Raw genomic sequence first — 57,671 nt, 5'->3', positions numbered from 1 at the left:
CCGCAAGCGCCAGGATCAGCAGCACGCCGGTGAGGGTCCGGTTGCCGAACTCGACGTACTTGTGCCATCGCTCGGTCTGCGCGGAGGTGGGCGTGATGGAACCGTCGACGCATTCGGGCCAGGTGGGGCACCCCAGGCCGGAGCCGGTCACACGGACGATCCCGCCGGTGATGACGATGCCCACCTGCGCCACGAGATTCGCCCAGAAGATCCCCTGCAACCAGCGGGGAGCGACACCGGCGACAGGCAGATCGACGGGGTCGGCTGCGGTGTCTACTGCCACATCAGCGAGCCTACGCCGCGACGCATTGTGGGCTTGCGGAGGGCCGTGGGGTCAGCTCTCCCATCGGAAGAACCTCGTGGCCAGGGCGGTGCCTGCCACCGCCCACGCGACCAGTACCGCAAGCGGGCCCCACGCGGGCACCGCCGAACTCATCGCTGCGACCAGGGCGCCGGTGGGCAACCAGTCGGCCATCGTGGCCCAGGGCAGGTCCTCGGCCGGAATCGCCAGCCCACCGGCGAACATGAGGATCAGGAACACCGCATTAGCCACGGCCAGGGTGGCTTCTGCGCGCAGCGTGCCTGCGATGAGCAGTGCCCACGCGGTGAACGCCCAGACGGCCACCAGGACGGCGACGACGGCCTGCAGGATCCGCGCCGGATCGTCGGGGGACCATCCCCCCAGCCACCAGGTGAGCGCGGTCAGGATCGTGATCTGCACCGCGATGATCAGCAGGCTGACCAGGGTGCGCGCCACCAGCAGCCCGCGGGCGCCCAGCGGGGACAGCCCCAGCATCCGCAGGACACCGTAGCGGCGGTCGAATCCGGTGCCGATGGCCTGGGAGGTGAATGCGGTTGCCAGCACCGCCAGGCTGGCCGCCCCGACCAGCGCCTGGCCCGCGGTGCGATCGCCGGACAGCGGGCTCTTGAGCGTGAGGATCAGCACACCGATGGGGATGACCAGCGTGAGCAGCAGGTTCTCGCCGTTGCGCAGCGCGTTGCCGAGGTCGAACCGGGCCTGCCGCCCCACCCGCTGCGGCATGGTGGCGGGCGCCGTGCCGTGGCTGAGATCCAGGATCACCATGCCACGCCCCCCGTCATCTCCAAGTAAGCCTCCTCCAGAGTCCGCACGACGGTGACCTCGCCGTTGCCGTCGCCGTGCCCGGCGACCCAGGAGTTGATGGCGGATATCTGGGCGACGCCCACATCGCCATTCACCCGGTAGCGACCGGGCTCCACCTCGGCCACGTCGTAACCCTCGCCGAGGACGGCCCGCAGACTGGACAGATCGAGGTGCCGGGCGCACGTGAACCACACCGGTGCGCTCCCGATGAGCGCAGCCGGGGGGGCGTTCGCGATCACCGTGCCCTGATGGATGACGACGATCTGGTCGGCACGGGTGCTCACCTCGTCCGGCTGGTGAGTGGTCAGCAGCGTGGTGACTCCCTGGTCGCGGATCTCGTCCAGCAGGGTCCAGAAGACGCGGCGGGCGGCGGGATCCATGCCGGTGGTGGGTTCATCCATGATCAGCAGCCGGGGCCTGCCGACGAGGGCCACCGCGATCTTCACCCGCTGTTGCTCGCCGCCGGACAGACGACGGTAGGGGCGGTCCAGGTCGGCCAGACCGAGTCGCTCGACGAGCGAGGGAAGGGGTAGCGGATCGGCGTACAGCGAGGCGAAGTGCTTGACGATGGCGGCCGGAGTCGCCGCGACCGGCAGGCCCCCGTCCTGCAGCACCACGCCGATACGGCTGCGCTGGGCGGGGTCGTGTGGCGCAGACCCGAGCACGCTGACGGTTCCGGAATCCGGCCCGCGCAGACCCAGTAGGACGCTCAGGGTGGTCGTCTTACCGGCGCCGTTGGGCCCGAGCACCACGCACGTGGTGCCGGCCGGGACGGTCAGCGACAGCTCGTCCACAGCGCGCCTGCCGGTGTAAGACACCGTGAGGTCCGCGATCTCGACGGCGTTCACACAGGCCATGGTAGGCCGCGGGTCAGACGGCCGATGCGACCTGCTCCGACACCACTTCGAACAGGGCCTCGGCGTCGTGGGCGGTGTGACTGGTCCTGGGCAGACGCACCACCGCGCGGCGTCGCCGGTCGAGCCAGAACCCACCGCTCGGGACGTCCGCCGAGGCCAGCCAGACCATGGTGTCCGCGCCCTGCTCAGGCGTGCGCAGGACCGGTCCGGTGACGCGTCGGAACGTCGGCAGGGAGGTGCGCACGCCCGGTGTGTCCGCCCACCCGGGATGCATCGCGGCGAACGTCGGTCCCGCCGGGTGGCGGCGGGCCCATTCCTGGTTGAGGGCGACCTGGGCCCGCTTGGCCTTCGCGTAGGCGGTCACCCCGTCGAAGCCCTCGGGCCCGCATTGCATGTCCGGGTGCAGACTCTGGCTGTACATGCCTCCGGACGACACCGTGATGACACGTCCCTGCGGACCCACCACCGGCACGGCCAACCGCGTCAGCAGGAACGGAGCCAAGACATGCACCGCGTAGGTGGTTTCGAAACCTTGCGGGCTGCGCGAGTACTCGTGGGTGAGCGCCCCCGCGTTGTTGATCACGACGTCGAGGCCGCCGAGACCGGACACCGCGGCGTCGAACATCGAGGGCAGTTGCTGCAGATCCGCGGAGTCGGCCACCAGCGTGATCGGGTCCTCGCCGTGCGCAGCGATCTCACGGGCCGCGCCGTCGAGCCGCGCCCGGGAGCGCCCGGTGATCGCCACCTGGGCGCCAAGTCCCGTGAGCGTGCGTGCCGCGGCGAGGCCCACCCCGCTCGTCCCACCGGTCAGAAGTACGCGCCTCCCGGCCAGTCCGGTGGGGGTGTCCCACCCGGCGAGCCGCGACCGGACCGCGTACCCGATGCGGCTGAAACTGCCCACCACACTGAACTCGAGGGCGGCATCGACCAGGTGTTCGGCCTTCATGCCGCGCGCTGCAGCAGCACTGCTGCGGCCAACCCACGCCGGGCGCGCTCGCCGATGACCGTGAACGCGATGCGCAACACGGGATCGAAGGGACGGCGAAGTCCTTTGAGTGCCAGGTCCGCGTCGTAGGTCACGCGGCAGCCGGTGCCGGTGGGCTGGACGCTGATGACGTCGTGGGAGCGGAAGTCCGCAGTGTGCGCTTCGAGCTCCACCCGGCCTGCGTACTGCCCCGTGGGCGGCTCCGCGGCGAGGATCTCGTAGTCCAGGGGTATGGCGCGGCCGAGGAACCCGGCCACGACGCGGTACCAGGCTCCGGTGGTTCCGGGTGTGCCGCTGATGAGTTCGGCGCTGCGCACGCCGGGATCCCAGAGTGCCACCGACGCGAAGTCGGCGAGGTAGTCGAACACGTCGGCGGCGGGCGCGGTGGAATCCACGGTCGTCCGGTAGCGGGCCATGATTCAACGTTGGGGGAGTGCCGGGGACCTCGCAACCGCAGGGGCTTGCCTGGATCCAATTGGTGTTCAACGCCCGCGGACGCGACACGCCGCACGAACGCCGACTTCCCCGGCGTGTCGGAAAGTCCCAATCCAAATCCGGACAGTCGGCTTCGGGCCTCCGTTCGCGCTGGGCGTGATCCGCGACCCGGCTCTTGCGGCGCAGATGATTTACGCAACAATGGAGTTGTGAAATCAGGTCGGGAACGTGTGGCGCGCAGTCTGCTCGTCGACGGTCCGGCGTCTGCAGCGGGGTTGTCGACGCGACTGGGCATCTCAGCAGCAGCCGTGCGAAAGCACTTGGACGCCCTGGCGGACTCCGGCGACGTGGTGGGTGGGGACCGGCCGGCGTTCGGCCCGCGGCCGGGCCGACGGCGTGGTCGCCCAGCTCGCATCTACTCATTGACCGAGTCCGGTCGGCGTCGCTTCGAGCAGGCCTACGACGACCTGGCCGTCAGCGCGATGCGGTTCATGCGGCAGGTCGATCCGGGCGCGCTCGACGAGTTCGCGCAGCGCCGCGCCGCCGAACTCGAGGCCCGCTACCGGCCGCACCTGGACGCCATCGCCGATCCGCTGCAGCGCGCACGCCGGCTGGCGGAACTGCTGACCCGCGACGGTTACGCTGCCTCTGTCGAGGACGGCCCGGCGACCGCCATGCAGGTGTGCCAGCACAACTGCCCGGTCTCGCAAGCGGCTCATGAGTTCCCGCAGCTGTGCGACGCGGAAGCAGCCGCGTTCGGACGCCTGCTCGACACGAACGTCACCCGACTGGCCACGATCGCCCACGGCGACGGGGTCTGCACCTGCTTGGTCTCGCCGGCGGCGAGCCATGTCCGAACCGAAAGGATCTCCTCATGACTGATGTGGATCACCTGGCCGACCTCGGGCGGTACGAATACGGGTGGCACGATGCGGACGCCGCTGGGGCGTTGGCCAAGCGTGGGCTCAACGAAGACGTGGTCCGCGAGATCTCAGCGCTGAAGAATGAGCCGGAGTGGATGTTGGAGCTGCGGCTGAAGGGCCTGCGGCTGTTCGAGAAGAAGCCCATGCCCACGTGGGGTGCGGACCTTTCGCACATCGACTTCGACACCATCAAGTACTTCGTGCGGTCCACGGAGAGGCAGGCGACGTCCTGGGACGAACTGCCCGCCGACATCAAGAACACCTACGACCGGCTCGGCATCCCGGAGGCGGAGAAGCAGCGGCTGATCGCGGGGGTGGCGGCCCAGTACGAGTCCGAGGTCGTCTACCACAAGATCCGTGAGGACCTCGAGGAGCAGGGCGTCATCTTCCTCGACACCGACACCGGCCTGCGCGAGCACGAGGACCTGTTCCGGGAGTACTTCGGGTCGGTCATCCCGGCCGGGGACAACAAGTTCTCCGCGCTGAACACCGCGGTGTGGTCCGGCGGTTCCTTCATCTACGTGCCCAAGGGCGTCCACGTCGAGATCCCGCTGCAGGCCTACTTCCGGATCAACACCGAGAACATGGGCCAGTTCGAGCGGACGCTCATCATCGTCGACGAGGGCGCGTACGTCCACTACGTCGAGGGCTGCACGGCGCCGATCTACTCGACGGATTCCCTGCACTCCGCGGTCGTCGAGATCATCGTGAAGAAGGACGCCCGCTGCCGGTACACGACGATCCAGAACTGGTCGACCAACGTCTACAACCTCGTGACCAAGCGCGCCATCGCGCAGCAGGGCGCGACGATGGAGTGGATCGACGGCAACCTCGGGTCCAAAGTCACGATGAAGTACCCGGCGGTGTGGCTGATGGGCGAGCACGCCAAGGGGGAGACGCTGTCGGTGGCTTTCGCGGGCGAGAATCAGCACCAGGACGCCGGCGCCAAGATGGTGCACGCCGCGCCCAACACCTCGTCCACCATCGTCTCCAAGTCCGTGGCCCGTGGCGGTGGCCGGACCTCCTACCGCGGCCTCATCCAGGTGAACCCGGGCGCGAAGGGGGCGAAGTCCACCGTCAAGTGCGACGCGTTGCTCGTCGACGACGAGAGCCGGTCGGACACCTACCCGTACAACGACATCCGCGAGGACGACGTGTCGATGGGCCACGAGGCGACGGTGTCGAAGGTCGGTGAGGACCAACTGTTCTACCTCATGTCGCGCGGCCTCACCGAGGACGAGGCGATGGCCATGATCGTGCGCGGGTTCATCGAGCCGATCGCACGCGAATTGCCCATGGAGTACGCGCTGGAACTCAACCGGCTCATCGAAATGCAGATGGAAGGAGCGGTCGGCTGATGGGCGAGGTGTCCATGTCGAACCTGCGGTCCTACGACCTCGAGGACTTCCCCATGCCGACCGGTCGGGAGGAGGCCTGGCGGTTCGCCCCGCGGGCGGCGCTCAAGCCACTGCTCGACGATGCCCCATCGGCGGGTCATCTGAGCTGGGACGCCGTGCTGCCCGAGGGGCTCGCGTTGCGTGAGATCAGCCCTGCGGAAGCGCAGCAGCGCGCTGCCAGTGCCCCGGTGGACCGGATCTCGGCCTTGACGGCCGCGCACTCCGGATCCGCCATGCTGCTGGAGATCCCGGCGGGCAGCGATCATCCCGAGCCGGTCGTCATCGACTTGCGCGGCACGGATCCCGATACGGTCGTCTGGGGATGGACCCTGATCGAGGTCGGCGCCGATGCGCGCGCCACCGTCGTGTTGCGTCATAGCGGCACCGCTCAGTACGCCGGCAATGTCTCCGTGGTCATCGGCGACGGGGCAAGCCTGGAAATGGTCTCGGTGCAGGGCTGGGACGGCGACGCCGTTCATGCCGGTCACCTGGCGAGCCGGCTCGGCCGTGACGCCCGGCTGCGCTCCATCGTCGTGACACTCGGCGGCGAGGCCGTGCGCCTCGTGCAGACAGTGGACTATGACGGCCCGGGTGGTGACGCCGACGTGCGCGGGCTGTTCTTCGCCGATGCCGGTCAGCGCTTCGAGCACCGGTCCTTCGTGGACCACGACCAGCCGCACTGTCGCAGCAACGTCGTGTTCAAGGGCGCGTTGCAGGGTGCTGGCGCCCGCAGCGTGTGGGTGGGCGACGTGCTCATCCAGCCGGCCGCGGTCGGCACGCAGACCTACGAGGTCAACCGCAACCTGCTGCTCGACGATGGTCCGCGGGCGGATTCGGTGCCGAACCTGGAGATCCTGACCGGCGATGTGGTGGGCGCCGGCCACGCCAGCGCCACCGGCCGGTTCGACGAGGAGCAGGTCTTCTACCTGCGCTCCCGGGGTCTGACCGAGCAGGAGGCCCGCCGCCTCGTCGTCCTGGGTTTCTTCGCCGACGTGCTCGACGGTATCGACGTACCCATGGTCCGCAGTGAACTGATGCGCGCGGTCGAGGTCGAGCTCGGTTTTCGCGCCGAGGTGGGCTGATGACCGGATTCTCCCTTCGCCTGGCCGACTTGCGGCCCGGGCAGCCCCGCCGCGTGGTGATCGACGGCGTGGCCGTGGCCCTCGTCCGGGTCGGTGATGAGGTCTTCGCGGTCGACGACGTCTGCTCGCACGCTGAAGTCTCGCTGTCCGAGGGTGAGGTCTCGGGCTGCCAGATCGAGTGTTGGCTGCACGGCTCGCGCTTCGACCTGCGCACCGGCGATCCCTCCGGGCCACCCGCGTACGAACCCATTGCGACATTCCCAGTTCAGATCGAAGGCCAAGGCGACGAAGCGGTTGTGCTCGTCGCGATCCCCGAGGAGGCACGATGACCGAGTTGACGATCCGCGACCTGCATGTGGAGGTGGAGGCCGACGGCGGGAACAAGGAGATCCTGCGTGGCGTCGACCTGACCGTCCGCAGTGGTCAGACCCACGCCATCATGGGGCCGAACGGCTCCGGGAAGTCCACGCTGGCCTACGCCCTGGCCGGCCACCCTGCCTACACCATCACCGGTGGTGCGGTGACGATGGACGGGGCGGACCTGCTGGACATGAGTGTCGACGAGCGCGCCCGGGCCGGTCTGTTCCTGGCCATGCAGTACCCCGTTGAGGTGCCCGGGGTGTCGGTGTCCAACTTCCTGCGCACCGCGGTGACTGCGGTGCGCGGCGAGGCGCCGGCGCTGCGCACCTGGCTCAAGGAGATGCGCGCAGCCATGGCCGATCTGGGCGTGGACTCCTCGTTCGCCGAGCGCAGCGTCAACGAGGGCTTCTCCGGTGGTGAGCGCAAGCGCCACGAGATATTGCAGCTGGAACTGCTCCGGCCGAAGTTCGCCGTCCTGGACGAGACCGACTCCGGCTTGGACGTAGATGCCCTCAAGATCGTGTCGGAGGGTGTCAACCGGGTGCGTGCCGACGGGCAGATCGGGGTGGTCCTGATCACCCACACCAGCCGGCTGCTGCGCCAGATCCCGGTGGAGTTCGTCCACGTCATGTGGCAGGGCCGCATCGTCGCCGAGGGCGGCCCGGACCTGGCCGACCGGATCGAGGCCGAGGGCTACGAGCAGTTCACCGGGGCGGGTGTGGCCGGATGATCGACGCTGCCACCCTGCGCAAGGATTTCCCGATCCTTGAGCGCAGCGTGCGCGGCGGCCGCCGACTGGTCTACCTGGACTCTGGAGCGACCTCCCAGAAACCGCGCGCCGTGCTCGACGCCGAGCGGGAGTTCTACGAGCAGCACAATGCCGCCGTCCACCGCGGGGCCCACCAGTTGGCCGAGGAGGCCACGGACGCCTTCGAAGCCGCGCGTGCCCGCATCGCGGGTTTCGTCGGTGGTGCGCCTTCCGAGACGGTGTTCACCCGCAATGCCACAGAGGCGCTGAACCTCGTTGCCTACGGCTTCACCAACGCCACCCTGGCGGGGGGCCCCGCGCCGTTCGTGCTCGCCCCCGGCGACGAGATCCTGATCACCGAGATGGAGCACCACGCGAACCTGGTGCCCTGGCAGCAGGTCGCCGCCCGGACCGGTGCGACCCTGCGCTGGTTCGGGGTGACAGACGAGGGCCGGCTCGACATCGATCCGGCGATGATCACCGACCGCACCAAAGTGGTGGCGCTGGCCCACCAGTCCAACGTCCTGGGGACGATCAACCCGGTTGCCGAAGTCGCGCGGCTGGCCCACGCCGTCGGTGCCGTCGTCGTCGTGGATGCCTGCCAGTCCGTGCCCCACATGCCGGTGGACGTACACGCCCTCGGCGCCGATTTCGTGGCGTTCAGCGGTCACAAGATGCTCGGACCCACCGGTGTGGGGTGCCTGTGGGGTCGCGCGGACCTGCTCGCGAACATGCCCCCGATGCTCACCGGCGGCTCGATGATCGAGCAGGTCTTCATGGACCACTCCACATTCGCCGCACCGCCGCAGCGGTTCGAGGCCGGGGTGCCGAACATCGCGCAGGCCGTGGGACTCGGCGCCGCCGTGGACTATCTGGATGCCATCGGACTGGAGGCGATCCACGACCACGAGGTGCATCTGACAGGCCTGGCCCTCGAGGGGCTCATGGAGTTGCCGGGCATCCGCATCATCGGGCCCACCGACCTGGTCGACCGCGGGGCGGCGGTCTCGTTCGTGGCCGAGGGGATCCACTCCCACGACCTCGGACAGGTGCTCGACGACAGTGGCGTTGCTGTGCGCGTCGGCCACCACTGCGCATGGCCGCTGCACCGGCGGTTCGGCGTGACCGCGACGACCCGGGCGACGTTCTACCTCTACAACGACGCCGAGGACGTGGCCGCTCTGGTGGCGGCCACCCGGCGGGCGCTGGAGTTCTTCACATGAACCTCGAGAGCCTGTACCAGGAGATCATCCTGGATCACTACCGCCGCCCGCGGGGCAAAGGCCTGCGCGACCCGTTCGACGCCGAGGTGCATCACGTGAACCCCACCTGCGGCGATGAGATCACGCTGCGGGTGGACCTCACCGACGGGGTCGTCACCGATGTCTCCTACGACGCCACGGGGTGTTCCATCTCCCAGGCCTCGACATCTGTGATGTACGAGCAGTTCGTGGGGCATCCCCTGACCGAGGTATGGCCGGTGCACGAGGCGTTCGTGCACCTCATCGAGGGTCGCGGGAAGGTCGAGCCGGATGAGGACGTGCTGGGCGACGGCATCGCCTTCGCGGGGGTCGCGTCGTACCCGGCACGCGTGAAATGCGCGCTGCTGGGCTGGATGGCGTTCAAGGACGCCGCACTGCAAGCACTGGGAAAGGACATCACATGAGCGTCACCGAAGAAGAACTCACCGAACGCATGCGCGATGTGGTCGACCCCGAACTCGGGATCAACGTCGTCGACCTCGGACTGGTCTACGGGGTACACGTCGATGACGACGAGGTGGCCACGATCGACATGACGCTGACCTCGGCGGCCTGCCCGCTGACCGACGAGATCGAGGACCAGACCCGGGTGGCGTTGTCCGATGTCGTCCGGGACTTCCGGATCAACTGGGTGTGGATGCCGCCGTGGGGTCCGGACAAGATCACCGACGAGGGCCGCGAAATGCTGCGGGCGCTGGGGTTCAACGTCTGAGGTGCCGCCACGCTGGCCGCCCGCCGGTAGGTTGGCTGCGTGTCGAGCCGACCTACCGGCATATCGTCGCGGCTGCGTGCCGGGCCGGGTCCTCGGGTGCCATGGACCTCCGAGGCGGGCGTGTCCGTCGATCTCCCGGTCGTGCTCGACATCCTCAGCACGTCGGTCGATGGCACCACACAATGGCGTATCGACGCGACAGTGGCCTGCGTGGGCCGCGTGCACGTTCCCGGCCCTCCGCGCGATTCCGCTGGGGACTCCCTCGACGTGGTGACCCGGCACTGCCGGCTGCTGGCGGCCGCGACCCCTACACGCACGACTTCGCGCAGGTCCGGACGCGCCGCCCGCGCCGGCTCGCGAGAGTTTCGCGACGTCGCCCAAGTTGTGGACATAGGCCGGGGATACTCCAGGCGTTGGCCGAGCAGTCACCGGCCCGGTCGTCTCGTGGGTGCAGAGGCGCGAGCCCGCCGCCCTCTGTGGCGGTGGTGAGGTTCGCCCGTCCTGACGCCGCGATCCATGCATTCAAGAGCCGAACCGCTCTTGGACCACGACCCTCCCTGAAACCCCGCGGAGCGCGAGTGTGGTGCTGACGGGGGCCGCCCCCCCTGCCGCGGCGGCGCGCCGCCCCGGGCGGGCGGTCGGCCGGGCGCAGGGGGCCCGGCCGGCGGGGCCGTCCGTCGCCCCCCCACCCCCACCGCGCCCCCCAGCTTCCGCCCAGGGTGGTTCACCGGCCTCACGGTCCCAGACGTCCCTCCACCGGGTCGGGGACTCAACCGTTCGCTCGTCTCACTTCCCAACGACTTGGTCGGCAGCCGGCTCTGGTGCTCACGGTCACTCGGTGACACCCCCGCTGTGCGGTGAACCCCACGGACAGCACCGGCAAGACAGCGTCGGTCAATCAGGCGAGGCTGACGGTCCTGCAGGTCGAGACCGTCCACTGAAGTCGACGGTGGGAGGATCCCACTGATCGCTCCGGCCAGCTGTGGTCCGATGCGGGCCCTGCAAGACCTGTCCGCAGCATCCTCGGCGGGTTTCGTCCCGCTGCGTGCCTGGGCGCGACCGCCGTGTGTCATGGGCTCGAGCAGGTGCCAGAGTGGACGCTGTGATCCAAGCAACCGGCCTCGAGCTTCGCGCGGGCGCGCGTTTGCTGATGTCCGACGTGGATCTGCGTGTGGGTGGCGGCGACCGGATCGGGCTGATCGGGCGCAACGGCGCGGGCAAGACGACCCTCATGAAGGTGCTGGCCGGACTGGCGCAACCGGCGGCCGGGCTGGTCACTCGTGGCGAGGTCGGGTACCTGCCGCAGGACCCGGCGTCCGCCGACGGCCAGCAGAGTGCACTGGCGCGCATCATGAGCGCTCGTGGGCTGGATGCCGCCGTGACCCGCATGCAGAAGCAGGCGGCACGCATGGAGGACCCGGCCCTGCGCGAGGAGGCGATGCGCCGGTACACCAGTGCGGAGGCGGAGTTCCTGGCTCAGGGCGGGTACGCCGCAGAGTCGGAAGCTCTGGCCGTCGCCGATGGCCTGGGCCTGGCCGCCGAGCACTTGGCGCGGCCGCTGCGAACGCTGTCCGGCGGGCAGCGGCGGCGCGTCGAACTGGCGCGGATCCTGTTCGGCGGATCGGGGGACGTCCTGCTGCTCGACGAGCCCACGAACCACCTGGACGCGGATTCCATCGCCTGGTTGCGGGGGTTCCTGCGGAGCTACGCGCATGGCCTCATCGTGATCTCGCACGACGTGGAACTGCTGCGCGAGGTCGTCAACAAGGTTGCGCACCTCGATGCGGTGCGCTGCACACTGGACGTCTACAACCTCGGCTGGGACGCATACCAGCAGCAGATCGAGGTGGACACCCGCCGGCGCCGCCGGGAGCAGGCCAACGCCAGCAAGCAGGCAGAGGCCCTGCGCAGCCAGGCCGAGCGGATGCGTGCGAAGGCCACGAAGGCCCGGCAGGCGCAGACGATGCTGCGGCGGGCCGACGCCTTGGAGGCCGCGCTCGAGCCCGCTCATCGCGGGGAGCGAACCGCCGCGCTGCGCTTCCCCGACCCCAAACCCTGCGGCCGGGTCCCGCTGCAGGCCGCCGGGCTGTCGAAGAGTTATGGCTCGCAAGAGGTGTTCGTGGATGTGGATCTGGCGATCGACCGGGGGTCGCGCGTCGTGGTCCTGGGACTCAACGGCGCGGGCAAGACGACCTTGTTGCGGATCCTGGCCGGTGAGTTGCCGTCCGAGACCGGTGAGATCGACCCCGGCCACGGACTGGTCCTGGGGTACTACGCACAGGAGCACGAGACGTTGGACCCGCGGCGCAGCGTGCTGGAGAACCTGCTCGGGCAGGCCCCGGATGTCAGCGACAGCGACGCGCGGTCCGTCCTCGGACGCTTCCTGTTCAGCGGGGACACCGTGTTCCAGTCCGCAGGCACCCTCAGCGGCGGGGAGAAGACGAGGCTGGCCCTGGCGTGCCTGGTCGTATCGGGTGCCAACGTGCTGCTGCTCGACGAGCCGACCAACAACCTGGATCCGGCCTCCCGCGCGGAGATCCTCGGGGCGCTGCGGGACTACCGGGGGGCGGTGGTACTGGTCACCCACGACCCCGGCGCGGTGCAGGCGTTGTCCCCGGAGCGGGTATTGCTGCTCCCAGACGGGGAAGAAGACTTATGGAGTGAGGGCTACCTCGAACTGGTGTCCCTGGCATAACCGAGTCGATACGACGCGTAGGTTATATCCAGGTACTCCGGGGGGAGTCCACGACAGGAAGGAATGCGATCCGCATGATGACCGCCGTGAACAAGGGCCGCCGCATCACCGGCGCCGAACGTGAGGACCTCGCCGTCAAGGTGAAGGGCCGATACACCGGGGGTGAGAGCATCCGCGACATCGCGGCTGAGACCGGACGGTCGTACGGGTTCATCCACCGGCTCCTGGTGGAGTCCGAGACCACGCTGCGGGGCCGCGGCGGACCGACCCGCGCGAAGAAGTAGCCAGCACCGGGAATCATCGGCGCACCGCTGTGGTTGATGCAGCGGGGCGCTGACGCGCGTCCCTGAGATGGGGACGACATGTCGATGATGCGCACGCACATGGCGATGCGCTCCTTCTCGCGCGACGACAGCGTGACCGAGCACAAACTCGCACCGGGGACCGTGCGCCGCATCTTCGGGTATGCGGGCAACTACCGCGGGCTCATCGCCGGGTTCCTCGTACTGCTGGTGGTGGACTCCCTGCTGGTGATCGCGCAGCCCCTGTTGTTCCGGCGCATCGTCGACGACGGAATCACGCCGGGCGACGCGGCCGTGGTGACGGTGTCGGCCCTGTTCGTGGCGCTGCTCGCAGTGGTCGACGCGCTGGTCGGGCTGGTCAGCCGCTGGCAATCCGCCCGGATCGGTGAGGGGCTCATCTACGACCTGCGCACTGAGGTGTTCGGTCATGTGCAGCGCCAGCCCATCGCCTTCTTCATGCGGACACAGACCGGCGCCCTGGTGTCCCGTCTCAACAGCGACGTCATCGGCGCCCAGCAGGCGTTCACCTCGACGCTGTCCGGTGTGCTGGGCAATCTCATCAGCCTGGTGATCGTCCTGGTGACCATGTTCGCGCTGTCGTGGCAGATCACGCTGGCATCGCTGGTGCTGGTCCCGCTGTTCATCCTGCCCGCCAAGTGGATGGGACGGCGCCTGGCCGGGTTGACCCGCCAGCAGATGCAGATGAACTCGGACATGAGCACTCAGATGACCGAGCGGTTCAACATCGGCGGGGCACTGCTGGCCAAGCTCTTCGGCCGGCCCGCTGACGAGGACGAGGCCTTCGCCGGGCGGGCGGCCCGGGTGCGCGACATCGGTGTGCAGATCGCCATGGCCAACCGGTACTTCTTCACCGCGCTGACCCTCGTGGCTGCCCTGGCGACCGCGCTGGTGTACGGCCTGGGCGGCAACCTCGTGATCCAGGGCGCGCTGACCCTGGGCACGCTGCTGGCTCTCACCGGGCTACTGGCGCAGCTGTACGGCCCCTTGACGGCGCTGAGCAACGTGCGGGTCGACATCATGACGGCCCTGGTGAGTTTCGAGCGCGTCTTCGAGGTCCTCGACCTGCCGCCTCTGATCACGCAGCGCCCCGATGCGACCAGTCTGCCGCGGCGCCCTGTGAGCGTGCGTTTCCAGGACGTGCACTTCCACTACCCCTCCCCGAGCGAGGTGTCGTTGGCGTCCCTGGAGTCGGTGGCCGTAGGAGGAGGCGCGCACCAGCGACGAGATCCTGCACGGGGTCGACTTCGAGATCCCGGCGGGTGGCCTGGTGGCCCTGGTGGGACCCAGCGGCGCCGGTAAGACGACGATCACGCAACTCGTCGCCCGACTGTACGACGTGGACAGCGGGGCGGTCATGCTCGACGGGGTGGACGTCCGCGACATCACGCTGGAGTCGCTGCGCGACACGGTCGGCTACGTGACACAAGACGCCCACATGTTCCACGACACGATCGAGGCGAACCTGCGCTATGCGGCCCCGGAGGCCACAGAGGCGCAGATGTGGGCGGCGTGCGAGGACGCCCAGATCGCCGACCTGCTGCGCAGCCTCCCCGACGGTCTGAACACCGTCGTGGGGGACCGCGGGTATCGGCTCTCCGGTGGTGAGAAGCAGCGGCTGGCCATCGCGCGTCTGCTGCTCAAGCGGCCTGGCGTGGTCGTCCTGGACGAAGCCACCGCCCACTTGGACAGCGAGAATGAGCGGGCTGTGCAGCGTGCACTATCGGCGGCGCTGGAAGGGCGCACATCGCTGGTGATCGCTCACCGGCTGTCCACCGTGCGCGATGCCGACCTGATCCTCGTCGTGGAGAGCGGGCGGATCGCCGAGCGCGGCCGGCACGAGGAGTTGCTGGCCCGCGGTGGCCTCTACGCGCGGCACTACGAGCAGTTCAGCCTGAGCGCCTCATAGGCAGCGGGTGGCACCGCCGTCGATGGTGATCAGGGACCCGTTGATGTACGAGGCGGAGGGGGACAGCAGGAAGGCCGCAAGCCGGCCGAACTCCTCGGGCTCGCCGTAGCGCCGCAGGGGGATGGTCGCCTCCCGGCGCCGGCGCACCGCCATCGGGTCACCCTGCCGGGCATCCTGCGCGAAGACGTTGTCCGTCGCGATCCGGCCGGGCATGACGCCGTTGACGCGGATGCCCTGCGGGCCGACCTCGTCGGCGAGGTCCTTGACCATCATCGCCAGACCAGGTCGCAGGCCGTTGGACAAGGTCAGGCCGGGGATGGGGGAGCGTGCCGAGGTGGAGAGCACGAAGACGATGCTGGACCCGGTGCCGGTGGTCTGCTGGTCGCCGGTCGCCGATGCTGCGGTGGCCCGTGCCATCCGCAGGCCACCGAGGAACACCGTCTCGAAAGCCTCCCGCCAGGCGGCCTCCGGGGCGGTCATGGGCGTGCCGGGGGTGGGGCTGCCGGCGCTGATGAGCGCCCCGTCGAGCCGGCCGAAGCGGGCCAGGGCCGCCGCGGAGGCGATCTCGGAGGTGGTCTCCGCGCCCAGGTCGGCGGAGATGCCCACTGCCCGATCGGCCCCCAGTTCCTGCACCGCGGTGTTCAGGACCCCTTGGTCCCTGGCGACAACGACCACGTTGGCCCCTTCGGCCACCACCGCCTTCGCAGCAGCGAGCCCCAGCCCGCGGGAGGCGCCGGTGATCACTATGCAGCGACCGGAGAGTCCAAGATCCATAACTCCACTGTGCCTCAGGACGACCCGGATACCGCGCTTTCGGCCACCCGTGTTTCCTTCACCTCGCGGCGCAGGAGGATCACGTAGCCGACCGGCAGCAGCAGGAAGAAGATGACCCACTGCCCGGCGTATCCCAGATGGGGGCCGAGACCCGGTCCGGTCACCGGCAGCGGCGCGACGCTGTCCGCCGGTGCCGACGTGACGGCTTGCAGGTACGCGCGGTAGCAGGTTGGCTCTGGGCACAGCGCGGCGGTGGACAACGATGTCGCCTCGCCGTTGCTCAGCAGTCCCGCACCCCGTTGCGCTTCGGAGGGCTGCAATACCCCGGTGACGGTCACATCCCCGCCCGGTGGCGCCGGTGGCACCGGGCGCTCGGCGGTGGCACGAGTGGACTCGATCCAGCCGCGCAGCACCAGGATCGTGGAACCGTCGGCGCTGCGCAGCGGTGAGACGACCCACAATCCGGGGGTCCCCTCCAGCGACCGGTTGCGGATCAGCACCGTGCCGTTGTCGTACACCCCGGTCACCGTGACACTGGTGTACTGCCGATCGACGGGCAGATCCTCCGCGGGACCCAGGACCCCGGCCAGCGGCACCGGCAGTTCGCGCTCCGCGGCCGCCAACTGCTGCTCCTGGGCCGAGCGCCGCTCGTGGCGGTCGTACTGCCAGTTCGCAGCGACCAGGCACAGACCCATCAGCAGCGGCAGTGCGACCAGCATGCCGAGCCACTTGGGCTGGCGCAGAACGGCGAGGACGTCGGACACCTTCCGTTACTCGTCCTCGAGCCGGAAGCCGATCTTCAAGGTGACCTGGAAGTGCTCCACGTCGCTGTCGCGGATGTACCCGCGGATGTCCGTCACCTCGAACCAGTCGATGTGTCGAAGGGTCTGGGACGCCCGGGCGACACCGTTGCGGATCGCCTGGTCCACGCTTTCCGGTGATGTGCCCACGATCTCGGTGAGCCGGTAGGTCCTGTTGCTCATGACGCGCTCCTTACTCAGCCAGTCGCTGCAGTTCATCGGTGAGGTCGACACTCCCACCGTAGTTCAGGTCGCGGGGTACGACCTTGCCCACCTTCGCGGCGCTGACGCACACGGCGGTATCGGCCGAGGTGACCGTGATCGAGGACTCCCCGCCTTCGGCGCGCACGTAGACCCGGTGCTGACCGGGCAGGACTTCTGCGGTCACGGGCACACCGTTGCCGATGGCAACAGTGAAGAAGCCCGGGCCGGCCGCCCGGTAGAACAACTCCACGGTGTGCAGCCAGGGGATCAGCGCGTGTTCCAGCGGGATCGTCACCGCCCGGCCCGCCTCGACCACGTAACACCCGTCGGCGGCTGGCAGCGCCGCGGCTCCGTCGATGGCAGCCGGCACCAGTCGGCCCCGGTTGTCGAGGATCTGCAGCGTGTCCGTGCTGTTCGCGAAACCGGGCTGGTCGCGCAGCGGCGCCAGGAACCAGCTGGCCTGGTTGTAGGGATGGGTCACGGGCAGCAGCAGGAAGTCGGGGACGTCCTGGTCCAGCAGCGGCGCCTGCGGATCGGCGGCGGAGAGATCCGCCCGGGCGTTGCCGACCCAGCGCTGCGCCGGGTTCTTCGACCAGATGGCTGCGTAGGACAGCACGGACACCAGCACGAACAGGCTCACCACCGTCACTGTGCCGATCATGGGCCACCGCAGCCGCGGATCCCGCAGCGCTTTCAGGTGGGTGGCTGTGGTTGCGCCCACCGCGATGGCGATGGGGATCATCGCGGTTGCGACGTACCTGCCCGCCTGTACGACTCCGGGATCGCCGGCCGGGCCGAGCCGACCCACTGCGAACGTGCCCAGGTCGGCGGCGAGGTAGACCCCGGCGGCGATCCAGGCTTTCCGCGCCGGTCCGGGACGGCGAACTCCCAGCCCGACCACGGCGGCTCCGGCGAGTGCACCGAGCAGGATCACTACGGCCGACGGATCGGCGAAGGAGGCGCTGTAGTCGACCGGGGTCCAGTGCAGCGGGCCACCGATGAGGGCGGGAGCGATCGTGTTGAAGACGGCGCGTTTCACCAGTTCGGCGACTTGTCCGGGACCGGTCGGCAGGTGCGTGCGGCCCTGTGCGACCTGTGCGAAAGCGATGAGGTAGACCACGATGAACGCAAACCACGCGCTCCACAGGCGCCACCGCACGCGCAACGCACGCCGGCACGCGGTCCAGAACGATCGGTCGGCGTCCACCAGGACGGTGACCAGGAACAGCCAGACGACGATCAGCAGGCTCTTCTCGAAGAACAGCAGGGAGGCCCCGACCAGGCCGAAGGTGGTGAACATCGCGGCACGCGATCCGGTGCGCAGGTAGCGGGCATGGGTGACTGTGGCGAACAGCCCACATGTGATCAGGGGCACCAGGGTGAGGGCCGCCGACCACCAGGTCAGCCCCGGCATGACGATGGGGCTGAGCAGGAAGACGGCCAGCGCGACGACGGTCTGCACGCCCCGTCCCAGCAAGGTGGTGAACGCCCGCACGGCGGCCACGATCAGGAGCACCTCACCGATGACCATGGTGGCCGCGACGAGCCCGTAATTCAGGCCTGAGATCTCCTGGATCGCCCACACGACCGCGTAGGTGGCGGGCATGACATGACCGTCGTGATTGTTCAGCAGCAGATCGGCGGACGGCCCGAGCCGCGCCGCCTGCCCCTGCAGGATGAAGTCGTCCCAGTACAGCCAGCCACCGGCCATGACCACACCCCAGAGCAGCAGATGTGCGGCCACGACGACGGCGACGCCGGTGGTGAAGGCACGACTGGCGGCACGGGTCCGGGGTGGTTCCAATGTGGTCGTCATCGCGCCCCCGGCGATTGGCGGGCCTGGACGGGCGGGATTACCGTGGGGGAGTGGCAAGGACCAGGGACAGTGTGTCGATCACTGGCGCGCAGACCTCGTTGAGCGAGGATCAGCGCCAGCGGACCCGCCGGTACCTGATCTCGATGGCCATCCGCACGGTGTGCTTCATCGGCGCTATCGTGACCTCGGGCTGGCTGCGCTGGGCGCTGGTGGCCGCTGCCGTGGTCCTGCCGTACGTGGCGGTCGTCATGGCCAACGCCGGGCGTAGACGTTCGGATCGCCCGCAGCCGACGATCATCCTCACCGACCAGCGCGAGATCGGGGCGCGGCCCCGCGAGTGAGCCCCTCACATGGCCTCGCTGGGGCTGCTGAGGTTGAACCCGTCGACCAGCAGGGCCGGCATCTGGGTCCTGGTGAACCAGTCGGCCCACTCCCGCGGCAGGCAGAGCCTCGACGCTGACGCGTCCACGATGCGGGCCAGGACGTCGGGCACGGACACGTTGAATCGGAAGTTGCCCACCGCCGAGGCGATCCGGCCGTCACGGACCCGGTACACCCCGTCACGGGTCAGTCCGGTGAGCAGCAGGTTCTGCGGGTCGACCTCCCGGATGTACCACAGGCAGGTGATCAGCACGGCGTCGTCGGCGCGTGCCACGAGATCCGCCGGGTCACCCTGGCCCTCGGCGTCCTGCAGGATCAGGTTGTCAGCCAGGTAGACAGGTTCCAGCCCGCAGCGGGCGGCGGTCGGGCGACTCGCGCGCAACGCGGTCAGTCGGCCTCCGGTGATCAGGTGGGTACGCGACAGCGGCAGGCCGTTGTCGAAGACCGACTCCATGCTGCTGTTCGCGTCGACGACCAAACGGTCGCCTGTGCCGAGCCCGGGCTGGGCCGGGTCGGCGTACAGGTCCAAATGGCGGTGCGACAGGATCTCGCCGATCCGGGTGCCGCCGCCCGGCCGCGCGAACACGTTGTGGCCCTCGACGGCATCCCGGCCGTTGGCCGACCATGCCAGGTAGATCAGCAGGTCCGCGACGGCGCTGGGAGTGAGGATGACGCGGTGGCGCCCGGGTGCGAGGTCCTCACGCGTGGCCTGCACGGCCAGCCGTTCGGTCGTCATGCGGGCCGCGCCTGCGAAGTCGGCCTCGAGGCTGTTCGTCCCCCACCAGGTGGAACCGTGCTCCGCACGCGCCGACGACTCGATGCGCACCGCGTCCTGCGCGTGTCTGGCCCGGGTGCCCGCGGTGGTGGCCAGATACGTGGTGGTGCGGTCCAGTTCGGCGTACCCGAACTGCGCCTCGGGCTGGTCGAGGAACGTGCGGACCGCGCCCAGCATGGCGTCGGTGTCAGCCTCGGGGATACTGACCGGTCCGTCGCCGAAGTCCACGGCGGACGGTCCCGGGACCAACTCCGCACTGTCCGTCGTGGGTGCCTTCAGCGCGGCTTCGGCACACCCCCGCGCCAGAGCAGCGGCCTGTTCGCCGTCAGCCACCTGCCCCGAACTGACCGCCACCCGGCTGCCGCCGTCGGCCGGATGCATGGCGATGACGGTCATCGAGGCGGTGCGGGTGTCCCCGTTGGTGGTCAACGCGGAGTTGGCCCATCGCAGGTTCTGCGTGTGGGCGCTGCGCAGGATCACGCAGCCGGAGTCGAGGTGGCCAAGGGCAGTAGTGACCAGGCCGTCGGGGTTCATCGGGCCTCCTCGCGGGCGTTGAGCACGTTCACGCTCTGGAACACGGCCGACGGACAGCCGTGCGACACCGCGGCGACCTGGCCCGGCTGGCCCTTGCCGCAGTTCATGGCCCCACCCAGCAGGTAGGTCTCGTCGCCGCCGAGGGCCGCCAGGCTTCCCCAGAACTGCAGCGTGTTGGACTGGTAGGCCACATCGCGCACCTGGCCGGTCAGCCGGCCGTGACGGATGCGGTGGAACCGCTGGCCGGTGAACTGGAAGTTGTAGCGCTGCATGTCGATCGACCAGGACTTGTCACCCACGATGTACAAGCCGTCGTCGACGCCTGCGATGAGCTCGTCGGTGCTGGGGCCCCCGGGGGCTGGGCGCAGACTGATGTTCGGCATGCGCTGGATCGGGACGTGCTCGGCGCTGTCGGCGTACGCGCAGCCGTTCGACCGGCTGTCCGGGCCGGCCATCTGCCGGTCGAGCTGGTAACCCACGAGCACGCCGTCGCGCACGATGTCCCACTCCTGGGCCGCCACCCCCTCGTCGTCCCAGCCGACGGTGGACAACCCGTGCGGCGCGGTGCGATCCGCGCGGATGTTCATCAAGTCGCTGCCGTAGCGCAGTGTTCCGAGGTGATCCGGGGTGGCGAACGAGGTGCCGGCGTAGTTCGCCTCAAACCCCAGCGCGCGGTCCTTCTCCGTGGCGTGCCCGACGGACTCGTGAATGGTCAGCCAGAGGTTCGTCGGATCGATGACGAGGTCGTAGGCGCGCGGATCGACACTGGGCGCCCGGGTCTTCTCGATCAGCAGGTCCGGCAGAACGGACAACTCCTCCTGCCAGGGCCAGTGGGCGGATACATACTCCCAGCCCCGGCCCGCCGGCGGGGCAGTGCTGGACATGTCGTCGAAGCCGGAACCGGTGAGGAGCACGGCGGTGTAGACCGGGTGCGTGCGCGCGCGCTGCTGCCAGAGGCGGGCGCCGGTCTGGTCAGCCAGATAGGTCGTCTCCAACGCGCACTCCAGCGTGGCACTGGAGTGATCGACGCGGTCGGCGAAGGTTGCGCACTGCTGACGCACCTGCTCGACCATCTCATCGATCGGCACGGCGAAACTGTCAATCTCGTAGTCCGAGATGTGTACGCCCATCACGGGCGGCTCGTCGGCGAGGACGACCTCGGGGCCGGGCAGCCGGGCCGAACGGCGCGCGAGTTCGCATGCACGCCTGGCGGTCGCGGCGACCGACTCCGGGTCGAGCGCCGTGGTGGCGGCGAACCCCCACGCCCCGTCGACGACCACCCGGACGCCGAGCCCGATGTCACGCTGCTCGAGGGCGGTCTCCACCGTGAGATCCCGTAGGTGCACGTGACGCTGGCGGGTCTGGTGGACGCGGACGGCGGCGTACGCCGGGTGGTACGGGGCGCAGCTGTCCAGCGCGGTATCGCCCAGTGCAGTCGCATCGACACTGCGGAAGTGCGGGTCGAAGCGCCTGAGCAGGTCGGGGTCCGAGGTCACACCCCGCATTGTGCCCTCTACGCGTGACACGCTGGCCCCTGTGACGGTGATTCTGGACCTGCGTGTCCTGCCCGGCCCCAATCCGGACGTCGGTGGCCCTGCCGTGCGCCTGAGCGTGGCCGGACCGTGGGCCGGCTTGGATCGAACGGTGGAGACGGTCCGGCTGGCCGCCGGCGCCGTCGGAATGCCCCTGGATCCCGGCACCCTGGTGACCCGCCCCACGGATGACGGGTACGTCGTGGCGTGGCCGGTTCCGGACCGCGGCCTGGCGGATGCACACGCCGAGGCTGTGCGGGCGCTCCTGTACGACGCGCCGGTACCCGTCTGGGAGCAGTCGTCACCCCGGCCCTTCGACCTGCTGGATCCGCCGGTGCCCTGCGTGGCGATCAGCGGGACGAACGGCAAGACCACCACGACCCGGCTGATCGCCCACTGTGCCCGCACGGCCGGATTCAGCACCGCCTGGTCCAGCACCGACGGCGTCTTCCGCGACGGCGAACTGGTGGCCGCCGGCGACTACAGCGGTCCGGGTGGTGCGCGGCGGGTGCTCGGTGAGCCGGGTGTGGGTTTCGCGGTGCTGGAGACCGCCCGGGGTGGCCTGTTGCTGCGGGGGATGAGCGTGCGGCGCGTTGACGTCGCGGTCGTGACGAATGTGGCCGCAGACCATCTGGGCAGCCACGGGATCAACACCGTCGAGCAGTTGGCGATGGTCAAGGCGACCGTGGTGAGAATCGTGGACCCGGCGGGGTGGACGGTACTCAACGCCGACGAACCGCTGGTCCGTCACATGGCCGAGCAATCGTCGGGGCAGCCGTGGTTCTTCGGATTCCAGGCCGACGAGGTGGGGCAGCGCTTCACCACCGTCCGCGACGGACACCTGGTCGTGACCGGGTCCCTGTCCGCGGACCTCGGCCCCGTCGACACGATGCCGGTCACAGTCGGCGGCATGGCCCGTTTCAACGTCGCCAACGTGATGGCCGCCGCGTCCGCGGCGCTGGCCACCGGTATCCCCGCAGAGGTCGTCGCCGCGGCGCTGCGGACGTTCCGCCCGGACAGCATCTCGTCCTCGGGCCGCTTCAACTGCTGGCAGGTGGACGACCGACTGGTGATCCTCGACATGGCCCACAACACCGAGAGCCTGCGCGAACTGCTGACCACCGCCCGGCATCTCGCCGGACGGGGACGCCTGCGGGTGGCGTTCGGCACCGCCGGTGACCGCGAGGACGAGGTGCTGCAGGGGATGGGTTTCGCAGCTGTCGACCTCGCCGACGAGGCCTTCCCGGTGGACAAGCCCGGCTACCTGCGGGACCGCACGGCCGAGGAGATGCGCGCGCAGTTCCTCGCGGGGATGGCCGTGGCGGGATCGACCAGCACGCGGTGTTTCGACAGTGAGTTGGATGCCCTGAACGCGCTCGTCGAGCGCAGCGCCCCGGGCGACGTCGCTGTCATCACGATCGCCGAGCAACTGCCCGAACTCCAGCAGTGGCTGCGCGAAAGCGGCGGCGCGGAGGTCGATCCGACCTCATGGCTGCGGCGCTGACACCGGCGTGACGGGCGGCCGGAATCCCGGTCGCATCCGGCCTGGTTGGAGGATGGGCACCGTGTTGGGGAAGCCACGCGTGGGTTCGCCAACGGTGACGGATCTCCACCCTCGAGGCCGGGGCCCTTTCCACGTCCGGCCTCGTCCGCCCGGACCTCAGCCGGAGTGGGCGGCGTCCATCAGGGTGTCGGCCAAAGCCTGCATGTCGTCGCCCATGACCGCCACGACGTCACCGGGGTTGGCCACCTCGAGGGCGTACGTGGCCGCCTCGACCTCGTCGAGGATCGTCGTGACCTCCCGGGCCCTGCCCTGCGGCCGCTCCCGCACGCCTTCGGCGATGAGCGCAGCCACCTCACCGGACTGCCGGCCGCGGCGTTTCTGGTCCTCCCGGATGACGATCACGTCGAAGAACTCCGCGGCGGTACGCCCGAGTTCCACGATGTCCTCGTCGCGGCGATCGCCGGCCGTGCCCAGCACACCGATGCAGCGGCGGCGCGCGATGTCCTGGCCGCTCTTCGTGAGCCCGTCCAGGTAGGACAGCAGGAACTCCCCGAGTGCGCGCAGCCCGGCGGCATTGTGGGCGTAGTCCACGAAGCCGTGGATCCCGTTGACGTCGATGTAGTTGAGCCGGCCAGGGGCGGAGTCCCACGTCGGCAGGAACCCGGTCAATCCGGCCCTGATGTCGTGCAGGTGGGCACCCTGGGCGAACGCCGCGCCCGCCGCGCACATGGCATTCATGACATTGAAGCGGGCCCTGCCCCCGTAGGTCGCAGGCAGCCGGTCGCAGTAGGTCAACCGCATGGTGCGCCGTCCCTGCCTGAGCAGGATGTACTCGCCGCGATCGTCGTTGTCCAGCAGCACCGCGGTGCCGCCGCGGCGACAGTGGGCCTCCGCGAGTTCCCGGCCCTGTGTGCCCGGTTGACCGAGGCTGACCCATATGACATCGCCACGGCAACGCCTGCGCATCCCCGCGACCAGGGGGTCATCGGCGTTGAGCACGGCGAAGCCGTTGCGTGGGACCGCCTCCACGATCACGGCCTTGACGTCGGCGAGTTGTTCGAGGGTGTTCACACCGCCGATTCCCAGATGGTCGGGCGCCACGTTGGTGACCACGGCGACATCGTTGCGGTCGTAGCCGAGCCCCTCGCGCAGGATGCCCCCCCGCGCGACCTCGAGGACCGCGAAGTCCACACGGGGGTTCTGCAGAACCATCCGTGCGCTCTTGGGCCCGGAGGCGTCGGCCTGGATGATGAGGCGCTGGTCGATCGTGATGCCGTCGGTCGAGGTCATCCCCACCTTGCGCCCCATGCCCTTGAAGATCGCGGCGATCATGCGCGCGGTGGTGGTCTTGCCGTTCGTGCCCGTCACCGCGACGATCGGCACGCGGGAGGGGGAACCGGCTGGGAACAACTGGTCGATCACGGACTTCGCGACGAACTGCGGTTCGCCCACGGTGGGGTGGGTGTGCATCCGGAAGCCGGGTGCCGCGTTCACCTCGCAGATCCCGCCGCCGGTCTCGCGCACCGTTTCCGCGATGTCCGGGCAGATGAAGTCGATCCCCGCGACGTCGAGCCCCACCACCCGGGCTGCCTCCTCGGCGATCTCGACGTTGTCGGGGTGGGCGTCGTAGGTCCGGTCGATGGAGATGCCGCCGGTGCTCATGTTCCCGGTGGCCGCCAGCCGGACCTCGCTGCCTGCCGGCGGCACATCGTCCATGGCGAAGCCCTGCTCGGCCACGAGTTCCTCAGCGGCCTCCGTGATGCGGATGCGGGTGAGTACCTTCTCGTGGCCGACGCCACGGCGTGGGTCGGCGTTGACGATGTCGACGAGTTCGGCCACGGTGTGCTGGCCGTCGCCGATGACGTGCGCAGGCACCCGCTCGGCCACGGCCACCATGTGTCCTCCGATGACCAGGACGCGGTAGTCCTTGCCCGTGTAGAAGGACTCCACGATGACCCGGCCGTTGCGGGCCTGGTCCTTCGCAGCAGGGAAGGCGGCCTCGACGTCCGACGCATTGCGCAGGTCCAGTTGCACGCCGCGGCCGTGGTTGCCGTCCGCCGGTTTGACCACGACCGGGTAGCCGACCCGCTCGGCGAGCCGGACCGCCTGCTCGGCTGTGCGGCAACTCTGCGAGTGCGGGACGGGAAGCCCCGCAGCACCCAGCAGCCGCCCCGTGAGCTCCTTGTCCGAGGCGATGTCGACGGCCAGGGCACTGGTCTGCGACGTCATGGTGGCGCGGATGCGCCGCTGGTGCACACCCTGCCCGAACTGCACCAGGGAGCCGGAGTTCAGACGGATGTAGGGGATGTCCCGGCTGGCTGCCTCGTCGACCAGGGCCTGGGTGGACGGGCCGAAGGCGTAGCGCTCGGCGTCGAGCAGGAACCGCTCGAACTCGGCCGGGAAGTCGCAGTCCGGATCCGGCTCGACCAGGTGGTTGACCAGGCGCACCGCGAGTCGTCCCGCAGCCACCCCCACCCGCTCGTCGAAGTAGCCGTAGATGACGTGGTACTGCCCGGGGATCTCCGCCGAGCGGGTCTTACCGCGCCGGATCTCGTGCCCGGCGCCGGCCTGCAGTTCCAGGGCGACGTGCTCGGCCACGTGTCCGAGCCAGGTGCCCTCCTCCAGCCGCTCGAAGAACCCGCCGCGCTTGCCGCGCGAACACGTGTGGTCCCCCACGCCTGGCAGGACCGCCATGAGCCCTTCGACGAAGTTGGGTATGCGGGCGCTGGGCCACTGCTCGAGTTCGCCGAGGTCCACGAGCAGGTGGATGCACTGGTCGTAGGACCACACGTTGGGTCCCCGGTAGACGCGGGTGCGCAGGATCTCCAGCGTGGCGCGGGGAACCTCGACGGACTCAGTCATGACACTCCTCAGGTGGGTGGGCGCAGGCGGCGACGCTTCACGCCCCGCTCCGCGTTGCGGTCATGCACGCCCTCGGCGTTGACCCGCCGGGTGGCTGTCGTGGGGGAGACGTGCTCGGAGGTGCGCCGGGCGATCTGCGCCTGCTCGACAGCCGTGCGGTACTCCAGCAACTCCCGGCGCGCCAGGTCGAAACTGGTGCCCGTGGGCAGGAAGTGGACCTTCGCGCCGGAGATGAGGATGGGTTCGGTGCCGCGCGCCGCGTAGGCGTTCGTCGCCGCCGCGTCAGCCTCCGCCAGGAACACCGCGCCCCGGCCGTAGACGTCCATGACGGTCTCGTCGCGCACGATCGCGGAGGTGTCCTCATCCACACCCATCCCCAGCAGGCTCGGGCTGGCCGCCACCAGCGACAGCAGTCGTCCGAAGCGCCCCCGCTGTGCGAAGTGCTGGTCGACCACGACGTCGGGCAACAGGCCCAGTCCCTGCGCGAGGCTGGCCATGCGCTGCTTGGGGGTCTCGCCGCTTGTCCCGAGGGCGACCATGTGCTCGCTGACCACCGAGGCGCCGGCGCTGGTGCCTCCCACGAGCACGCCCTGGTGGTACATCCGGGTGATCCGCTCGCCGAGAGCGGTCCCGCGCAGCACCCCGGCCAGCCGGGCCTGGTTGCCGCCGGTGAAGAAGACCCCGGTCGCGCCGTGGATCGTCTTGGCGGCCACCGGGGCGTCGGCTTCTGCCCGGTTGATCGGCCGGACCGACAGAACCTCCCGGGCGCCGAGGTCGTAGAAGACCTTCTCGTACAGGTCGGTGATCTCGTCGCCGAGTGAGGAGGCAGTGGCGCAGACGGCGATGATCGCATCACTACCCCCGGCCAGTGCCACGAACCGGCGCAGAATACGGCGGTGGCCCAGTTTGTCCTCGGCGCCACCGATGATCATGAGGCGTCTGGTCGCTGAGTCCACCTGCCAAGGTTACGAGGTGCACCACGCTGGTCGCGCGGCTCACCGGGCTGGCAGACTGCGGCGTGTGGCCGCCACCCTGATCCTGTTGCGACATGCCAAGAGCGCGTATCCCGCCGGCGTCGCCGATCACGACCGCCCGCTCAATGGCCGTGGCCGGCGGGACGCCCCGGTGGCCGGGAGGCTGATCGCCACGCACGTGCCGCACGTCGACCTGGCGCTGGTGTCCACGGCGGTGCGTGCCCAGCAGACCTGGGAACTCGCGACCGCCGCCCTGCAGGTGGCGAAAACCCGCGACGTCGCGGAGCTGTACCTCGCCTCACCGGACATCATGCTGCGCCGGGTCCGCGCGGTGACCGCCTCGACATTGGTCCTGGTGTCGCACAACCCGGGCACCGAGGAACTCGCCGAGCGGCTCACCGCCAACACGGGTAGCCCGGAGTACCGACGGATGCTGCAGAAGTTCCCCACCGCCGCGTTCGCCGTGCTCACCGCCGACAAACCCTTCTCCGGCTGGGGCTACGGATCGGCCACACTGTCCGCCTTCGAGGTGGGCAGGGGCTGAGGGTGCTCAGGTGTTCAGGGCTTCCACCTGCTCGCGGGTGATCCCCAGCAGATAGAGCACCGAGTCCAGGTACGGCGCGCTCACCGCGGCGTCCGCGGCCGCCGCCACCGCGGGTTTGGCGTTGAACGCTACTCCCAGACCGGCTGTGGCCAGCATGTCGAGGTCGTTGGCGCCGTCCCCGATGGCGACCGTGCGGGACAGGGCGAACCCGAACTCCTCGGCGAACTCCCGCAGGGCCAGTGCCTTGCCGGGCCGGTCCACGATGGGCGGGACGACGCGGCCGGTGAGGACGCCGTGTGCGGTCTCCAGGGTGTTCGCACGGAAGCGATGCACCCCGAGCTGCTCAGCGAGCGGTCCGACGATCTCGGAGAAACCGCCCGACACCAGGGCCAGCCGGTATCCCAGGGAGTTCAGCGTGCGGCACAACGTGCGGGCGCCGGGGGTCAGGCGCACCGCTGCCCGGACGGTGTCCAGTGCGGCTACCGGGGTGCCCGCCAGCGCCGCGACCCGTTCCTGCAGGGATTCCGCGAAGTCGAGCTCACCGGCCATCGCCCGCGCCGTCACCGCGGCCACGGCCTGTTCGCAGCCCGCCTCCCGGGCCAGCAGATCGATGACCTCGTCCTGGATGAGGGTCGAGTCGACATCCATGACGACCAGTCGCGCCCCCTGCCGGATGATCTCAGCCGACTGGACGGAGATGTCCACACCGAGGCTCGCGGTGACCGGCGCCAGGGCCTGTTTGAGGTCCACGGCGGGGACGCCGCTGACGCTGACCTCGATAGCGGTCACGGGGTAGTCCGCGGTGCGCACGATGCGCTCGATGTTGCCGCCGCGGGCAGCGATCTCGGCGGCGATGCGGGCCAGGTCGGAGGCGCCCAGTGCCACGGCCATGAGCACCACCTGGGCCGTGGGGGCACGGCGGTCGACCACGTCGGTGCACCCCGAGGTGACATCCAGTTCCATGTTGAGGCGCGTGGCGCGCTCCCGGACCTCGTCCATGTGATCTGCACCCACCGCCACGGACAGCACCAGCCGGCCCTGCACCACCAACTGCTCGATGTCGCGCACGACCACGTCCGGGCCGAGGGATCCGAGCAGGTCGGCCGTGATCCCCGGCCGGTCCCACCCGGTGAAGGTCAGGGTGGTGGTGCTCACACCGGCCTCCGGATGTGCCCTGCTGTCCGGCCACCGTGAACCGGTTGCGGGTCCATGTACGCGGCGAGCGCGGCACGGACGGCGGCGGTGAGCACCTGGGCCACCTCGGGTGTCCGCTGTTCGACGGGGACCGCCGCGACGGCGGTCCACAGCCGCACCGCCCGGACCAGCAGACCCTTGCGCTCGGGATCGGCGTCAGGGGGCAGCGGCCGCACCGATGCCCGGGGTACGGCCGCGCCGAAACGGGTGCCGCCCTCGCGGATGGCGTGCTCGGCGGCCACGACCGCCTGTGCCAGATCGGAGGCTGCCGATCGCAGGTCCAGGTCCGGCGGCCGGACGGCATCCGCCGTCCGCAGGGTCCACGAGTCGCCGTCAGGCAGCAGGACGTGCGACGGTTCCCGGTGCGCTGCATGCAGGATCACCGCCTGTCCGGCCGCCACCGCGCATCGGTTCACCGCCACGGGACCGGGCAGTGCGCCCACCCCCAGCTCCGGGCAGTAAGCGGTCAGGGCCACCGTCGAGGTGCGCAGTCCGGCCAGCGCACCGAGCGCCACCGGTCCCACGAGTTCGAGCAGGTCGTCGCCCCCGGCGCTGCCCCGCCACCAGGCGGGGATCCACCCGGTGAGTTGGAACGCGGCGGGAACGACCGTCATGGCTACCCAGCGTAGGGTTAGGTCTCGTGTCGGACGTCATCAACCTCGTCGACGTGTCCGTCATCCGCTCCGGCAACGCCATCCTGGCGGGAGTCGACTGGGCGGTTGCGGAGGGGGAGAACTGGGTGGTGCTGGGACCGAACGGTGCCGGCAAGACCACGGTCCTGCAGATCGCAGCGACGCTGATCCATCCCAGCGCGGGTACCGCCGAGGTGCTCGATGAGCGGCTCGGCGCAGTGGATGTCTTCGATCTGCGACCCCGGATCGGGCTGGCCAGTTCGGCGCTGGCCGTGCAGGTCCCGGACTCCGAGCGCGTGCGCGACGTCGTGATGACGTCGGCCTGGGCGGTGCTCGGGCGATGGCGGGAGTCCTACGACCCCGCCGACGAGCACAGGACGCTGGCACTGCTGCGGGCGTGGGGGCTGTCCGGACTGGCGGAGCATCGCTTCGGCACCCTCAGCGAGGGGGAGCGCAAGCGCTGCCTGATCGCCCGCGCCCTGATGAGCGACCCGGAACTGCTGCTGCTCGACGAGCCTGCCGCTGGTCTGGACCTGGGAGGGCGCGAGGACCTGCTGCGGCGGATCGACACCCTCACCGCTCAGCCGAACGCCCCGACGGTCGTGATGGTGACCCATCACGTCGAGGAGGTTCCTCGCGGCACCACCCACGTGCTGATGCTGCGGGAGGGCACGGTTGTGGCTGCTGGACCGGTTGCGGGGACCCTGACCTCGCAGAACGTCTCGGCCACCTTCGGCATCGACGTCGTCGTCGAGCGGCACGGCGACCGCTGGTCGGCACGCGTCGGGTCATGACGCTGCAGGAAATGGTTCTGCTCGCCGCGGCTGGTGTCGCGGCCGGCGGGGTGAATGCGGCGGTGGGCTCCGGCACCCTCATCACCTTCCCGACGCTGCTGGCCATGGGCGTGCCGCCGGTCCTGGCCAACGGCACCAACTGCCTCGGCCTGGTGCCGGGCAGCGCGAGCGGCGCCTATGCCTTCCGCGACGTGCTCACCGCACGGGTGTGGCGGTGGGCGGCCATCGTCGCCGGGGCGGCGGTGGCCGGAGCGCTGCTGGTCCTGGTCCTGCCCAGTGAGGTGTTCGCCGCGGCCGTGCCGTGGCTGATCCTGCTCGCCGTGGTGCTGGTAGCTGTGCAGCCCCTGGTCGTCAAGCACCTACCGCCGCCGAACCGTCGGACGAGTGCGGTCTACATGACCAGCTCCGGCCTCTACGGCGGTTACTTCGGGGCCGGACAGGGCATCGCGTTCCTCGCCGCCCTGGCAGCCAGTGGGGTGCCCTCGATCCACGAAGCGAACGGGGCCAAGAACGTCCTGGCCGGCGTGGCCAACGGCAGCGCCGCGGTGATCTTTCATCATCGGCGGCCAGGTGCTCTGGTCCGCGGCGGCCGTGCTCGCCGTGTCCTCGCTGCTGGGCGGCTGGTTGGGGGGCGACTGACCCGCCGCATGCCCCCGCGGCGCTACGGGCCCTGGTCATCGTGGTGGGCTTGGTCGCCGCGACAGCGGCGTTCGTCCGGGGCACCTGATGCCCGTTGTGGAGGTCACGGATCCGGGCGACCCACGGCTGGCCGCCTACACCCGGCTGACGGACATGCAACTGCGGATGGTCGCCGAACCCGCCGATGGGATCTTCATCGCCGAGGGGGAGAAGGTCATCCGGCGCGCCCTTGCCGCCGGCCTCGAGATGCGCAGCGCGCTGATGGCGCCCAAGTGGTGGCCCGCTCTGGCTGCAGTGATCCCGGACGCGATCCCGGTCCACCTCGCGCCACCGGAGCTGCTGGCGGACATCACCGGCTACCGCGTGCACCGCGGCGCCCTGGCCGTGTTCGCGCGGCCGGCGCCCCCGCAGCCGGTGGACATCCTGCAGTCGGCGACCACCGCGTTGCTGCTGGAGGACCTGGTGGACCACGCGAATGTGGGCACGATTCTGCGGTCCGCCGCCGGTTTCGGCGTCGATGCGGTGCTGGTGACCGCGAAGTGCGCGGATCCGTGGTACCGGCGTGCCGTGAAGACGTCGATGGGTGCGGTCTTCACCATCCCGTGGACCGTGGTTCCGGACGTGCACGCGGGCCTCGATGCGGCGCAGCAGGCGGGCTTCAGCAGCGTGGCGCTGGATCCCGCAGGAGCCATGTCGCTGCGGCAGTGGCGCCGCGCAGGACCGACCATGCTCGCGCTGGGCACCGAAGGCACCGGCCTGTCACGTGCTGCCCGCGAGGTCATCGACGTGCACGTCAGCATCCCGATGGCGCGGGGGGTCGACTCCCTGAATGTCGCCGCCGCGGCGGCCGTCGCGTGCTACGCGCTGACGTCGTGATCGGCGCGGGGGATGGGCTCATCGTGGCTGGAACGACGCCAGAGGATGTACACGTACAGCGGCACCCCCAGCACGATGAGCATCCACAGCCAGTAGATCTCCTGCACGCCGCCGCCGTAGAAGGCGAAGATCGTGAACACCAGGGCCAGGACGGCAACGGCCATCCGGCGCGCCAGGTGACTCACAGGGACCTTCCCCCGGTCCAGGGCCAGCCACTTGATCTCAGCGGCGGCACTGAAGGCGTAACAGACCATCGTCGCCACGGCCGACACCAGCACCAACTGGGCGACAGCGTCCCCGAGGCCGCCGCCTGAGAAGGACAGGGCGAGGATCCCGGCGGCGAGCAAACCGCTGATGACCAGCCCGGTGCCCGGGGCATGCTTGACGTTGAGTCTGCCGAAGGCCTTGGGGGCCAGCCCGTCGAACTCCGCGGCCATCGGGATCTGTCCGGACAGCAGGAGCAAGCCGTTCATCGCGCCCAGGCACGAGACGACGGCGACCACTGCCACGGCATCCCCTGCCCAGCCGCCGAACATGTTCTGCGCAGCGATCGAGAACCCGGCATCGGTGCTGGCCAGTTCCTTGTGATCCACGGCACCGAACACCGCTGTCGTGCTCAGCAGGTAGACGGCACCGGCGGCCAGGGTCCCGATTAGCGTGGCCCGCGGGATCGTCTTGTCCGGCTCGTGGACGTCGCCGGCCGGGATCGTCGCCGCCTCCACGCCGATGAACGAGAACAGGGTGTAGGCCATGACGGCGGTGATGACCTCCAGGGAGGGGAGGCCGGTGGCGTTGAACGGGCCGAGGTTCGAGGCGTCGAACGCCAGGAACCCCAGTGTTCCGATGAGCAGCAGGGGCACGACCTTGAGCACGGTGAGGATCAACGAGACCAACCCACCGGTGACCACACCGTTGGTGTTGAGGAATGTCAGCGCCGCGATCGCGGCCACCGCGACGACTGTGCTCAGCAGCGCGTTCTCCACCACTGCCGGGATCAGGACTCCGAGGTAGACCACCATCGAGGAGGCGATGGCGCCAACCCCCACCCATGCCCCGATCCAGTAGGTCCACGCCGCCTGGAACCCCACGAAATCGCCGAAGCCGTGGCGGGAGAACGCGTACGGGCCACCCACATCGGGGGTGCGCCGGGCCAGGGAGGCGAAGACCAGGGCCAGCATCAGGCTGCCGATCGCGGTGATGAGGAAGCCCAGCAGGCTGATGGGGCCGTACTTGGCCAGCCAGGACGGCTGGGTGAAGATGCCCGCGCCGATGATGGTGCCCGTCACCAGAGCAGTCGCGGGCCACAGCGTCAGTTCCTTGCGCCGAGCCGGGGATTCAGACTCCACTGTCGGGGACATGCCCACCACCTCTGTCACGCGATTCGTGCGATCGGTTGCGTACTGCTGGCACAGTAGACCCTCATGGCGGGCATTGTGCTGATCAGACACGGGCAGACCCAATGGAGTCTGTCGGGGCAACACACCGGACGCACCGACATCCCGCTGACCCCGCAGGGCAGGCAGGCGGCGGCTGCCCTGGCCCCCCGCCTGGCCGCGCATCAATTCGGGTACGTCGCGTGCAGTCCGCTGCAGCGGGCGCGGGAAACCGCCGCTCTGGCGGGGCTGCACCCCGACGTGTTCACCGACGACCTGCTCGAATGGGACTACGGAGGGTACGAGGGTCGTACAACCGCGCAGATCCGTGAGGACGAGCAGGATCCGGACTGGGTGATCTGGAACGCCCACATCGCGCCGGGTGGCACGCCCGGCGAGCAGCCCGAGGACGTGGCCCGTCGGTGTCGGCGTCTGCTGTCGACGTGCCAGCCTTATCTGGATGCCGACCAGGACGTTGCGCTGATCGCCCACGGACATGTGCTGCGCATCCTCACCGCCACCTGGCTGGGGCTTCCCGCCGGGGGCGGACGCCTGTTCGCGCTGGCCACCGGCACCCTGTCGAAACTCGGCGTCGAACACGCCCAGCCGGTGATCGACGTATGGAACGCGCCGAGAACGTGATCGGCGAATTACCCCAGAACCTGTGGATATCTGGCAGGATCAACGAATCAGGTTCTGTTCGCCCGATCGGGGCCCGGATCGCGCCCTGCGATCGGCAGCCGAATCTGACCAGGACAACACATAGGAGAACAGAATGTCCAGATTCATGAGTGTGGGCCGGATGGCAGCAGCCGTCGCGGTCGCCGGTCTCGCGCTGAGTGCGTGCGGCGGGGACTCCGGTTCCGACGAAGCCTCAGCCAGTCCGAGTGGTATCCCGGCAGTGACCGCCGATGAGGCGCTGGCGGCCCAGGTGCCCGAGAGTGTGAAGTCCACCGGCGTCCTCGTCTTCGGTACGGACGCCAGCTACGCGCCCAACGAGTTCTTCGCCGAGGACGGCCAGACGATCGTCGGGTTCGATGTGGATCTCGGCAAGGCGATCGCCGCCAAACTCGGTCTCGAGGGACAGTTCGAGAACTCCACGTTCGATTCGCTGATCGTCGGCGTTCAGAACGGCAAGTTCCCGGCGTCGATGTCCTCGTTCACGATCAACCCGGAGCGCGAGAAGCAGGTCAACATGATCAGCTACTTCAACGCCGGCACGTCGTGGGCGGTGCAGACCGGCAACCCGTCGGGCATCTCCGTCGAGGACCCCTGCGGTAAGACGGTGGCGGTCCAGAAGGCCACGGTGCAGGTCGACGACATCGAGGCGCGCAACGAGGAGTGCACTGCGGCTGGCAAGCCGGAGATCAACATCCAGCAGTACGGCCTGCAGTCCGAGGCAACCACCGCGGTGGTGAGCGGCAAGGCCGACGCCATGCTGGCCGACTCGCCGGTCGTCGCCTACGCCATCCAGCAGTCGGGCAAGCTCGAGCCGGTCGGAGACGTCTACGACTCGGCCCCGTACGGCATCGTGGTTCCCAAGGAGGAGACCGAGTTCGCGACTGCCATCCAGGGTGCGGTCGACGCGCTGATCGCCGACGGCACCTACGCGGCGGTCCTGGACCAGTGGGGACTGGCCGACGGCGCCGTCACCCAAGCCGAAGTCAACCCGGCCAGCTGATCCCGGCCTAGGATGACGCCGTGACTGCTAACACCCACGAGGAATCGGTGGAGCGAGAGAAGCCGCCGATCGAGGCTGTGCCCGTACGGCACCCGGGACGGTGGGTGGGCGCCGCGCTCGTCGCACTGTTCGGTGCGATGTTCCTGCACAGCCTGCTCACCAATCCCAACTGGGGCTGGTCGCTGATCGGGGAGTGGATCTTCTCTCCACCGATCCTCAAGGGTGTCGGCGTCACGATCGTCTTGACCGTGCTGGCCATGATCATCGGCTTGGTGCTTGGCATCGTGCTGGCGATCATGCGCCTGTCGCCCAATCCGGTGCTCAACGGCACCAGTTGGATGTTCATCTGGGCCTTCCGGGGCACGCCCGTCTACGTGCAGTTGTTCCTGTGGGCGAACATCATCGCCCTCTACACGACGCTGTCGCTGGGCGTGCCCTTCGGCCCGGAATTGTTGTCCTTCGAGACCAAGACCCTGATCCCTGCCTTCGTCGCGGCCCTGCTCGGTCTGGGTCTCAACGAGGCCGCCTACATGGCTGAGATCGTGCGGGCGGGAATCCTCAGCGTCGACGAGGGACAGGACGAGGCGGCCACCGCGGTGGGCATGAGTCGGATGCAGACGCTGCGACACATCGTGCTTCCGCAGGCAATGCGGGTGATCGTGCCGCCCACGGGCAACGAGACGATCTCGATGCTGAAGACCACCTCGCTGGTGATTGCGATCCCGCTGACCCCTGAGCTGTTCTTCCAAGCCAGCGCCATCGGCAACCGTCTGTTCCAGCCGTTCCCGATGGCTGTGATGGCCAGCATGTGGTACCTGGGGCTGACCAGCATCCTCATGGTCGGCCAGTACTACATCGAGCGCTACTACGCCAAGGGTGCGATGCGCGAGTTGCCGCCCACGCCGATCCAGAAGTGGCGACGGCGTCTGCGGTTGGGAGGTGGAGACCGATGAGTGAGAAACCTGTGAAGGTCCTGGCGGAGAACGTCCACAAGGCCTTCGGGCGCAACGAGGTCCTGCGCGGGATCGACATGGAGATCCACACCGGCGAGGTGGCCTGCATCGTGGGACCGTCCGGCGGTGGGAAGTCCACCTTCCTGCGCTGCATCAACCACCTGGAGAAGATCGACGCGGGGCGACTGTCGGTGGACGGGGAACTCATCGGCTACACGCAGCGCGGCGGCAAGCTGTACGAGATGCACGACAAGGAAGTCGCCGCACAGCGACGGTCGATCGGGATGGTCTTCCAGCGCTTCAACCTCTTCCCGCACATGACGGCCGCTGAGAACGTCATGAGTGGCCCGGTGGTGGTCCGCAAGGACAACAAGAAACAGGCGCGGGAGCGGGCCATCGACTTGTTGGCCAAGGTCGGTCTGGGCGACCGTGGTGACAGCTACCCGATGCAGTTGTCCGGCGGCCAGCAGCAGCGGGTGGCCATCGCGCGTGCCCTGGCGATGGATCCCGACTTGATGCTCTTCGACGAGCCGACTTCCGCGCTCGACCCGGAGCTGGTCGGAGAGGTGCTCGACGTGATGCGACGCCTGGCCGAGTCCGGCATGACGATGGTGGTCGTGACCCATGAGATGGGGTTCGCGCGCGAGGTGGGTGACCTCCTGGCCTTTATCGACAAAGGCGTGGTGGCTGAGATCGGGGAACCCCGCGAGATCCTCGCCAACCCGAAGAGCAAACGGTTCCAGGACTTCCTGGGGAAGGTGCTGTAGAGAGGTTTCGGGTCGGCCCGGATCACGGTTCGATCTCCCACCCGGCGAAGCCTTCTGTCCGCGGCGGATCGGGAGTAGCGTTGATCACGGGGTGGTCACCATGACCTCAACTTCACGAAGATTCCTGTCCTGTACGACCACGGGCCTTGTGGTCGCAGGGTTGATGGTCACCACGCCTGCGTGGGCGGCCCCTCCGACCAACGACAACCGTGCCGATGCCACGCGACTGCAACTGCCGGCCGACGTCACCGGCACGCTCGTCGACGCCACGCTTGAGACCACCATCACCAATGACTGGAGTTCCTGCGGGCAGGGCACGGACGCATCTGTCTGGTACCGCTTCACCGCCCCCAAGCGCGGCGCGGTGATCGTGCAGATGGACGCGGCCGGGGAGATGGACGCGACCGTCGATCTGTACCGGCAAGTCCGGTCGAAACTGCAGAGCCTGAACTGCGCTGAGACCGACGCCAACGGTGTCGCAACGCTCGACGAGGAGGGCCTTGAGCCCGGCGCCGAATACACCATCCGCATCGGCCGGGAGACCGGATCGGTCGCCGACCGATTCTCGCTGCGGGTGCTCGTCCCGAGTCCACCGCCCGAGCCGCCCGGCAAACCCCTGCCTGCTCGCGGCATCAAGGACAGCGTCGACCGCTTGCTCAATCCCGGCGACGCCTATCGGACACGTATGCGCGAGGGGCGCACCATGCGCTTGAGTCTGCGCGCCGACCAGTGCACCGGTCTGGACGTCTACGCCCCCGGCACCACATCCTTCGACGGATCCACGGTCAAGAGTCTGTCCTGTGGCGGCTACTCGCTGTTCACGCCGACCGAGACCGGCCGGTACTACCTGGTCGTTCGGGCCGGGCGTAGTCGCAGCAAGCAGCCCTACCGACTGCGTGTGGCCCCTGCCCGTAAGGACGACACCACGCCCGGCATCTTCATCGGCAACAACGCCCGCGTGCGGGGGAAGGTGAACGGCGGCATCGACGCCCGCGACCTGTACCGGTTCGACGTGACCCGCCGCAGCACACTGACCTTGAATGTCAACGGTGGTCCGACGATGCGCTTGGTGCGCGACGACGGCAGGAGGATCGGGCGCGGGGATTACATCGAGCGCACCGTGGCCGCAGGCCGCTACTTCGTCGCAGTGCAGGGCGAGGGGCGCTACACGCTCAAGCGGGTGTCGCGGACGATCACGCAGGCATCCGTCACGTTCAACGGCCGCCGTTCGGCGAAGGCCGCTCCCGGCTCATCAGCGCGACTGGCCCTGCGGGTGCGTCCGGCAGTGGATGGCCCGGGCGTGATGACGGTCGAACGGTTCGACCCCATCGACGGCTGGCAGTTCACCCGTCGTTACCAGGTCATGGTTCGGGCAGGCACCGCCACGGTGACGTTCGTTCCCCCCAGCGTGGGCCGGTACCGGGTGACCGGTGAGTTCAAGGGCAGCCGGATCGCGGCCGACTCCTACGCAGGTCGGGCGCATCTGCGGGTGCAAGGACCCTTGGTCGACTGAGGCGTCCTGTGTGACGAAGGTGCAGGTCTTCGGGGTCGGTTTGTCGCGAAGGTGCGGGGTTGCGAGGCCTGCGACCGGCCACCTTCGTCGCAAACGAGGCTGTGGGCGCCGCACTTTCGTCACAATCGCGCCCCTGGCCGACTGAGGCGTCCTGTGTGACGAAGGTGTGGGTCTTCGGGGTCGGTTTGTCGCGAAGGTGCGTGGTCTTCGGCCTGCGACCGGCCACCTTCGTCGCAAACCAGGCTGTGGGCGCCGCACTTTCGTCGCAATCGAGTAACGCGTAGCGGTGCCTCATGGGCGCGGTGCTGATTGAATCGGGTCGTGACGCAGGAATGCTCGATCGACACCTTGACGCTCGCGGATGTGGTTGACGTTGCCAGAGGCAGATCCAGCGTCGCGATCCCACCGGATGCGAGGGAGGCTGTCCGGGCCGGGCGCGCGATCGTCGACGAGCTCGCGGGTGCCGACCTGCCCGTCTACGGGATCTCGACGGGGTTCGGGGCGCTGGCGACGGTCTCCATTCCCGCCGACCGGCGCACCGCGCTCCAGCGCAGCCTGATCCGCAGTCATGCGGCGGGCACCGGCGCGCTCGTCGACCCTGAGGTGGTCCGCGCGCTGATGGTGCTACGGCTCAAGACCTTGGCCTCCGGGCTCACCGGAGTGCGGCCGGTGGTCGTCGAGACCCTCGCGCGCATGGTCAACGAGGGCATCACCCCGGCGGTGCGGACATACGGATCGCTGGGGTGCAGCGGTGACCTGGCGCCGCTGTCGCACGTGGCCCTGGTCGCCATGGGGGAGGGCGAGGTACTGGATCCGCGCGGCGGCACCGGGTCCGCGGCTGACGCCCTGGCACAAGCCGGCATCGAACCCCTCGTGCTGCACGAGAAGGAGGGCCTGGCCCTCATCAACGGCACGGACGGGATGCTGGGCATGCTGGCCCTCGCCCTGGCGGACCTCGACGAGTTGTTCGCCCTCAGTGACCTGGCCACGGCGATGTCCGTGGAGGCGCTGCTGGGCACCGACCGGGCATTCGCCGAGGATCTGGTGGCCCTGCGCCCGCATCCGGGCCAGGTCGCCTCGGCAGGCAACCTGCGGCGGCTGCTCGCAGGCTCCGAGATCGTGGCCAGCCACCGGGAGGACACCGAACACCTGGTTCAGGACGCCTACTCCTTGCGGTGCGCACCCCAGGTCACCGGAGCGGCCAGGGACACCGCCGAGCACGCCCGGATCGTGGCTGAGCGGGAACTGCAGGCCGTCATCGACAATCCGGTGGTCCTGCCCGACGGCCGGGTGCAGTCCAATGGCAACTTCCACGGCGCGCCCGTGGGGTACGTCTTGGACTTCCTGGCGATCGCCTGCGCCGACGTGGCCTCCATCTCCGAGCGCAGGACGGACCGGATGCTGGACAAGACCCGATCGCAGGGTCTGCCGCCGTTCCTGGGCCATGAGATAGGGGTCGACTCCGGCTACATGATCGCCCAGTACGCCGCCGCCGGGATCGTGTCCACTCTGAAGCGGCTCGCCGCGCCTGCCAGCGTCGACTCCATCCCCAGTTCGGCGATGCAGGAGGACCACGTCTCCATGGGGTGGTCGGCCGGCTTGAAGCTCCGGGAGGCCGTGGACGGGCTGCGGCGGGTGCTGGCCGTGGAGATCCTGGTCGGGTCGCGCGCACTGGACCTGCGCGCACCGCTGCAGCCGGCCCCGGGGACCGGCGCCGCTCGCGACGTGCTGCGGACGAAGGTGGCGGGACCAGGACCGGACGCCGTGGTCACCGAGCAGATCGAGGACGCGGTCGGCCTGCTGGCCGACGGATCGGTCCTGGCCGCCGTCGAGGATGCCGTGGGGCCTCTGGAAGCAGGAAGGTGGAAGCGATGACACACGAACTGGGTACGCCGGTCAGCGTTCGCGCGGCGCGCGGAACGCAGCGCACCGCGCTCGGGTGGCCGCAGGAGGCGGCGATGCGCATGCTCGCCAACAACCTGGATCCCGAGGTAGCGGAGAACCCCGACGAACTTGTCGTCTACGGCGGCACCGGCCGTGCGGCACGGGACTGGCCCAGCTTCCACGCGCTCATGCGCACGCTGTCCACCCTGCGCGACGACGAGACGATGCTCGTGCAGTCCGGGCGTCCCGTGGGTGTCATGCGGACCCACGAGTGGGCACCGCGGGTTCTCATCGCCAACTCGAACTTGGTGGGGGACTGGGCGAACTGGCCGGAGTTCCGCCGCCTGGAGGCCCTCGGTCTGACCATGTACGGGCAGATGACCGCCGGTTCCTGGATCTACATCGGCACCCAGGGCATCCTGCAGGGGACCTACGAGACCTTCGCCGCGGTGGCCGCCAAGCGGTTCGGCGGCACGCTGGCCGGGACACTGACGCTGACCGGCGGTTGTGGCGGCATGGGTGGCGCCCAGCCCCTGGCGGTCACGCTGAACGACGGCGCGTGCCTGATCGTCGATGTCGACGCCACCCGGCTGGAACGCCGGGTCAAGGACCGCTACCTCGACGAATGGACCGACGATCTCGACCTGGCGGTGGAGAAGGCGCTGACGGCCAAGCGGGAACGCCGTGGCTGGAGTGTGGGGGTGGTGGGCAACGCCGCCCACGTGCTGCCCGAGTTGCTGCGCCGCGGTGTCGACGTCGACATCGTCACCGACCAGACCTCGGCCCACGACCCGTTGTCGTACTTGCCGCTGGGGATCAGTTTCGAGGACTGGCACAGCGAGGCGCAGCGTGACCCCGAGGACTTCACGCAGCGCGCGCGGGCATCGATGGCACGCCATGTGGAGGCGATGGTCGGTTTCATGGATGCCGGGGCCGAGGTGTTCGACTACGGCAACAGCATCCGCGGCGAGGCGGTGCTGGGCGGGTTCGCCCGGGCTTTCGACTTCCCCGGTTTTGTGCCGGCGTACATCCGTCCGCTGTTCTGCGAGGGCAAGGGTCCGTTCCGCTGGGTGGCTGCCTCCGGTGACCCAGCCGACATCGCGGCCACCGACCGGGCGGTGCTCGAGTTGTTCCCGGACAACGAACCGCTGGCCCGGTGGATGCGCGCCGCGGAGAAGCGCGTGGCGTTCCAAGGTCTGCCGTCACGGATCTGCTGGCTCGGCTACGGCGAGCGGGACAAGGCCGGCGTGCGCTTCAACGAACTGGTCGCCGACGGCACGGTGTCCGCTCCGATCGTCATCGGCCGCGACCACCTCGACTGCGGGTCCGTGGCATCGCCGTACCGCGAGACCGAGGCCATGCTCGACGGCAGCGACGCGATCGCCGACTGGCCGCTGCTCAACGCTCTGATCAACACCGCGTCCGGGGCGTCGTGGGTGTCCATCCACCACGGCGGTGGCGTCGGGATGGGCCGCTCCATCCACGCCGGTCAGGTCTGTGTGGCGGATGGCACGGCGCTGGCCGGGGAGAAACTGGCCCGGGTCCTCACCAACGACCCCGGAATGGGTGTCATCCGGCACGTGGACGCGGGCTACCCGCAAGCGCAGGCCGTTGCCGACCGGGACGGTGTGCGCATCCCCATGGCCGAGGGATAGCCGGTGGGTAGCCTGCTCATCGACGGCATCCGGGAACTCGTCACGTGCGACGGCGACGACCTGCTCGGAGTGCTCGGACACGCGGCGGTCGTGATCGAGGGCGGCCGGGTCGTTTGGATCGGCGCCGCAGGCGGGGCACCAGCGGCGGATGGCCGCGTCGATGCCGGTGGCCGGACAGTCGTCCCGGGATTCGTGGACAGCCACGCGCACCTGGTGTTCGCCGGGGACCGCTCCGAGGAGTTCGCCGCGCGGATGTCCGGACAGCCCTACGCCGCCGGTGGGATCCGCACAACCGTGGCCGCCACGCGGGCGGCATCCACGGATCAACTGCGCGCAAACGTCGGGCGACTGGTGGCGGAGTTGCTGGCGTCGGGCAGCACCACTTTCGAGATCAGAGTCCGGCTACGGCCTGACCGTCGACGACGAACTACGGGCACTGCACGTGGCGGGGGAGTTCACCGGCGAGGTGACTTTCCTGGGCGCACACGTCGTTCCCGCCGAGTTCACCGGGCAGCCCGATGCGTATGTGGAACTGGTGGCCGGGCCGATGCTCGAGGCGTGCGCGCCAGCGGCCAAGTGGGTCGACGTGTTCTGCGATCGGGGTGCCTTCGATGCCGACCAGGCCCGCCGGGTGCTGACCGCGGGCGTTGGGCGGGGGCTGGTCCCTAAAGTGCACGCGAACCAATTGCAGCCCGGTCCGGGGGTGGCCGTCGCAGTGGAGGTGGCCGCCGCGTCCGCCGACCACTGCACCCATCTGAGCCCGCAGGACGTCGCCGCCCTGGCAGACAGTGTCTCGACCTCCCAGCCGACGGTGGCGACCTTGTTGCCCGGCGCGGAGTTCTCCACGCGTTCGCCGTATCCCGACGCCCGCCGTCTGCTGGATGCCGGTGTCATTGTGGCGCTGGCCACGGACTGCAACCCGGGCACCAGTTTCACCACGTCGATGCCGCTGTGCATCGCCCTGGCGGTCCGCGAGATGCATATGACGGTGGCCGAGGCGTTGTGGGCGGCCACGGTTGGGGGGGCCAGGGCGCTGCGCCGTGACGACGTCGGGCGCCTGCAGGTGGGTGGGCCGGCCGACCTGGTCATGCTGGACGCGCCGTCGTACGTGCACCTGGCCTACCGACCCGGGGTCGATCTGGTCGCCGGCGTGTGGCGCGCGGGGGAGCGGGTGCGGTGACGGCGGGATTGCACCAGGACCCGCGGTGGCCTCGGGCGGGGGAGTGGCTGGCGCGCAGCACCGCCGAATTGGCCGCATCAGGGAGCCAGCCGGCCTGGGGGCTGATCGGGATCCCGGCTCACACCACGTCGCTGTCACCCACGAACGCCCACAACACCCCAGCCGCCGTGCGGGCGGCGTTGAACCGGTACTCGACCTGGGTCGAGTCGCAGGGCACCGACCTGCGTGATCTGGCCGCCAAGGACCTCGGAGACGTGGGCGAACCCGACGGCCCGGAGGGCGAGCAGCGCACGATCGGCACGCTTGCGACATGGGGCGGCGACCTGCTGGTCGCCCTCGGCGGGGACAACTCCATCACCTACGCCGTCGCTCGGGGGTTGGCCGCTGACGGGCTGGTGACATTGGACGCCCACCACGACCTGCGCGACGGGATGTCCAACGGATCCCCGGTGCAGCGGCTGCTCGCGGGTGGATTCGACGGGCGGCGGGTCGTGCAGGTCGGGATCAGCGACTTCGCGAATTCACGGGACTACGCTGTGCGGGCGCGTGATCACGGGATCACCATCATCGGCCGCGAGGAGGTCGAGTCTGCCGGGATCGAGGAGGTGATGGTCCGCGCGATCGAGATCGCCTCCGGTGGTGGCGAAGGCCGTGTCCACGTGGACCTCGACGTCGATGTGTGTGATCGCAGCGTGGCCCCCGCGTGTCCGGCCTCGGTGCCCGGTGGACTGACGGCGCGCGAACTGCGCCAGGCCGCGCGGATTGCCGCCCGCTCCCGATGTGTCGTCGGGGTGGACTTCACCGAGGTTGACGCCACCGCCGACACCGCGGATCAGCGCACCGTGCGACTGGTGGCTCTGGCGGTCCTGGAAACCGCAGCAGGACTGCAGTTGCGCTGACGTCAGCGTGTGCCCGGCGGTTCGGGGTCCTCGTCGGCCGCTCGCCTCGGCCTGCTCCTCGCGCAACTCCTCGAGATCGTCCGCGGAGTCAACCTCCATCCCGCTCTCCAGATCGACGGCGACAGCCCCCTCCGGGAGGTTGGACAAGTCAGGTGCGATCACCAGGTCGGGCAGGCCGGAGTCCGGCAGCCGCAGCGACGTTGCTTCGTCCGCGGGAATCTCGAGGATGAGATCGCTGGCGCTGCGTTTGGGGAGCGTCTCACCGCGGAAGAACGCCGGCGCCATCGCATTCCAGATGTACATGAGGACCACGCCGAGCAGCAGCGAACCGATGCCGAGCACGAAGACCCCGCCGACACCCCACAGGGTCGTGTAGCCGTAGTCGGGTTGTGCGTACTGGTAGCTGGCGATCACAAAGGCGGTGAGCAGCATCGTTCCGCCGAGGAAGGGCCACAGACCCTTCATGAGGAAGTCCCGGAGGCTGTCGAAGAGGTGGTGCCGGTAGAACCACACCGCCGCGAATCCGGTGATCCCGTAGTAGAAGGCGATCATCAGGCCGACCGCGGCGATGGAGTCCGCCAGGACGTTCTCGCTGACCAGGGTCATCCCCACATAGAACGCGATCGACACCGCACCCATCCAGATCGTCGACACGGTGGGCGTCAGGTAGCGGGGGTGGATCGTCGCGAACGAGGACGGTAGTGCCTTGAAGGCGCCCATCGCCAGCGACGTGCGCGCTGTCGGCAGGATCGTGGTCTGGGTCGAGGCGGACGCTGAGGAGAGGACCGCCAGGATCAGCAGGACCTCCATGAACTTGCCCGCCCCGCTGTCGCCGAACACGCTCGGCCCGATGGCCGCGAAGACGTCGTCGGCGTTGTCCGGGTTGGCCAGGCCCAGTCCGCTCTCCCCGGTACCCGCGAACGCCACGGTCGCGACGCTCACGGTCGCGTAAGTGACGACGAGCAGCACGGTGGAGATGATGGCCGCCCGTCCAGGGGTCTTCTCCGGGTCCGCGGTCTCCTCGTTGACCGATACGGCGGTGTCCCAACCCCAGTAGATGAACACGGCGATCAGGGTGGCCGTGACCAGCGCGCTGAGGGTCATCCCCGATGGCCACAACCACGACAGGTTCGGGACGAGGGCGCCCTCCGGTGCGTCGCCGCCGTAGACCTTGAGCAGGGCGATGACGGAGAAGATCACCAGGATCACGATCTCGATTGTGAGCAGGACGTACTGCAAACGCGCCGACACCTCGATCCCGCGGTAGCAGATCCAAGTCATGATCACGATCCACAGCACACCGGCCAAGGTCGTCCAGAAGCTCGACTCCTGCAGGCCGTCCCAGCCGAACAGCTGGAAGGTGTAGGAACCGGCGATCTGGGCGAGGTTGGCCATGACGATGACGTCCGCGGCGATGATGCCCCAGCCGCCCATCCAGCCCACCCTCGGCCCGAAGGCCCGCGTGGCCCAGGTGAACGTGGTGCCGCAGTCAGGCTCGGCGCGGTTGAGCTGCTGGTACGCGATCGCGATCAGCAGCATGGGCACGAAGGCCAGCAGCATGATGGACGGCGCTTTCACCCCCACGATGCCGTCGCCGTTTGTGGTGGCCACCACAAAGCCGAGACTTGCGGCCAGCGAATAGGCGGGCGCCGTGGACGCCATGCCGATGACCACGCTGGAGATCAGGCCGAGGGCGCCGGTCTTGAGCCCCTTCTCCTCCGCGACCTCTGGGAATCCGATGGGTGCGGCATCGTCGATGTGGGACACATCTGCCTCCTCAACAGCGCTGGGCCAACTGGAGACTAGTCCTCAGCCGGTCCCAGTGCCGCCGATTCGGCGGAACGTGCGTGAGGAGTCCTGCGGGGAGGGGGTTGGGCCCGCGTCCAGGGGAAGGGGGGAGAGATACCTCCATCCGGGAGCGAAACTGCGCGGTTGGTTCGCTCCCGCCTGTCGGCTTCGCTCCCGCACTTGAAACCCGCGGCGCTGCCGCTCCCGCCTGTGCGACGAGGCGGGGCTGCCGGGCCTCCGCCGTCCAGGCAAAGGCGGGAGAGTTACCTCTACCCGGGAGCGAAACTGCGCGGTTGGATCGCTCCCGCCTGTACCTTTCGCTCCCACCCTTGAATCCCGCGGCGCTGGGCCGGCCTACGCGGTGCTCCCCGGGAGGTCCTTGCCATAGAAGTCGGTGGCGTCGGGGTTGTCGTTGTACCGGGGCACGGCCACGTAGCCGTGTCTTTCGTAGAACCGCACCGCGGCGGTCAAGGCGCGGTGGGTGTCCAGGAGCAGCCTCGAGTAGCCCAGGTCGCGCGCCTGCGCTTCCACCTCGTCCAGCAGTCGGTTCGACAGTCCGGAGCCACGGTGCTCGGGCTTCACCCACATGCGCTTGATCTCCGCCGCGTCCGGGCCCACGCGCTGCAGTCCCACGCAGCCCACCGCATCATCGCCGGCCAGCGCCAGTAGGAAGCACCCATCGGGCGGCGCGAAGCCATCGATATCGGACACCGCCGACCGGGGCTCCAGCGCAGTGAGGCCGGCTGCCTCACGCACTTCGCCGGCGTATGCGGTCAGTGCCTCGACCGACCGGGGCTCAGCGGGGTCAGCGGGCACGATTCGGGGCAGGGATCCGTTCACACTGGCGACCCTATTCGTCAGCCTGCGCCGACGGACATCGAAGTTGCATGGCTCTTGCACAAAGGAATCCGTGGCGATAAACGCCCCCCGATGACGGTTTGGGCTGTCGAAACGTCGCCGTTCTTGCTACGGTCGGGGGAACGTTCAACGCCCGCGGAGCCACCATGACTGAGATCGACAAGACCACCTCCCTGCCCAACGACCCCGCCACTCGGCGGACCGTGCCGGGCTCCTCCACGCCACTGGACCCGGCTCGCATCGAGAAGTTGATGGCGCAGGAGTGGGAGCGCTTCACCGCCTCCACCCCGGGTTCGGCCGCGCACCACGAGCGGGCGTCCGTGCCGCTGCCACTGGGGGTCGCGTCCTCCTTCCAGCACTGGGACCCGCACCCGTTGGCCTTCAAGGCTGCCAAGGGGGCTTGGCTGACCGACGTCGACGACCGGCAGGTCCTGGACCTGTCGATGGGCTTCGGCGCCATGCTGGTGGGGCACCTGAACCCGGTGGTCGTCGAGTACGTGTCCAAGGCGCTGGAGACCGGCACCCTGTTCGTGACGCCGTCGCCGACCACCACGGACATCGCCGAGCGGTATCAGCAGCGGTTCAGTCTCGAGCAGGTGCGTTTCGCGAACTCCGGCACAGAAGCCGACATGTACGCCGTGAAGGCGGCACGCGCGTTCACCGGCAAGCGCGGGATCGTGAAGATCGAGGGTGGCTACCACGGTGGGTACGACGCGTTGTCCGTGTCGGTGAAACCGGATGTCGCCGAGGCAGGACCTGAGGATGCGCCCGTGCCGGTCGTGCCGTTCGAAGTGGAGGCCGGCATCGTCCACGTCGTGCCCTACAACGACCTCGACCGACTGGAGGCAGTGCTCTCGGAGTTCGCCGATGAGATCGCAGCGGTGGTCATGGAACCGGTGCTCGAGAACATCGGCATCGTCCTCCCGGATCAGGGTTACCTGGCCGGCGTACGCGAGGCGTGCGATCGCCACGGTGCGCTGCTGGTGTTCGACGAGGTGAAGACCGGGCTAACCGCCGGCGTCGGAGGGGCCGGGCAACGACTGGGCGTGAAGCCGGATCTGGTCACCCTCGCCAAGAGCATCGGCGGCGGCCTTCCGCTCGCGGCGTTCGGCGGCCGCAAGGACATCATGTCGACGATCACCGACGGCCGGATGGCCCACTTCGGCACGTACAACGGCAATCCGCTGACCATGGCGGCGGCGGCCGCTGTCGATGAGGTCTGCACGCCGGAGGTGCTCGACCATGCCGAGCAGATCAACAATGGCGCGCTCGATGCGATGGACGAGATCATCGCGCGCTACGAACTGCCGGCCCACACCGTCGGCTTCGGCGTCAAGGGCGCGGTGACCTGGGCCAACGCCCCGGTGCGCAACTACCGCGACTACAAGAGGACGGACTTCGAGGCCGCCGAGCTCAGTTGGCTGTGGGGCATCAACCGCCGCATTCTCACGCCTCCTGGTCTCGACGAGCAGTGGCTGGTCTCGGTGGCCCACACGCAGCAGGACATGGGCTTGATGGTGGATGCCTTCGCCGAGTTGGCCCAAACGCTGCGCGGGTGATCCGGCGCGCGAGTGCGACAAGCGGGTGCGCAGGCAGGTGGGCTAGGGTCTGTCCATGCTGCGCAGAACGGCACTGTTCGCCCTCGCCCTCGGCCTCGCCGCCACCCCATCGGTGACGCATGCCAAGAAACCGAACCCCGAGAACGACAAGCGTCCGCCGAGCGCAGACGCCGGCTACTTCCTCGGGCACCCGACCCCGACCTACAGCTGGCACGGATGCACACGAACGTCCACACGGGAAGTGAGAACACCGATCGAGGGTCAGCCCCCGGTGTCCCGAGGCACCAACCCAGGCGCAGTCCGCTTCCAGGTGAGTTCTTCGCCCCCGTACGCGACCTGGCAGGTGAAGCAGGGGTGGCGGATCTGCGGGGCGCAGGCCGGGGTCGTCCTGGACAACCCTTCAGTGAGCGCAATGCTGATGTCCGAGGTGGGCTACACGTCGGGACCCCGCAAGGGCTCCACCGAGGCGGGCACTGAAACGATCTCCGTCACGATCCCCACCAAGGGGATAGGCCGCCAGGGTTTCGAGGAGTACGAGGGCAAGACGTTCTCGATCCGCGCAGTCCAACACGTGACTGTCTTCGTGAAGAAGATCAAGTAACCACTGCCGCGACCGCCGCAGTCAGCAGCGGGGCGGCGATCAGGGCCGGCAGCATGTCGCCCACCGGGATGGCCTTGAGGTTGAGTAGGCGCATCCCGACCCCGAGCAGGAGCACACCCCCCGTGGCCGTGATCGCGGCCACGAGTTCCGGCGACATGATGTCGCCGACGAGAACCGCCACCACCGTGAGAAACCCTTGCCAGGCGCCCACGGACAGGGCAGAGGCGGCGACCCCCCACCCCAGCGACGCCGCAAAGGCGATCGCCGCGAAACCGTCCAGGGCCGATTTCAGTGCCAGTTCGTCGATGCCCTGCCCGAGTCCGTCGCTGAGCGCACCCAGCACCGCGAGCGGGCCGATGCAGAAGATGAGCGAGGAGTCGACGAAACCTTCGACGAACCGCGCCCGTGACCCGGAGCCTTCCCCGGGGGCCAGGCGTCGCTGCAACCAGGACCCGAGATCCTCGAGCCGGCTTTCCAGGCCGAGCAGCGAGCCGGTGATCCCCCCGATGAGCAGCGCCCCCAGCACCACGAGCAGGGTCACGCCCCCACCCACGGCGGCGGTGAACGCCTCGTCCTGCAGGGCCACGACATTCAGTCCGCCGATGACCAGTGTGACCAGGCCGAGGGCGTCGGTGACGGTGGTGCGGGTCCGCTCGGGCAGGCGATGGCCGATGAGGACGCCGATGCTCGCTCCGACGAGGATCGCCGCAACGTTGATGACTGTACCCAGCCCGATCATGGAACCCTCCCGCGCGGAAGCCTAGCGGGGGACGCGCCAGCGTTATGACGTCGCGGTGTTCGGCGGTTCCCACTGCTTGGACAGCACGCGGCGCACCATGGGCACGAAGGTCTCGACCGGCTCGTTGGGGTAATCGGGGTCGAACGACACCTCGTCGTACAGGGCGCAGAACTGCGCGGTGCGTTCGAAGTACGGGTTGTCCCGGTACGCGTTGCGACCGTCCGGATCGATGCCGACGTTGCCGCCGTAGAAGTATGTCTGGAAAAGGGGGTGGTGCTCCAGCATCCAGTGGTTCGCCTCGCTGATGAAGGGTTTGAGGATGGCTGCGATCACCTCCCCGTGGTTGAGTGGACCGAGTGCCTCCCCGATGTCGTGCAGGAGTGCCACGACGACGTACTCCTCTTCGCGGCCGTCGCGGAGCGCCCGGGTCGCGGCCTGCAGGGAGTGCGTCTTGCGGTCGACCGGATACGCCTCATCGCCACCGAGGCTGTCGAGCAGCCCGAGCAGCAGGTCGGGCAGTCGTTCGAGGTTCTCCTCGTGGACGTGCCGGAGCACCTCGAAGTCGGCGGGGGTCATGTCGTCCATCCGCCGGAAGTGCATGTGGTCGCTGTCGGGGTGATCGGTCATGCGCCCGAGAGTAGTCCTCGCTGGCCCGCGCGCACATCCCACAGCGCCTGAACCTACGGTTGCGAAACCTACGGTAGAGTAGGTTCTGTCCGCCAGGCCGGCCACGCAAGGAGTGCCATGCAGACGTTGACCCCCCACAGAGTGGCGCTCCACGGCCATGAACTGGCTTACCTCGACAGCGGGTCGGGTCCGGCGGTGCTGTTCGTCCACGGCATCCTCGGCTCCCACCGGAATTGGACCCATTTGATCGACCGCATGGACGACAACCATCGGGTCATCGTTCCCGACCTCTTCGGACACGGACATTCGGCCAAGCCGATGGGGGACTACTCGCTGGGTGCCCACGCCGCGACCCTGCGGGACCTGCTCGATCGGCTGGGGATCCAGAAGGTCACCATCGTCGGGCACTCCCTGGGCGGGGGGATCGCGATGGAGTTCTACTACCTCTTCCCGCAGCGGGTCGAGCGACTGGTCCTCGTCGCCAGTGGTGGGCTCGGCCGTGAGGTGAACGGGGTCCTGCGTTCGGCGGCTCTGCCGGGCGCGGAGTGGGTGCTTCCCGTCATCGCGTCGCAGTGGGTACGCGAGCGCGCCGAGTCCGCCGGGCGCCTGCTGGGCAAGGCGGGCTGGAAGCCCGGCTCGGACATAACTGCGATCTGGCAGGGGTTCACGTCGCTCGGTGACGGTCAGAGCCGCCGTGCCTTTCTCGCCACCACACGTTCCGTCATCGACCCGGGGGGACAGAGCGTCAGCGCGCATGACTACCTCCCGGATGCCATACCCGTCCCGACCTTGATCGTGTGGGGTTCGCGTGACCGGATGATCCCCGCGTGGCATGCCCTCAAGGCTCAGCGATCGATCCCGCAGTGCCGCGTCGAACTCTTCGAAGGGGCCGGCCACTTCCCCCACCTCGACGAGCCGGACCGTTTCGCGGACCTGTTGCGCGAGTACATCGCATCGACCCCGGGAGCCGGTTCCACGTCGGGGCAGTAGCACCGAGGACGGGGCGGCCGCCGGCAGTTGTTCGTGTCCTCTGCGTGCTGCGGCGCGGTTGACCTGCGCGCGCATTGACGCGGGCGATGAACTCGCTCTTGTCTTCTGTGTAGGCTTCGCGGTCATCAGGAAAGCGTGCAGCCAGGTCCTGCTTCAATCTGGCGTACCGTTCGGCATCAGCGGCGTGCTCGATGAGGTAGTCCCGGAATGACAACTCCGCCTGGTACCAGTCCGAGCCGGTTGGCACGAGATGCAGATGGTGGGTGCGTCGCGCCGGGTTCGGCCGGCAGAACCAATGCATGATGTCGGGGCGGTATGGCGCATACCACCAGCCCACCCCACGGAGTGCGTCAATGCAGGGTCGGCTTTCCTCAAGACCGGCGACGCCGATCATGATGTCGATGACGGGTTTGGCGATCATGCCCGGTATCGCCGTGCTTCCCACGTGATGGACCCCGCCGGTGATCCAACCTCCGAGCAGGGCACGCAGCGCAACGGCTTCGGTCTCGAAGGTCTCCGGCCACGCCGAATCGTACGGGGACAGGTGAACAGCCTCATCAACCCAGCGCGGGTCCGTGTAGTCGAAACTCACGTCGCATGATCGCACCGAAGGTGCGGCAGAGCGGTGCATTCTGACGATGTCGCGCCTCGTGGCCGGATGACCTCGTACAGCGGCGACACCATGGCCTCGGGTCATCACGACGTGGCACTCGGCACGGAGACCGGCATCGGCCTTCAAGGGAGGTTGCGATGTCCCTGTTCAGGCGCAAGCAGGCGCACGCGAAGCAGCGGGACCCCAGCGTAGGTACGAGGCATTGGAGGCTCGACGGGCCCACGTGTGCCAGAGCTGCGGCAAGCTGCATTGCACGGCCTGCCTGATGAGTTCGCCGCAGCATCCGGTAACTAAAGGGCCATGCTGCCCCTCTTGTGGCGACGGTCCGCACGACATCCTCGACTGACCGGGCGGCGACCCGTCAAGGGCGATGCAGCACCTTCCTTTGCGAGGGGTTGGCGGGCGCCGTGCCACACGATGTCCGGGCGATCCGTGTATGCCGGAAAGCGGGCGCCGGTGCGACCCGGACGGTGGCCCTTTCGCCCACGTCCTGGCGGCCAGTCCGCCGCCACGCCGCAGCAATAGCGGGCGAGACCTGTGGGCGTTTCTCAGTAGCGGACTGGACCGGGGTGGGGCTGTCAGTCATCGCCGTCGTCGTCGGCCAGCTCGCCCTCCCAGGCTTCCTTACCTTCCATGATCGCGAATGCGGCGATGATGAATCCGGCAACGGCGTCGAGCCATGGCAGACCGAAGACGGCGAATGCGACCAGCCCTGCGAATGTGGACACGCTCAGCCAGGCGCACAGTCTGGTCTCCGAGGCATCGGCTATGACGAGCTTGGAGCCCATCTGCTCACCGGCTATCCGCTTCGCCCGCGCCAGCCACGGCATGATCACCACTGACAGCCCGGTGATCCCGATGCCGACAAGGGACGTGTCAGGTGTCTCGCCGGTGATCAAGTCGCGGACGCCTTCGAACACAACGTAGGCGGCCAGCGCAAAGAACGTGATCGCGATGAACTTCAGCGCCCGGCGCTCTTTGTCCTCGTCGGGTTCCTCGCCGCGCAGGTTGGCCGTGAGCCTGATCAGGACGACGGTCGCGGCGGCGACCTCGATCGCGGAATCGACGCCGAACCCGATCAGTGAGATCGCCCCGGCTGCGGTGCCAGCGGCGACCGCGACGACACCCTCGACCACGTTGTAGCCGATCGTGAACTTCGCGTAGAAGACAGCTCGCCGCGCCGCTGCCGTCTCCACCGCGGCCGTGTTCACGCTGAGGCTCCGGCATCAGTCGGGCATGGCGACACCGCGTCCCCGTTGCCGCAAAAGGAAACACCGACGCCCTTCCCTGGAGCCGTGACCACGGTGGATGCCCAGTCGCCGCACGCTCAACCACTCAGTGCTCCCTCAGCGCCTGATGCCGCAGAATCGGTATCCGCAGGATCACCCACAGAACGGAACGAACGGGCATCGCCCCGCAGGTCCGCCACCTCAGCAATCGAAGCAACTCCAGTTGCCGCTGTCCTCGTCATTCGCCGGATGATAACTCCCTGTCTGCCTACTGGTCTCTGCGCGAAACGAACGTATTCGACACAACCCGCAAGAACAGTCGCAAGGCGTCTGACGCGCGAAGGCTGAGAGTTCGCAACTCTTGCTCAACGTAAGGTCACACGTGTGTTCCTGGTGTCCGAGGGGGGACTTGAACTTTCGTCACGCCCATATTGGGCCGAAACGGGCAGTAGTGCGTGATCCATGAAATGCCTGATCAGACCACGATTCACGGTGAGGTCCCCACTTGGCCGTTACGGCCAGTTGTCAGAATCTCGTGAGATGCACGTTAGATGAGGCTCCTCGAGACGAGCACCTGGAGCGGCCCGGGTGGAGCGGCCCTTGCAGTGCCGTGAGCCAGTGAGGGCGCCTTCGAATAGTCCATCAAAGGCGTCCGCACCCAGTGTCCGGCGACCTCCACGCCAGGTCCGTCGGAGGCGTCTCACGGGTGATACACTCGGGGCATGACCGCGACCCCTGATGAGAAGCGAGTCTCCGTCCGCGACATCCGCAATCACGGCGGTGACGTGCTCGCACGCGTCCAGAGCGGAGAGACCCTCACCATCACCAGCGACGGCACCCCCGTCGCCGAACTGCGACCCCTCCCACGACGAAGCCTGTCTGCCGCGGAGCTGGTGGCGCGCCGGCGACGGCTTCCCCAGGTGGACGCCAACGCGCTGAGGGGCGACATCGACGCACTCCTGGACCAGTCCCTGTGACCACCCCGCCCCACGATCGCGCGGTCCTGGACACCAGCGCGGTCATCCGCTTGGGGGAGGTCGATCCTCGGCGCCTGGCCGCCGAGTCCGTCATCACGACCGTGACCTTGGCGGAGCTGAGCGTCGGACCGCTCGTCGCCGCCACCCCGTCCGAGCGAGCCGCTCGCCAACGACACCTGCAGCAGGCCGAGACCGACTTCGGTGAACCGCTGCCCTTCGACGCTGAGGCCGCTCGAGCCTTCGGCCCTATCGCCGCGTCGCTACGCGCAGCGGGTCAGAATTCTCGAGCGCGCGCATTCGACGCGATGATCGCCGCGATCGCCGTGAGCCAGGCACTGCCCATCTACACCTTCAACCCCAAGGACTTCGCAGCAACCAGGGCAGAGTTGGTCGACCTCGGCGAGGAAGCAGAACACCCCGCCCCCTGATCCACTCGACCCGGACGCCGCACAACTGGGAGCCCGACCGACCTGCCCCCTTCCGCCGCGAGCTGGGCGCCTTCAGGCGGGCATCGCAGCGCCCACTATGACGCGTGTGATGGCGGCGGGCAGGCGCGGGGGGCGAGTAGCAGGCACGTGTTTGGCTATCGGCGGGTCCACGATCCCGGCGTTCGGTTCGCAATAGTGACCCGGTTCACCCGTGCCGCACGCGACCGCAGCACCTGCTTCCGGGGGTTCAGAGGCAGGGCCGTCAACGGGTGGGTCGACGCGTCCGAATGCGGGGTGTGCCTCGGCGAGCGTGCTCTCGCCGGTCGAGGTGGGGGTCGTCAACCCCCGAGTGGTGGGACTGATCCCACTTCTGTGTGTCCGAGGGGGGATTTGAACCCCCACGCCCCGTTAAGGGCACTAGCACCTCAAGCTAGCGCGTCTGCCTATTCCGCCACCCGGACCGGTTGGGGTTCCAAGACTAGCAAGCCCATTTCAGGGACCGTGACTGGTGAGGGGGGTGCGCGCGATCACCTCGTACGACGGCCTAGGGCCGGTTGTGGAGCGCACCAGGGTCACCTCGTCGGGGATCCAGGGCGGGGATCGGAACGACGCCAGGTCAGCAGCGGCGCGGGCCAGTTGCCGCCTGCCAGTTGCGGTGCGCGAACGCGCCACGGTCACGTGTCCGCGGAACCGTCGCTCATCCGAACCCATACCCCGCTGCGCCTGTGAGGCCACCGTTGCCAGCCAGCCGGAGTCGGACACGCCGATCCACAACACCGGCCCGAACATGCCGCTGCCGTCGAGCTGCAGGGCGCCGGCCGCCGCCGCAGGTTGCCGCCCGAACCGTTCGACGCACCGGTGCTCGTCGCGGTCGCCGAGGAAGGCGAGCGTGATGTGCCACCTGTCGGGTGTCTGCCAGCGCAGTTCGGGATAGGCCCCGGACAGGGGTTCCAGGGCACGGGCCAGCGCGTCCACCGCTTCCAGCGACGGCCCATACGGCAACGAACAGCCGGGAGGTCAACGGTTCGGCTGTTCAGCCCGGTGCGCCCGATGGCACAGTGACACCATGACGTCGACGGTAGCCCGGGTCTGTTCCGGAACTCATTCAACTCGACAGCTCCAACTACGGCGACGGTTCGGGACCGGGGAGGCGTCTGCGGCTGAGTTCGTGGAGGCGTTCCTGCAGGGGCGGGGCTGGATCCCCACCGCTTCACCACGACTTCCGCGCAGCGGCAAGGTGTCGTCTGCCGCGTTCCCGGGCAGGACCCCGCGGCACCGGCGCTGGTGCTTCACGCGCACCTCGACGTGGTCCCTGCCATCGCCGCTGACTGGTCGGTCCCGGCCTTCGAGGGGTCATCCACGACGGCATGGTGTGGGGCCGGGGAGCCGTTGACATGAAGGACATGGACGCCATGATCCTCACCGTGGTCCAGGACTGGCAGCGGCAGGGGACCCGGCCCCGAAGGGACATCGTGCTGCTGTTCCTGCCGGACGAGGAGGCGGGTGGCCGTCATGGTGCCCACTGGGTGGTGGACAACCATCCCGAGTTTCTCGATGGTGTCACAGAGGGGGTAGGAGAGGTCGGGGGATTCTCGCTGGAACTGGCCAACAAGAAGCGCCTCTACATGATCGAGACTGCGCAGAAGGGGCTGGCCTGGCTGCGCCTGCGGGCCTCGGGCACAGCGGCCCACGGATCGATGATTGCCGACGACAACGCCGTGACCAGACTGGCGCGCACCATCACCCGGATCGGTGAGCACCGGTTCCCGCTGCAACTGACGCCGACCGTCGAGCAGTTCCTCGCCCAGGCGTGTGAGGCTGCCGGGGTCAACTTCGACCCACGCGATCCGGAAGCGGCCCTGACCGAACTCGGTCCGCTGGCCCGCATGATCGGCGCCACCCTGAGGCACACCGCCAACCCCACCATGCTGAGCGCCGGCTACAAGAACAACGTGATCCCGGGGGAGGCCGAGGCCGTCGTCGACGCCCGCTTCCTGCCCGGCCTGGAGGCCGACTTCTTCGCCCAGTTCGATGCGCTACTGGAGCCCGGGGTCACCTATGAGCCGGAGGTCCTCGACATCAGCCTCGAGACGACTTTCGATGGAGATCTCCTGCATGGGATGGTCGCCGCGCCGATGGCTGAGGACGCCGAGGCCGTGCCGGTCCCGTACACCTTGTCCGGGGACGGACGCCAAGGCGCTGTCCCGGCTGGGCATCCGGTGCTTCGGGTTCGCCCCGCTGCAGTTGCCTGCTGATCTCGACTTCACGGCACTGTTCCACGGGATCGACGAACGCGTCCCCGTCGACGCCCTGGAGTTCGGGGTTCGCGTCATGGACCGTTTCCTACGTTCGGCCTGAGCCGAACGGGGATACAGGTCCGGCCGAACCCCGAGCCGACCTGCGGGCCCAACGGTGGCGATGGCCTGGAGTTCGAAGCCGCCGGGCGCAGGCCAGAACATCGCTTCGAGACCCCTCCATCTGTTGGTCATCCCCATGGTGATGCACACCCCTGTGGCGCGAGCGCAATCGTGACCCCTCGGGTCGTTGCCCACTGCCGTCAGTCCTGCCAGGGTGAATACTCGTCGCCGTCACCAACCTGCCCGAGGGCGTCGGAGCCCCAGCACCACGCCTTCCCGGCATTGTCGACCCCGCACGTGTGCGTGCCCCCGGCGGTCAGGGACGTGAAAGTGTGCCCCCCGGCCACCGCCACCGGGGTTTGGTCGATCGACACGCCCCTGCCGACCCCGAGGGCGCCCGAACTGTTCCAGCCCCAGCACCACGCCTTCCCGGCGGTGTCGACCCCGCACGTGTGGTTGTTTGAGGCGGTCAGGGTCGTGAATGTGACCCACGGCCACCGCCACCGGGCTGAAACTGAGACTGCCGAAACTGCAGGCGCCCCAGCCCCACGCCGCCCCGGCCGGGTCCACACCGCACGTGTGGCGGTAGCCCGCGGTCAGGCTCCATGAACGTGTGCCCCCGGCCACCGCCACTGGGCTGTACTCGTCGCCTTGGCCGTCGTCGCCGTCGCCGACCTGCCCCTGACCGTCATAGCCCCAGCACCACGCCACCCCGGCGGTGTCGAGCCCGCATGTGTGCAGATCGCCGGTGGTAAGGGCCGCGAAAGTGTGCCCCCCGGCCACCGCCACCGGACTGTACTCATTGCCCTGGCCGTCATCGCCATCCCCGGCCGCCCCGTCGGTGTCCCAGCCCCAGCACCACGCCTTCCCGGTGGTGTCGACGCCGCACGTATGCATGTTCGAGGCGGTCAGTGTCGAAAATCTGTGCTCCCCGGCCACCGCCACCGGGCTGGGCTCCCGCTCCTGGCCGTCGTCGCCGTCGCCGAGTTTGCCGTTACCGTCGGAACCCCAGCACCACGCCTTCCCGGCGGTGTCGACCCCGCACGTGTGCATGCCCCCGGCGGTCAGGGTCGTGAACGTGTGCCCCCCGGCCACCGCCACCGGACTGTACTCGGACGCCTGATCATCCTTGCCGTCCCCGAGGCCCCCCTTTTCGTCGTTTCCCAGCACCACGCCTTCCTGGCGGTGTCGACCCCGCACGTGTGCGTGGCCCCGGCGGTCAGGGTAGTGAACGTGTGATCCCCGGCCACCGCCACCGGACGGTACTCGTCTCCTTGGGACCAGTCTGGGATGCCCGGAATTCGGTAGCGCACCAGAACCGCGGCGCCGCGGCTGCGGGTCAGCCGGACCCGCGCCG

50 protein-coding genes, 1 tRNA gene and 6 pseudogenes (1 of these 57 running past the window's edge) are annotated in these 57,671 nt (G+C 68.9%); 32 read left to right on the top strand and 25 right to left on the bottom strand.

Annotated features, from left to right (window positions below; all coding sequences use genetic code 11):
- The 5 genes in view from IPG68_14210 to IPG68_14190 are tightly spaced (at most 51 nt apart) and all read right to left on the bottom strand, a layout consistent with a single transcriptional unit that may run on beyond the window.
- Positions 1–283: the start of a COX15/CtaA family protein gene (locus IPG68_14210; GenBank protein ID MBK6764341.1), read on the bottom strand. 476 nt of this gene lie to the left of the window's left edge; the window shows 283 of its 759 coding nt (coding positions 1–283); it begins with the start codon at positions 281–283; the stop codon falls past the left edge of the window.
- Positions 284–334: 51 nt separating this feature from the next.
- Positions 335–1,084: an ABC transporter permease gene (locus IPG68_14205; GenBank protein ID MBK6764340.1), complete on the bottom strand. Its 750-nt coding sequence runs from the start codon at positions 1,082–1,084 to the stop codon at positions 335–337.
- A complete protein-coding gene (locus tag IPG68_14200) occupies positions 1,078–1,980 on the bottom strand; it encodes an ABC transporter ATP-binding protein (GenBank protein ID MBK6764339.1) in 903 nt (300 codons plus the stop codon). Before IPG68_14200 ends, IPG68_14205 begins: the two co-directional genes overlap by 7 nt.
- A gap of 13 nt (positions 1,981–1,993) precedes the next feature.
- On the bottom strand, positions 1,994–2,926 hold the full coding sequence (locus IPG68_14195) for an SDR family NAD(P)-dependent oxidoreductase (GenBank protein ID MBK6764338.1): 933 nt from the start codon (positions 2,924–2,926) through the stop codon (positions 1,994–1,996).
- Entirely contained in the window at positions 2,923–3,381 is a 459-nt protein-coding gene (locus IPG68_14190; protein MBK6764337.1) for an SRPBCC family protein, read from the bottom strand. Before IPG68_14190 ends, IPG68_14195 begins: the two co-directional genes overlap by 4 nt.
- Before the next feature lie 228 nt (positions 3,382–3,609).
- On the opposite strand from IPG68_14190, the gene IPG68_14185 reads away from it, so the two are divergent.
- The 11 genes and pseudogenes from IPG68_14185 (at position 3,610) to IPG68_14135 (ending at position 14,808) form a co-directional block, all read left to right on the top strand.
- On the top strand, positions 3,610–4,278 hold the full coding sequence (locus IPG68_14185) for a transcriptional regulator (GenBank protein ID MBK6764336.1): 669 nt from the start codon (positions 3,610–3,612) through the stop codon (positions 4,276–4,278).
- Positions 4,275–5,681: a Fe-S cluster assembly protein SufB gene (gene sufB, locus IPG68_14180; GenBank protein ID MBK6764335.1), complete on the top strand. Its 1,407-nt coding sequence runs from the start codon at positions 4,275–4,277 to the stop codon at positions 5,679–5,681. Before IPG68_14185 ends, sufB begins: the two co-directional genes overlap by 4 nt.
- A complete protein-coding gene (sufD, locus tag IPG68_14175) occupies positions 5,681–6,802 on the top strand; it encodes a Fe-S cluster assembly protein SufD (protein MBK6764334.1) in 1,122 nt (373 codons plus the stop codon). Before sufB ends, sufD begins: the two co-directional genes overlap by 1 nt.
- The gene (locus tag IPG68_14170; GenBank protein MBK6764333.1) at positions 6,802–7,131 is read left to right on the top strand and encodes a non-heme iron oxygenase ferredoxin subunit; all 330 of its coding nucleotides are present in this window, start codon (positions 6,802–6,804) and stop codon (positions 7,129–7,131) included. Before sufD ends, IPG68_14170 begins: the two co-directional genes overlap by 1 nt.
- The gene (sufC, locus tag IPG68_14165; GenBank protein ID MBK6764332.1) at positions 7,128–7,892 is read left to right on the top strand and encodes a Fe-S cluster assembly ATPase SufC; all 765 of its coding nucleotides are present in this window, start codon (positions 7,128–7,130) and stop codon (positions 7,890–7,892) included. The genes IPG68_14170 and sufC overlap by 4 nt, the downstream gene beginning before the upstream one ends.
- Positions 7,889–9,133, top strand: coding sequence for a cysteine desulfurase (locus IPG68_14160; GenBank protein MBK6764331.1), 1,245 nt, complete (start codon positions 7,889–7,891; stop codon positions 9,131–9,133). Before sufC ends, IPG68_14160 begins: the two co-directional genes overlap by 4 nt.
- Positions 9,130–9,576: an SUF system NifU family Fe-S cluster assembly protein gene (locus IPG68_14155; GenBank protein ID MBK6764330.1), complete on the top strand. Its 447-nt coding sequence runs from the start codon at positions 9,130–9,132 to the stop codon at positions 9,574–9,576. The genes IPG68_14160 and IPG68_14155 overlap by 4 nt, the downstream gene beginning before the upstream one ends.
- Entirely contained in the window at positions 9,573–9,884 is a 312-nt protein-coding gene (locus IPG68_14150) for a metal-sulfur cluster assembly factor (GenBank protein MBK6764329.1), read from the top strand. The genes IPG68_14155 and IPG68_14150 overlap by 4 nt, the downstream gene beginning before the upstream one ends.
- Positions 9,885–10,986: 1,102 nt before the next feature.
- The gene (locus IPG68_14145) at positions 10,987–12,579 is read left to right on the top strand and encodes an ABC-F family ATP-binding cassette domain-containing protein (protein MBK6764328.1); all 1,593 of its coding nucleotides are present in this window, start codon (positions 10,987–10,989) and stop codon (positions 12,577–12,579) included.
- 74 nt (positions 12,580–12,653) lie between these two features.
- Positions 12,654–12,863, top strand: a complete 210-nt coding sequence (locus IPG68_14140; GenBank protein MBK6764327.1) for a transcriptional regulator — start codon at positions 12,654–12,656, stop codon at positions 12,861–12,863.
- A gap of 78 nt (positions 12,864–12,941) precedes the next feature.
- Positions 12,942–14,808: pseudogene (locus IPG68_14135) on the top strand (ABC transporter ATP-binding protein).
- Here IPG68_14135 and IPG68_14130 read toward each other — a convergent pair.
- The 4 genes from IPG68_14130 to IPG68_14115 are packed head-to-tail and all read right to left on the bottom strand — an operon-like array spanning position 14,803 to position 18,402.
- Positions 14,803–15,582: an SDR family oxidoreductase gene (locus IPG68_14130; GenBank protein MBK6764326.1), complete on the bottom strand. Its 780-nt coding sequence runs from the start codon at positions 15,580–15,582 to the stop codon at positions 14,803–14,805. The pseudogene IPG68_14135 and the gene IPG68_14130 overlap by 6 nt on opposite strands.
- A gap of 14 nt (positions 15,583–15,596) precedes the next feature.
- A complete protein-coding gene (locus IPG68_14125; protein ID MBK6764325.1) occupies positions 15,597–16,346 on the bottom strand; it encodes an SURF1 family protein in 750 nt (249 codons plus the stop codon).
- Between the two features lie 6 nt (positions 16,347–16,352).
- Positions 16,353–16,565, bottom strand: coding sequence for a dodecin domain-containing protein (locus IPG68_14120; protein ID MBK6764324.1), 213 nt, complete (start codon positions 16,563–16,565; stop codon positions 16,353–16,355).
- Between the two features lie 10 nt (positions 16,566–16,575).
- A complete protein-coding gene (locus IPG68_14115) occupies positions 16,576–18,402 on the bottom strand; it encodes a hypothetical protein (GenBank protein MBK6764323.1) in 1,827 nt (608 codons plus the stop codon).
- On the opposite strand from IPG68_14115, the gene IPG68_14110 reads away from it, so the two are divergent.
- Positions 18,390–18,743 carry a DUF3099 domain-containing protein gene (locus IPG68_14110; GenBank protein MBK6764322.1) on the top strand — a complete coding sequence of 118 codons (354 nt, stop codon included), beginning with the start codon at positions 18,390–18,392 and terminating at the stop codon, positions 18,741–18,743. The two genes, IPG68_14115 and IPG68_14110, sit on opposite strands and share 13 nt — an antisense overlap.
- Positions 18,744–18,748: 5 nt before the next feature.
- On the opposite strand, the gene IPG68_14105 is transcribed toward IPG68_14110, so the two are convergent.
- Both IPG68_14105 and IPG68_14100 read right to left on the bottom strand, forming a co-directional pair.
- Positions 18,749–20,092: a TldD/PmbA family protein gene (locus IPG68_14105; GenBank protein ID MBK6764321.1), complete on the bottom strand. Its 1,344-nt coding sequence runs from the start codon at positions 20,090–20,092 to the stop codon at positions 18,749–18,751.
- Positions 20,089–21,597 (bottom strand): TldD/PmbA family protein, encoded by a 1,509-nt coding sequence (locus tag IPG68_14100; protein ID MBK6764320.1) that lies wholly within the window; start codon positions 21,595–21,597, stop codon positions 20,089–20,091. The genes IPG68_14105 and IPG68_14100 overlap by 4 nt, the downstream gene beginning before the upstream one ends.
- A gap of 31 nt (positions 21,598–21,628) precedes the next feature.
- On the opposite strand from IPG68_14100, the gene IPG68_14095 reads away from it, so the two are divergent.
- A complete protein-coding gene (locus IPG68_14095; protein ID MBK6764319.1) occupies positions 21,629–23,128 on the top strand; it encodes a Mur ligase in 1,500 nt (499 codons plus the stop codon).
- 156 nt (positions 23,129–23,284) lie between these two features.
- Here IPG68_14095 and cphA read toward each other — a convergent pair whose 3' ends face one another.
- Positions 23,285–25,990 (bottom strand): cyanophycin synthetase, encoded by a 2,706-nt coding sequence (gene cphA, locus IPG68_14090; protein MBK6764318.1) that lies wholly within the window; start codon positions 25,988–25,990, stop codon positions 23,285–23,287.
- A gap of 8 nt (positions 25,991–25,998) precedes the next feature.
- Positions 25,999–26,922, bottom strand: coding sequence for a cyanophycinase (locus IPG68_14085; GenBank protein ID MBK6764317.1), 924 nt, complete (start codon positions 26,920–26,922; stop codon positions 25,999–26,001).
- 88 nt (positions 26,923–27,010) lie between these two features.
- Here IPG68_14085 and IPG68_14080 point away from each other — a divergent pair, with 88 nt between their 5' ends.
- The gene (locus IPG68_14080) at positions 27,011–27,508 is read left to right on the top strand and encodes a histidine phosphatase family protein (GenBank protein ID MBK6764316.1); all 498 of its coding nucleotides are present in this window, start codon (positions 27,011–27,013) and stop codon (positions 27,506–27,508) included.
- Positions 27,509–27,514: 6 nt separating this feature from the next.
- Here the strand turns inward: IPG68_14080 and serB are convergent, their stop codons facing one another.
- Positions 27,515–28,663 (bottom strand): phosphoserine phosphatase SerB, encoded by a 1,149-nt coding sequence (serB, locus tag IPG68_14075; GenBank protein ID MBK6764315.1) that lies wholly within the window; start codon positions 28,661–28,663, stop codon positions 27,515–27,517.
- Positions 28,660–29,316 carry a hypothetical protein gene (locus IPG68_14070; GenBank protein ID MBK6764314.1) on the bottom strand — a complete coding sequence of 219 codons (657 nt, stop codon included), beginning with the start codon at positions 29,314–29,316 and terminating at the stop codon, positions 28,660–28,662. The genes serB and IPG68_14070 overlap by 4 nt, the downstream gene beginning before the upstream one ends.
- A 26-nt stretch (positions 29,317–29,342) precedes the next feature.
- On the opposite strand from IPG68_14070, the gene IPG68_14065 reads away from it, so the two are divergent.
- From IPG68_14065 to IPG68_14055, 3 genes and pseudogenes are all read left to right on the top strand, one after another.
- The gene (locus IPG68_14065) at positions 29,343–30,128 is read left to right on the top strand and encodes an ABC transporter ATP-binding protein (GenBank protein MBK6764313.1); all 786 of its coding nucleotides are present in this window, start codon (positions 29,343–29,345) and stop codon (positions 30,126–30,128) included.
- Positions 30,125–30,790: pseudogene (locus IPG68_14060) on the top strand (sulfite exporter TauE/SafE family protein). Before IPG68_14065 ends, IPG68_14060 begins: the two are co-directional and overlap by 4 nt.
- A gap of 64 nt (positions 30,791–30,854) precedes the next feature.
- Complete coding sequence (locus tag IPG68_14055) at positions 30,855–31,643, top strand: RNA methyltransferase (protein ID MBK6764312.1); 789 nt, start codon at positions 30,855–30,857, stop codon at positions 31,641–31,643.
- Here IPG68_14055 and IPG68_14050 read toward each other — a convergent pair.
- Positions 31,625–33,001 (bottom strand): amino acid permease, encoded by a 1,377-nt coding sequence (locus IPG68_14050; protein MBK6764311.1) that lies wholly within the window; start codon positions 32,999–33,001, stop codon positions 31,625–31,627. The genes IPG68_14055 and IPG68_14050 overlap by 19 nt on opposite strands.
- Positions 33,002–33,064: 63 nt before the next feature.
- On the opposite strand from IPG68_14050, the gene IPG68_14045 reads away from it, so the two are divergent.
- The 9 genes and pseudogenes from IPG68_14045 to IPG68_14005 all read left to right on the top strand — a co-directional run bounded on the left by IPG68_14045 (position 33,065) and on the right by IPG68_14005 (position 43,548).
- A complete protein-coding gene (locus tag IPG68_14045) occupies positions 33,065–33,658 on the top strand; it encodes a histidine phosphatase family protein (protein ID MBK6764310.1) in 594 nt (197 codons plus the stop codon).
- Positions 33,659–33,791: 133 nt separating this feature from the next.
- Positions 33,792–34,697: an ABC transporter substrate-binding protein gene (locus tag IPG68_14040; GenBank protein MBK6764309.1), complete on the top strand. Its 906-nt coding sequence runs from the start codon at positions 33,792–33,794 to the stop codon at positions 34,695–34,697.
- A gap of 20 nt (positions 34,698–34,717) precedes the next feature.
- A complete protein-coding gene (locus IPG68_14035) occupies positions 34,718–35,650 on the top strand; it encodes an amino acid ABC transporter permease (GenBank protein MBK6764308.1) in 933 nt (310 codons plus the stop codon).
- Positions 35,647–36,417 carry an amino acid ABC transporter ATP-binding protein gene (locus IPG68_14030; protein MBK6764307.1) on the top strand — a complete coding sequence of 257 codons (771 nt, stop codon included), beginning with the start codon at positions 35,647–35,649 and terminating at the stop codon, positions 36,415–36,417. Before IPG68_14035 ends, IPG68_14030 begins: the two co-directional genes overlap by 4 nt.
- A gap of 100 nt (positions 36,418–36,517) precedes the next feature.
- A complete protein-coding gene (locus IPG68_14025) occupies positions 36,518–37,930 on the top strand; it encodes a hypothetical protein (GenBank protein MBK6764306.1) in 1,413 nt (470 codons plus the stop codon).
- 321 nt (positions 37,931–38,251) lie between these two features.
- Complete coding sequence (gene hutH, locus IPG68_14020) at positions 38,252–39,805, top strand: histidine ammonia-lyase (protein MBK6764305.1); 1,554 nt, start codon at positions 38,252–38,254, stop codon at positions 39,803–39,805.
- Positions 39,802–41,469 carry a urocanate hydratase gene (locus IPG68_14015; protein ID MBK6764304.1) on the top strand — a complete coding sequence of 556 codons (1,668 nt, stop codon included), beginning with the start codon at positions 39,802–39,804 and terminating at the stop codon, positions 41,467–41,469. Before hutH ends, IPG68_14015 begins: the two co-directional genes overlap by 4 nt.
- Before the next feature lie 3 nt (positions 41,470–41,472).
- Positions 41,473–42,649 (top strand): annotated as a pseudogene (locus tag IPG68_14010) (imidazolonepropionase).
- Complete coding sequence (locus IPG68_14005; protein MBK6764303.1) at positions 42,646–43,548, top strand: arginase family protein; 903 nt, start codon at positions 42,646–42,648, stop codon at positions 43,546–43,548. The pseudogene IPG68_14010 and the gene IPG68_14005 overlap by 4 nt, the downstream one beginning before the upstream one ends.
- A 93-nt stretch (positions 43,549–43,641) precedes the next feature.
- Here IPG68_14005 and IPG68_14000 read toward each other — a convergent pair.
- Positions 43,642–45,210: pseudogene (locus tag IPG68_14000) on the bottom strand (APC family permease).
- A gap of 480 nt (positions 45,211–45,690) precedes the next feature.
- A complete protein-coding gene (locus IPG68_13995; GenBank protein MBK6764302.1) occupies positions 45,691–46,176 on the bottom strand; it encodes a GNAT family N-acetyltransferase in 486 nt (161 codons plus the stop codon).
- A 164-nt stretch (positions 46,177–46,340) separates the two neighbouring features.
- Between IPG68_13995 and IPG68_13990 the strand changes: the two genes are divergently transcribed.
- Both IPG68_13990 and IPG68_13985 read left to right on the top strand, forming a co-directional pair.
- The gene (locus IPG68_13990; protein MBK6764301.1) at positions 46,341–47,753 is read left to right on the top strand and encodes an aminotransferase class III-fold pyridoxal phosphate-dependent enzyme; all 1,413 of its coding nucleotides are present in this window, start codon (positions 46,341–46,343) and stop codon (positions 47,751–47,753) included.
- Between the two features lie 55 nt (positions 47,754–47,808).
- Positions 47,809–48,354: a hypothetical protein gene (locus IPG68_13985; GenBank protein MBK6764300.1), complete on the top strand. Its 546-nt coding sequence runs from the start codon at positions 47,809–47,811 to the stop codon at positions 48,352–48,354.
- On the opposite strand, the gene IPG68_13980 is transcribed toward IPG68_13985, so the two are convergent.
- Both IPG68_13980 and IPG68_13975 read right to left on the bottom strand, forming a co-directional pair.
- On the bottom strand, positions 48,347–49,093 hold the full coding sequence (locus IPG68_13980; protein MBK6764299.1) for a DUF554 domain-containing protein: 747 nt from the start codon (positions 49,091–49,093) through the stop codon (positions 48,347–48,349). The two genes, IPG68_13985 and IPG68_13980, sit on opposite strands and share 8 nt — an antisense overlap.
- 42 nt (positions 49,094–49,135) lie before the next feature.
- Positions 49,136–49,720, bottom strand: coding sequence for an HD domain-containing protein (locus tag IPG68_13975; GenBank protein ID MBK6764298.1), 585 nt, complete (start codon positions 49,718–49,720; stop codon positions 49,136–49,138).
- Positions 49,721–49,837: 117 nt separating this feature from the next.
- Between IPG68_13975 and IPG68_13970 the strand changes: the two genes are divergently transcribed.
- A complete protein-coding gene (locus IPG68_13970; protein MBK6764297.1) occupies positions 49,838–50,710 on the top strand; it encodes an alpha/beta fold hydrolase in 873 nt (290 codons plus the stop codon).
- 70 nt (positions 50,711–50,780) lie between these two features.
- Here the strand turns inward: IPG68_13970 and IPG68_13965 are convergent.
- Positions 50,781–51,341: pseudogene (locus IPG68_13965) on the bottom strand (GrpB family protein).
- A 560-nt stretch (positions 51,342–51,901) separates the two neighbouring features.
- The gene (locus tag IPG68_13960; protein ID MBK6764296.1) at positions 51,902–52,534 is read right to left on the bottom strand and encodes a cation transporter; all 633 of its coding nucleotides are present in this window, start codon (positions 52,532–52,534) and stop codon (positions 51,902–51,904) included.
- A 740-nt stretch (positions 52,535–53,274) separates the two neighbouring features.
- Between IPG68_13960 and IPG68_13955 the strand changes: the two genes are divergently transcribed.
- Together IPG68_13955 and IPG68_13950 are read left to right on the top strand one after the other, a co-directional pair.
- A complete protein-coding gene (locus IPG68_13955; GenBank protein ID MBK6764295.1) occupies positions 53,275–53,529 on the top strand; it encodes a type II toxin-antitoxin system prevent-host-death family antitoxin in 255 nt (84 codons plus the stop codon).
- Positions 53,526–53,957: a type II toxin-antitoxin system VapC family toxin gene (locus IPG68_13950; GenBank protein MBK6764294.1), complete on the top strand. Its 432-nt coding sequence runs from the start codon at positions 53,526–53,528 to the stop codon at positions 53,955–53,957. Before IPG68_13955 ends, IPG68_13950 begins: the two co-directional genes overlap by 4 nt.
- Positions 53,958–54,332: 375 nt before the next feature.
- Here IPG68_13950 and IPG68_13945 read toward each other — a convergent pair.
- A tRNA-Leu gene (locus IPG68_13945) sits at positions 54,333–54,418 on the bottom strand.
- Positions 54,419–54,449: 31 nt separating this feature from the next.
- Complete coding sequence (thpR, locus tag IPG68_13940) at positions 54,450–54,932, bottom strand: RNA 2',3'-cyclic phosphodiesterase (protein ID MBK6764293.1); 483 nt, start codon at positions 54,930–54,932, stop codon at positions 54,450–54,452.
- 219 nt (positions 54,933–55,151) lie between these two features.
- Between thpR and IPG68_13935 the strand changes: the two are divergent.
- Positions 55,152–56,315 (top strand): annotated as a pseudogene (locus tag IPG68_13935) (M20/M25/M40 family metallo-hydrolase).
- A 230-nt stretch (positions 56,316–56,545) separates the two neighbouring features.
- On the opposite strand, the gene IPG68_13930 reads toward IPG68_13935, so the two are convergent.
- The gene (locus tag IPG68_13930; GenBank protein MBK6764292.1) at positions 56,546–57,484 is read right to left on the bottom strand and encodes a hypothetical protein; all 939 of its coding nucleotides are present in this window, start codon (positions 57,482–57,484) and stop codon (positions 56,546–56,548) included.
- Positions 57,485–57,671: the final 187 nt, after the last annotated feature.

It is taken from the genome of Micrococcales bacterium (genome assembly GCA_016703125.1).
In the GTDB taxonomy this organism is placed as follows: domain Bacteria; phylum Actinomycetota; class Actinomycetes; order S36-B12; family UBA10799; genus JADKAV01.
The sequence above is the reverse complement of the archived record's forward strand: the minus strand, read 5'-3'. Positions and strand labels throughout refer to the sequence as shown.

Coding starts and splice junctions, on each gene's coding strand:
- IPG68_14055 (MBK6764312.1), top strand. CDS start 30,855: ATGCCCGTTGTGGAGGTCACGGATCCGGGCGACCCACGGCTGGCCGCC.
- IPG68_14030 (MBK6764307.1), top strand. CDS start 35,647: ATGAGTGAGAAACCTGTGAAGGTCCTGGCGGAGAACGTCCACAAGGCC.
- IPG68_13975 (MBK6764298.1), bottom strand. CDS start 49,720: ATGACCGATCACCCCGACAGCGACCACATGCACTTCCGGCGGATGGAC.
- IPG68_13970 (MBK6764297.1), top strand. CDS start 49,838: ATGCAGACGTTGACCCCCCACAGAGTGGCGCTCCACGGCCATGAACTG.
- IPG68_14100 (MBK6764320.1), bottom strand. CDS start 21,597: ATGCGGGGTGTGACCTCGGACCCCGACCTGCTCAGGCGCTTCGACCCG.
- IPG68_14025 (MBK6764306.1), top strand. CDS start 36,518: ATGACCTCAACTTCACGAAGATTCCTGTCCTGTACGACCACGGGCCTT.
- IPG68_14105 (MBK6764321.1), bottom strand. CDS start 20,092: ATGAACCCCGACGGCCTGGTCACTACTGCCCTTGGCCACCTCGACTCC.
- IPG68_14155 (MBK6764330.1), top strand. CDS start 9,130: ATGAACCTCGAGAGCCTGTACCAGGAGATCATCCTGGATCACTACCGC.
- sufB (MBK6764335.1), top strand. CDS start 4,275: ATGACTGATGTGGATCACCTGGCCGACCTCGGGCGGTACGAATACGGG.
- IPG68_13990 (MBK6764301.1), top strand. CDS start 46,341: ATGACTGAGATCGACAAGACCACCTCCCTGCCCAACGACCCCGCCACT.
- sufD (MBK6764334.1), top strand. CDS start 5,681: ATGGGCGAGGTGTCCATGTCGAACCTGCGGTCCTACGACCTCGAGGAC.
- IPG68_14085 (MBK6764317.1), bottom strand. CDS start 26,922: ATGATCATCGGTGGCGCCGAGGACAAACTGGGCCACCGCCGTATTCTG.
- IPG68_14115 (MBK6764323.1), bottom strand. CDS start 18,402: ATGACGACCACATTGGAACCACCCCGGACCCGTGCCGCCAGTCGTGCC.
- IPG68_14120 (MBK6764324.1), bottom strand. CDS start 16,565: ATGAGCAACAGGACCTACCGGCTCACCGAGATCGTGGGCACATCACCG.
- IPG68_14160 (MBK6764331.1), top strand. CDS start 7,889: ATGATCGACGCTGCCACCCTGCGCAAGGATTTCCCGATCCTTGAGCGC.
- IPG68_14040 (MBK6764309.1), top strand. CDS start 33,792: ATGTCCAGATTCATGAGTGTGGGCCGGATGGCAGCAGCCGTCGCGGTC.
- IPG68_14190 (MBK6764337.1), bottom strand. CDS start 3,381: ATGGCCCGCTACCGGACGACCGTGGATTCCACCGCGCCCGCCGCCGAC.
- IPG68_14110 (MBK6764322.1), top strand. CDS start 18,390: ATGTGGTCGTCATCGCGCCCCCGGCGATTGGCGGGCCTGGACGGGCGG.
- IPG68_14150 (MBK6764329.1), top strand. CDS start 9,573: ATGAGCGTCACCGAAGAAGAACTCACCGAACGCATGCGCGATGTGGTC.
- IPG68_14050 (MBK6764311.1), bottom strand. CDS start 33,001: ATGTCCCCGACAGTGGAGTCTGAATCCCCGGCTCGGCGCAAGGAACTG.
- IPG68_14015 (MBK6764304.1), top strand. CDS start 39,802: ATGACACACGAACTGGGTACGCCGGTCAGCGTTCGCGCGGCGCGCGGA.
- IPG68_13980 (MBK6764299.1), bottom strand. CDS start 49,093: ATGATCGGGCTGGGTACAGTCATCAACGTTGCGGCGATCCTCGTCGGA.
- IPG68_14205 (MBK6764340.1), bottom strand. CDS start 1,084: ATGGTGATCCTGGATCTCAGCCACGGCACGGCGCCCGCCACCATGCCG.
- IPG68_14070 (MBK6764314.1), bottom strand. CDS start 29,316: ATGACGGTCGTTCCCGCCGCGTTCCAACTCACCGGGTGGATCCCCGCC.
- IPG68_14200 (MBK6764339.1), bottom strand. CDS start 1,980: ATGGCCTGTGTGAACGCCGTCGAGATCGCGGACCTCACGGTGTCTTAC.
- IPG68_14130 (MBK6764326.1), bottom strand. CDS start 15,582: ATGGATCTTGGACTCTCCGGTCGCTGCATAGTGATCACCGGCGCCTCC.
- IPG68_14045 (MBK6764310.1), top strand. CDS start 33,065: ATGGCGGGCATTGTGCTGATCAGACACGGGCAGACCCAATGGAGTCTG.
- IPG68_13955 (MBK6764295.1), top strand. CDS start 53,275: ATGACCGCGACCCCTGATGAGAAGCGAGTCTCCGTCCGCGACATCCGC.
- IPG68_14140 (MBK6764327.1), top strand. CDS start 12,654: ATGATGACCGCCGTGAACAAGGGCCGCCGCATCACCGGCGCCGAACGT.
- IPG68_14195 (MBK6764338.1), bottom strand. CDS start 2,926: ATGAAGGCCGAACACCTGGTCGATGCCGCCCTCGAGTTCAGTGTGGTG.
- cphA (MBK6764318.1), bottom strand. CDS start 25,990: ATGACTGAGTCCGTCGAGGTTCCCCGCGCCACGCTGGAGATCCTGCGC.
- IPG68_13985 (MBK6764300.1), top strand. CDS start 47,809: ATGCTGCGCAGAACGGCACTGTTCGCCCTCGCCCTCGGCCTCGCCGCC.
- IPG68_14170 (MBK6764333.1), top strand. CDS start 6,802: ATGACCGGATTCTCCCTTCGCCTGGCCGACTTGCGGCCCGGGCAGCCC.
- sufC (MBK6764332.1), top strand. CDS start 7,128: ATGACCGAGTTGACGATCCGCGACCTGCATGTGGAGGTGGAGGCCGAC.